Source organism: Pseudomonas sp. NPDC090755 (assembly GCF_044769005.1).
Taxonomy (GTDB): domain Bacteria; phylum Pseudomonadota; class Gammaproteobacteria; order Pseudomonadales; family Pseudomonadaceae; genus Aquipseudomonas.
The window spans coordinates 171,957-225,342 of sequence record NZ_JBIVXC010000005.1; the positions used below are offsets into that span (position 1 = coordinate 171,957).

Here is a 53,386-nt window from a genome sequence, read left to right on the forward strand (position 1 = left end):
CTCGGCCAGGGCCTGGTCGGCTATCGACAGCAACTGTGCGCAAGTCTTGTGTGCGGCATTGATCGCCACCCAGTCCTGCTGTTCGGCCGGCGTGCGCAGGATGCCCCAGAACAAGGGGCGGAACGGCGTAGCCAGGGACGAGGTGGTCCAGTCCATCCACTTGTCCGCTTCGGCGCGCTGGCGTGGGTCTTCGACGTACCAACCCGAATCCCTGCCATATTGCGCCGACAGATAGCGGACGATGGCATTGGACTCCCAGAGCACCAGGCCCTGGTCCTCGATCATCGGCACCAGGCCGTTGGGGTTCAGCGCACGGTATTCAGGCTCGTTGACCAGGCCGAAGGCCCCACCGGCATCAATCGACTCGTATTCCAGCCCCAGTTCTTCTGCGCACCACAGTGCCTTCCTGACATTGGTCGAATTCTTACGGCCCCAGATCTTGAGCATGACGACGTCCTGATGAATACGCGGGGCGCCCAGTCTACTCCAGACGTTGACCCTGGCAATCACCCAGGCGAACTCCTGCCGTCATGGCCTGTCACTGTTCAGGCAAGCCGACCTGCGGATGCGGTCTAAGCTCCTAGGGATCGGCCGACGCCCTGGATTCACGGAGGAAGGATTATGTTGCTGTTGTGGATAGTGGTTCTGGTGATCGGTGCGGCCTACCTGGCCCACCGGCGCATCGCCGCCGTGCCGGCGCTGGCCATCCTCGCGGTGTATGTGGTGCTGATGGGCATCTTCAGCCATGCACCCGGCTGGCTGCTGGCAGTGCTCTGGCTGGTACTGGCCGCCAAGGCTGCCCTGGTGCTGCTGCCCGAGCTGCGCCGCAAGGTATTCAGCGGGCCGCTGTTCGGCTGGTTCCAGCGCACCCTGCCGCCGATGTCGCAAACCGAACGCGAGGCCATCGATGCCGGCACCGTGTGGTGGGATGGCGAACTGTTCAGCGGCCGACCGAACTGGAACACCTTGCTCGGCTACCCCAAGGCGGAGCTGACCGAGGAGGAACAGGCCTTTATCGACGGCCCCACCGAAGCGCTCTGCGCCATGGTCAGCGACTGGCAGATCGGCCAGGACCTGGACCTGCCAGCGGCGGCCTGGGAGCACATCAAGTCCCATGGTTTCTTTGCCCTGATCATTCCCAGGGAGTATGGCGGCAAGGGGTTTTCCGCCTATGCCCACTCCCAGGTGGCGATGAAACTGGCCACCCGCAGCGGCGACCTGGCCTCCACCGTCATGGTGCCAAACTCCCTGGGCCCAGCGGAACTGCTGTTGCACTACGGCACCGATGAGCAGCGCAATTACTACCTGCCGCGCCTGGCGCGCGGCGACGACATCCCCTGCTTCGCCCTCACCGGCCCCCTGGCCGGCTCCGATGCCGGGGCCATGCCCGACACCGGGATCGTTTGCAAAGGCCAGTGGCAAGGTGAAGAAGTCATCGGTCTGCGCCTGAACTGGGAAAAGCGCTACATCACCCTTGGCCCGGTGGCGACTTTGCTGGGCCTGGCGTTCAAGGCCTACGACCCGCAGCACCTGCTGGGTGAAGAAGTAGAACTGGGCATCAGCCTGGCCCTGGTCCCCACCGACACCCCCGGGGTCGAGATCGGCCAGCGCCACCTGCCCCTGGGCGCGGCCTTCATGAACGGTCCCAACAGTGGCAAGGACGTGTTCATCCCGCTGGACTTCCTCATCGGCGGCCAGGCCATGCTGGGCAAGGGCTGGATGATGCTGATGAACTGCCTGTCGGTGGGCCGCTCGATTTCCCTGCCGGCGGTGGGCACCGGTGCCGCCAAGTACACCAGCCTGGTCACCGGCCAGTACGCGCGGATCCGCGAGCAGTTCAACGTGCCGCTGGCCGCCTTCGAAGGCATCCAGGAATCCCTGGCACGCATTGGCGGCAACGCCTTCCTGATGGACAGCGCCCGCCTGCTGACAGCCAAGGCGGTGGACCTGGGAGAAAAACCCTCGGTGCTGTCGGCCATCCTCAAGTACCACCTGACCGAACGTGGCCGCGAATGTATCCAGCATGCCATGGACGTGCATGGCGGCAAGGGCATCATCATGGGCCCGAACAACTACCTGGGCCGCAATTGGCAAGGCGTGCCGATCTTCATCACGGTCGAGGGGGCCAACATCCTCTCGCGCAACCTGATGATCTTCGGCCAGGGCGCGATTCGCTGCCATCCCTTCGTGCTCAAGGAAATGGCCCTGGCTGCTCGCGAGGATCACGAACAGGCCCTCAGGGAGTTCGACCAACTGCTGATGCACCACATCGGCTTTGCCGTTGGTAATGCAGCCAGCACCCTGGTGCTGGGCTTGGGCCTGGGGCATTTCGAGAAGGTGCCCGGCGATGCCCTGAGCCAGGGCTACTTCCGCGCCCTCAATCGTCAGGCCGCCGCCTTCGCCCTGCTGGCCGACCTGTGCATGATGCTGCTGGGCGGCGAGCTCAAGCGCCGCGAACGCCTGTCGGCGCGCCTGGGCGATGTGCTGAGCAACCTCTACCTGGGCTCTGCGGCGCTCAAGCGCTATCACGACCTGGGCTCTCCCGAGCACCTGCAACCGCTGCTGCGCTGGGCCATGGAGGAAAGCCTGGGCCAGGCCGAGAAAGCTCTGGACCGACTGCTCGACAACTTTCCGAATCGCTTTCTCGGCTGTGCGTTGCGCCTGGTGGTGTTCCCGTTTGGCCGTCGGCATACCGGGCCGGGCGACGAACTGGATGCTGAAGTGGCGGCACTGATCGGCCGCGCCAAAGGCGACCCGGCGCTGGAAACACTGCTTGCCGGCTGCTACCGGCCGCAGGATGCCGACGATCCGGTCGGTGCGCTGCAGCACGCCAGCACCTTGCTCGATGAAGCCGCACCGCTGTACGAAAAGCTGCATCAGGCGCACAAGAACGATCCGCTCAACGCGGCGCCCGGGCAATCCCGGATCGAGGCCGCCCTGGAAGCTGGCGTACTGCAAGCCGGCGAAGCACAGACCCTGCTGGACGCCGAAGCCGCCCGGCGCGCGGTCATCGATGTCGATGCCTTCAACAAGGAGGAACTGCTGCCCACACCCGGTAAAATTCGTTAACGGTCGGGACACAGGGCGCCGGGAGCCGTATACTCCCGCGCCCGTTTTTTGCTCAAGAGGATCGCCCCATGGCCACCCCAAATCTGGAGTATCACCTCCTTCTGCTCGATCACCTGCGCAGCATCCTGGTCGCCCTGGGTGAGGCCGAGCAGGTTCCGGAAGAGAGCCATGCCTTGTTCCTGGAGCGATTCGATGAGCTGCGCGAGCAATTGCCAGTCGATCAGCTGGAAAGCCAGTACCTGGGCCAAGACCTGATGTGCCAGGTGATCCAGCGTTATCCCCAGATTGCCCACCTGGTACCGCGCGACCTGCTGTGGTTCTTCGGCGGAGACTGCCTGCATTTCATGCCTGACGAAGAACTGGACCTCTACCAGGCCCTGGAAGAGCGCCGCTATGAGGCCGAGCAGAACGGCGAGCCGTTTGACTGGAACCAGGAAAAGCAGTTGTTGAGCATGTCGGACGACGACAGCAAGCATTGACCTGCGACGGCGCGCAGGGCTGAAGCCAGCCCTGCCACCTGATCGGCAGAAAAGTCGAGACGAAAAAAAACGCCGTTCAATCGAACGGCGTTTCTTTATTTGGAGCGGGAAACGAGACTCGAACTCGCGACCCCGACCTTGGCAAGGTCGTGCTCTACCAACTGAGCTATTCCCGCAAATTGAAGCATCCGGTTTTACCGGAAGGAAAAAGGACTGTTGACCCTCTTTCCAAAGCAAGCAGCACCTTAAGCACTGCGACGCCAAATCTGGAGCGGGAAACGAGACTCGAACTCGCGACCCCGACCTTGGCAAGGTCGTGCTCTACCAACTGAGCTATTCCCGCAAAAATGGCGTCCCCTAGGGGACTCGAACCCCTGTTACCGCCGTGAAAGGGCGGTGTCCTAGGCCACTAGACGAAGGGGACGACGCCCGAAACATGCAAAACATGTTTCAGTTACCCGAATCGAACCTGAAGGTAAGACCCTGGATTTTTACAAGCCCTGCCGTTAAGCAAAGCCTTTGTAAACTGGAGCGGGAAACGAGACTCGAACTCGCGACCCCGACCTTGGCAAGGTCGTGCTCTACCAACTGAGCTATTCCCGCATTGGCGTCCCCTAGGGGACTCGAACCCCTGTTACCGCCGTGAAAGGGCGGTGTCCTAGGCCACTAGACGAAGGGGACACACTACAACATTCACTCCCTGTCGCGTTTCGCTGTGTGCTTTACGCTGCAAGTGGCGCGCATTCTAGGGATGCTTTGAGAGGTCGTCAACCCCCCTGTATAAATTTATTTAAATCAATGACTTCCCGGTGCTTTGCAATGCAGTGCGCGGTTCTGCGCGCCTGGGCTTTGGCGTTTATTTTCTGACACCCGGCCCTGGCTCAAACCCCCGTGCCTGCGGCAAGCTACAAGCAAAACGCTATCAGGGAGGCCCCGAGTACCGCCAAACAACCCTATCCGGCCAAAAACTTAGCCACTACACTCAATTGGTAAATCATCCTGTATGAGGCGTTAACGGTGACACCACTTATGATCACCCTGCTTATCGTGGCGGGGATCGCACTCTTGATCGTGATCGGCTACCTCAACAATGTGGTCGAGAACAACAAGCTCGAGCGCGCCCGACTCAAGATCGAGCTGGCCGACCGCTTGCGCCGCTGTGGCGAAATCACCGAAACCTTCCCCGGCCAGTTGATGACCCCGGCCCTCAAGCTGCTGCTGACCCGCCTCGAACTGAACCTCAACCAGCGCCAGTTGGCCCTGGATAAAAACAGCCGCGAGATCCGCGCACGCATCGCCGAGCTCGAAGGCCTGATCGCCCAGGGCGAAGCCCTGCCGGTCAACAACCCGCCCTCCCCCATCCAGACCGAAGCCCGGGCCAAGGATGTGCGCTTTCTGCTCGAGGGCATGCACAACCAGATCACCCGCGCCGCCCAGGAAGGCTTCCTGCCGACCACCGAGGCCAAGCACTGGATCAAGGAGATCCGCCACATCCTGGTACTGCTGCATATCGAGTTCTTCAACAACCTGGGTCAACAGGCACTGCAACAAAGCCAGCCAGGCCACGCGCGCCTGGCGTTCGAGCGCGGCGTCCAGTACCTGCGCAAGCAGCAGGACCCTGCGCTCTACCGTGAGCAGCTCGAATACATGGAAAAGCTGCTGGCCCGGGCCAATGCCCAGGTATTGAGCCAGCTGGAGCCGGCCGAGGATGAGGTCAACGAGCTGACCGAAGGCCTGAAGACCGACACCAGCGAAGACTGGAAGAAGAAAGTCATCTACGACTGAGAGTAGGAGCGGCGGTGCGACGATTCGACTTGCCCCGCGATCGCCCTGTAACAGGCAGATCGCAATCGCGGGGCAAGCCCGCTCCTACCAATCAGCAATCGGTCAAGCGCAGGAAAATCTGTGCCAGACCCTCAAGCCCCGCCTGATCCACCTCGCTGAAGCGCGCCAGTTTCGGACTGTCCAGGTCCAGCACGCCAATCAAGCGCCCGTCCTTGACCAACGGAATCACCAGCTCGCTGTTCGATGCACTGTCGCAGGCGATATGCCCGGGAAAGGCATGCACGTCTTCGACCCGCTGGGTCTGGCGACTGGCTGCAGCGGCGCCACACACGCCGCGGCCGAATGGAATGCGCACGCAGGCCACCTGGCCCTGGAAAGGCCCCAGCACCAGCTCTTCATTGCGATTGAGGTAGAACCCTGCCCAGTTCAGGTCCTCGACCTGGCTGTACAGGAAGGCCGAGAACTGCGCGGCATTGGCAATGAAGTCGTGTTCGTCGGCGAACAGGGCTTCCAGCTGCGCGGCGAGCAGGCCATAGCCTTCAAGGCCCGCGCCAGCAGCATTGAGGTCGATCATCGTTTTTGCTCCAACAGTTGCAGTCCCACCCAGTACCGGGCGAACTGATAGGCACAACGGCCATTACGGTTGCCGCGGCCGGTTGCCCAGCGCACAGCGGCTTTTTCCAGGGTTTCGTCGCGTTGCCAGACCAGACCCGGCCCCTTGGCCAGCTCGCTGATCCAGTGCTCGACGACATCGAGAAAGTGTTCCTGGGTGAACGGATAAAACGACAGCCACAGACCGAAGCGATCGGACAGGGCAATCTTGTCTTCCACCGCCTCGTTGGGGTGCAGCTCACCGTCGACCATCTTCCAGTTTTCGTTGTCGCTCTGTTTTTCCGGTACCAGGTGGCGACGGTTCGAGGTGGCGTACAACAGCACGTTGTCCGGTGCCTGTTCGAGCGATCCGTCGAGCACGCTCTTGAGCACCCGGTAATCCCCCTCCCCGGCCTCGAACGACAGGTCGTCACAGAACAGTACGAAGCGCTGGGGTAATTTGCTCAATTGCTCGACCACCCGCGGCAGGTCGGCCAGGTGATCGCGCTCGATCTCGATCAGGCGTAGGCCGGCCTGGGCGTGTTCGGCCAGCAAGGCGCGTACCAGCGACGACTTGCCGGTACCGCGCGAGCCCCACAGCAGCGCATGGTTGGCCGGCATGCCGTCGAGGAACTGGCGAGTGTTGCGCCCCAGCTGGTCACGCTGCTGGTCGACCCCGATCAGGTCGGACAAGCGCATGTCCAGGCTGACCTGAAGCGGCAGCAGGTAACCGCTGCGGCCATCGCGCTGCCAGCGCGCAGCCAGGCAGTGGTTCCAGTCGATTTCCGGGCGCGGTGCCGGCAACAGGGGTTCAAGACGGGCGAGCACGGCTTCGGCACGCTCCAGGAATGCATTCAAACGAGAGTCCACAAGGCTTCCTCAAGACGGTTTCAAGGACAACGGCACTGCTGAATGTGTGACAGGGCGTGCCAGCAGCCGGGACTGATCGGCTATGCTTGCGCAGCGCACGGAACGTGAAACTGGCTCGGGACTCATGGATATCAAGTTCACCAATCGCCTGTCCTACAAGCAAGCCCGGCTGACGGTCCTGGTCGGCTTCATCCTGGGTACATTGCTCAGTCTCATCCAGATCGGCATCGATTATGCCAGTGAAGACGCCTCCATCAACCGCGAGATGCAGGCCCTGCTGCAAATCAGCCACAACCCTGCCTCGCGGATCGCCTACAACATCGATGCCGAGCTTGCCCAGGAACTCACCGGCGGCCTGCTGCAATCGCCGGCGATCACCCGCGCCAGGCTGGTCGACAACACCGACACGGTACTGGCCGACGCCCAGCGCCCCCGTCAGGAAAGCAGCTATCGCTTCATCAGCGACTTTCTCTTCGATGAAAGCCGCCAGTTCCAGGATTCACTGCTGCTCAGCCACATGCCGGACGACTACCTGGGCACCCTGTACCTGGAGGTCGATACCTTTCCGTTCGGCAGCCGCTTTCTCAAGCGCGCCGAAGTCACCCTGCTCAATGGTTTCATACGCAGCCTGATCCTCACCGGCATTTTGCTGGTGCTGTTCTACATCATGCTGACCCAGCCCCTGGTACGGGTGATCAGCGCCCTGGCCAGCAGCAATACACGCCATCCGGCCCGGTCCAGGCTGTCTTACCCGCCCGGGCACGAACACGATGAGATCGGCGTGCTGGTCAAGGTCGCCAACCAGCAGTTCGTCAGCATGGCCACCGAGATCGAACAACGGCGCAACGCCGAAAACCGCCTGACCGATTACCTCAACGAACTGGAGAACATCGTCTCGGCACGCACCAATGAGCTCAAGGCCAGCAATACCCGCCTGAGCCAGTCCAACGAGGAACTGGAAGAGGCCCGGCGCCGGGCCCTGGACATGGCCCAGGCTCGGGCGGCATTTCTGGCCAACATGAGCCACGAGATCCGCACCCCGCTCAACGGCCTGCTGGGCATGATCGCGCTGTCGCTGGACAGCCCGCTCAACGCTGAACAACGCCAGCAGCTGTCAATCGCCCACGACTCGGGCAAGGTCCTGGTGGAGCTGCTCAACGATATCCTCGACCTGTCCAAGTTCGACGCCGGCCAGCTGGAGCTCGAACGCATCCCGTTCGACCTCGGTGCCCTGGTCGAAGACACGGCCAACCTGCTGTCGCAGAATGCCGCCCCCAGCGTCGAGCTGACCTGTCTGATCGACCCGCGCTTTCCGTCCATGGTCCTGGGCGACCCTACCCGCGTGCGACAGATTGTCAGCAACCTGCTGTCCAACGCACTCAAGTTCACCCGTTTCGGCCGCGTCGATGTCCGCCTCAGCGCCACCCATGCCGGAGTGCGCCTGGAAGTCTGCGACACCGGCATCGGCATTCCCCGGGAAGCCCAGGTGCGGATTTTCCAGCCCTTCACCCAGGCCGGTGCCGGTATCACCCGACAATATGGCGGCACCGGTCTGGGCCTGGCCTTGACCAACAACCTGTGCGAAGCCATGCAGGGCCGCCTGAGCATCAGCTCCGAAGCCGGATTCGGCAGCCAGTTCAGCGCCGAGCTGCCCCTGCCCAGCCACAGTGCGGCCATCCCCGTCGGCCGCCTGCGCGGCAGCGTCGCCGCCATCAGCAATGCTGGCAGCGGCCTGGCGGAACTGCTGCAAACCGTGCTGCCGGCGTGGGGCGTGGACTATCGGCGTTATGACAACCCCCAAGCACTGGGCGATGCCTCACCCGACCTACTGATCACCGACGACCTGGACAGTCTGTTCGAGCTGCGCCCTGCCATCCGGGCGCCGATCCTGCTGGTCACCGCCTATGGCAATTTTCTCCCGGGTGAACAGGCCACGCACCTGGCGCCGCTGCAACAACAAGCCCGACCACTGGCACGCAACGCCCTGTACCAGGCCCTGCGCCGCACGCTGCAGGGTGCCGACAGCATCCACCCGTACGCCCACGACGGCGCCCTGCACAGCGAGCGCCGCGCACGCATCCTGCTGGTGGAAGACAATCCGGTGAATCAGTTGGTGGCCAAAGGCATGCTGGCCAAGCTCGGCTGCGAGGTGAGCATCGCCGCCCACGGCGCCGATGCCCTGGACCACCTGGAGCGCAGCCAGTTTGACCTGGTGCTGATGGACTGCAACATGCCGGTCATGGACGGCTACGAGGCCAGCCGGCAGATCCGCCAGAGCGGCCGCTGGCCGGAGCTGCCGATCATTGCCCTGACCGCCAACGCCATGCCCGAGGAGCGTGAGCGCTGCCGGGCGGCGGGCATGAGCGACTACCTGGCCAAGCCCTTCCGCCGCGAAGAGCTACTGGCCCTGATCGATCACTGGGTGCCGCTGACCGCTAGCTGAGCAGCTTCTCGATCGAGCCGACCAGTGCCTCGGGCTTGGTGCTCGGCGAATAGCGGGTGACTTTGCCGCTGGCCGGGTCAAACAGGAACTTGGTGAAGTTCCACTTGATTCCCTGGGAACCCAACAGCCCCGGCGCACGCTTTTTCAACTCGACGAACAGCGGGTGGGCACCGGCGCCATTGACCTCGATCTTGCGAAACAGCGGAAAGCTGACGCCGAAATTGGCCTCGCAGAACTGGGCGATTTCCCGGGCATCACCCGGTTCCTGCTTGCCGAACTGGTTGCAGGGAAACCCCAGCACCACCAGGCCTTGGTCCCGGTAGTGCTGCCAGAGTTGCTCAAGCCCCTTGTACTGGGGAGTAAAACCACACTGGCTGGCGGTATTGACCACCAGCAGCGCCTTGCCCTGGAAATCGCCCAGGACCTTCTGCTCACCGGCCAGGGTGACGCAGGGAATGTTCAGCAGCGAGTCGGCCATGACGCTCTACTCCTCTGTCAGCGTGGAACCAGGTCCAGGCAGACCGAGTTGATGCAATAGCGTAGCCCGGTCGGCGGCGGACCGTCGGGAAATACATGCCCCAGGTGGGCATCACATGTCGAGCAGGTCACTTCGGTACGGATCATGCCGTGGGACGTGTCGCGAATCTCGATCATCGCGCTGTCCTCGATCGGCTCATAGAAGCTGGGCCAGCCGCAGCCTGAGTCGAACTTGGCCTTCGAATCGAACAATGGCGCATTGCAGCAGATGCAGTGATAGACGCCGTCGGTCCGGGTGGAGTTGTACTTGCCGCTGAACGGGCGCTCGGTGCCCTTGAGGCGACAGACCTGGTACTGGGCGGGGTCGAGCATCGCACGCCATTCATCCAGGGTTTTCTCGATCTTGTCCATATGCAGGCCTCGGCAAACTAAAAACCCCGCACGGTGTCTTTTCCACAGCGCGGGCGGCACGTATATTATTGCGCCTCATCAGACATCAGTCTGGCACCCGCGTTACACGCATTTCAAACGATTTCACAGCGCAGTGCGCGGCGATCTTTTCTAATCGGGATCACATCATGCAGGTCAGCAAATCGAACAAGCTCGCCAATGTCTGCTATGACATTCGCGGCCCGGTGCTCAAGCACGCCAAACGCCTGGAAGAGGAAGGCCATCGCATCCTCAAGCTGAACATCGGCAACCCGGCACCCTTTGGTTTCGAAGCGCCGGATGAAATCCTCCAGGATGTGATCCGCAACCTGCCGACCGCCCAGGGCTACAGCGACTCGAAAGGCCTGTTCAGCGCGCGCAAGGCAGTGATGCAGTACTACCAGCAAAAGCAGGTCGAAGGTGTCGGCATCGAGGACATCTACCTGGGCAACGGCGTTTCCGAGCTGATCGTGATGTCGATGCAGGCGCTGCTCAACAACGGCGACGAAGTGCTGATCCCGGCCCCGGACTACCCGCTGTGGACCGCCGCCGTGAGCCTGGCCGGCGGCAACCCGGTGCACTACCTGTGCGACGAGCAGGCCGACTGGTTCCCGGACCTGGACGACATCAAGGCCAAGATCACCTCCAACACCAAGGCCCTGGTGATCATCAACCCGAACAACCCGACTGGCGCGGTGTATTCGCGCGAGTTGCTGCTGGGCATGCTGGAACTGGCGCGCCAGCACAACCTGGTGGTGTTCTCCGACGAGATCTACGACAAGATCCTCTACGACGAAGCCGTGCATATCAGCACAGCGTCGCTGGCCCCGGACCTGCTCTGCCTGACCTTCAACGGCCTGTCCAAGTCCTACCGGGTAGCGGGCTTCCGCTCCGGCTGGCTGGCCATCTCCGGACCCAAGCAGCACGCCCAGAGCTACATCGAAGGCATCGACATGCTGGCCAACATGCGCCTGTGCGCCAACGTACCGAGCCAGCATGCCATCCAGACCGCACTGGGCGGCTACCAGAGCATCAACGACCTGGTCCTGCCGCCAGGCCGCCTGCTGGAGCAGCGCAACCGCACGTGGGAACTGCTCAACGACATTCCCGGCGTGAGTTGCGTCAAGCCAATGGGTGCGCTCTACGCCTTCCCGCGGATCGACCCGAAGGTCTGCCCGATCCACAACGACGAGAAGTTCGTCCTCGACCTGCTGCTCTCGGAAAAACTGCTGATCGTCCAGGGCACGGCCTTCAACTGGCCGTGGCCGGATCACTTCCGCGTGGTCACCCTGCCTCGGGTCGATGACCTGGAACAGGCCATTGGCCGTATCGGAAACTTCCTGAAGACTTATCAGCAGTAACCTACAGGCACTTTCGAAAATGCCTGCGCCCTCTCGGCGCAGGCCTTTCAGACCAAGCCCCCACCTCTTGTAGGCCTCGACGCTCTGGCGTGCGGGATGACGGATTTCGTCTGTAATACAGAGAAGTACACAGTTTGAAATAGTCGCCCTGTTGAATCACTGGGTCCCGCGCCTTATATACCCCGCATACGTGACATTTTTATCCGTCAGGAGACCGTAACAACCATGATGCGCATCTTACTGTTTGTAGCCACCAACCTTGCGGTCGTGCTGATTGCCAGCATTACCCTGAGCCTGTTCGGCTTCAATGGGTTCATGGCGGCAAACGGGGTTGACCTCAAGCTCGACCAGCTACTGATTTTCTGCGCCGTGTTCGGCTTTGCCGGCTCGCTGATCTCGCTGTTCATCTCCAAGTGGATGGCGAAGATGAGCACCGGCACCCAGATCATCAGCCAGCCGCGCACCCGCCACGAGCAATGGCTGTTGCAGACCGTCGAAGAGCTGTCCCGCGAAGCCGGCATCAAGATGCCGGAGGTGGGTATCTTCCCGGCATACGAGGCCAACGCCTTCGCCACCGGCTGGAACCGCAACGATGCCCTGGTCGCGGTCAGCCAGGGCCTGCTGGAGCGTTTCTCGCCCGATGAAGTCCGCGCCGTGCTGGCCCACGAGATCGGCCACGTCGCCAACGGCGACATGGTCACCCTGGCGCTGGTGCAGGGCGTGGTGAATACCTTCGTGATGTTCTTCGCACGCATCATCGGCAACTTCGTCGACAAGGTGATCTTCAAGAACGAAGAAGGCCAGGGCATTGCCTACTACATCGCGACCATCGTCGCCGAATTGGTCCTGGGCATCCTCGCCAGCATCATCGTCATGTGGTTCTCGCGCAAACGCGAGTACCGCGCCGACGAAGCCGGTGCCCGCCTGGCCGGCACCAATGCGATGATCGGCGCCCTGCAGCGCCTGCGCTCGGAGCAAGGGGTGCCGGTGCACATGCCCGACACCCTGAACGCCTTCGGCATCAACGGCGGCCTCAAGCAAGGCCTGGCCGGCCTGCTGATGAGCCACCCGCCGCTGGAAGATCGTATCGAGGCCCTGCGCCGTCGCGGCTGATCGACACAGCAATGAAAAAGGGCGACTCAGGTCGCCCTTTTTTTTCATCAACGCTGTAGGCGATACACCCGCTCGTACAAGCTCGTCATCCCCGCCTCAAGGAATTTCGGGCTGTCCTCGATCACATCCCGGGCCTCCAGCGCCTCAAGTTGCCAGGCCGCGAACAGCTGCTGCACTTCCTGATCGGGTACCGAGAAGGGTGGCCCGTCCAGCAGCTGCTGGTCGTAATCCAGGGTGATCATCAAGCCGCTGCAGCCCTGGGGCAGGTTGTCAGTCAGATGCGCGGCATAGCGCTCGCGCATGGCCGGCGGCAAGGCGATCACGGCGGCGCGATCGTACAGCCTGGTGCAGTCACCGATATCCTCACGGCCCAGGGCGAAGAAATCACCGCACCACAACTCCAGGTTGTCGTGCCGATAGACCTTGAAGGTCCCCCGCTGACTGATCTGTGGCTGCAACTGCTGCTCGGCAAAAAACTGCTCGATGGCAAGCTGGGAAAGCTCTACACCGAGTACGTGATGCCCCTGCGCAGCCAGCCAGACCAGGTCCAGACTCTTGCCGCACAAGGGCACGAGCACCTTGCCGGTTGCGGGCAAGGCCAACTGCGGCCAGTACTTTTGCAGGTAGGCATTGACCTGCCCCTGATGAAACCCGATCTGGTTATCCGCCCAACGCTTGTGCCAGAACTCCGCCTGCATGGCATACCTCGAATATTTCGATCAAATAACACTAAAACTTATATTAGATTTAGATTAATGACCTGATTGAAGATAGCTCCATCTTAACCTTCAGGACCTTTCTCATGCTGCCCAGCCTGTTTATTTCCCACGGCTCGCCCATGCTTGCCCTGGAGCCCGCCGCCAGTGGCCCTGCCCTCGCCCGCCTGGCCGCAGAATTACCCAGGCCGAAGGCCATTGTCGTGGTCTCGGCGCACTGGGAGAGCCATGAGTTGCTGGTCAGCAGCAGCGCGGCGCCTGCGACCTGGCATGACTTCGGCGGATTTCCGGCGGCGCTGTATGCCGTGCAATACCCGGCCCCGGGCGATCCCGCCCTGGCCCAGCGCTTGAGCGAACTGCTCTGTGCCGCCGGCCTGCCCGCCCGCCTCGACCCGCAACGCCCCTTCGACCACGGCACCTGGGTGCCGCTGTCGCTGATGTACCCCAAGGCGGACATCCCGGTGGTGCAAGTGTCACTCCCCACCCGGCTCGGACCGAAGCTGCAGGAACAGGTGGGCCGCGCACTGGCCGGCCTGCGTGAAGAGAACATCCTGCTGATCGGCTCTGGCAGCATCACCCACAACCTCGGCGAGCTGGACTGGCATGCCGGCCCGGAAAGTGTCGAGCCCTGGGCCCTGGCGTTTCGCGACTGGATGGTCGACAAGCTGACGGCGAACGACACCCCTGCCCTGCATGACTACCGGCAACAGGCGCCGTTTGCCGTGCGTAGCCATCCCAGTGACGAGCACCTGTTGCCACTGTACTTCGCCCGCGGTGCGGGTGGGCGGTTTGGCATCGCCCACCAGGGATTTACCCTCGGCGCACTGGGGATGGATATCTACCGGTTTGATTAACCTGTAGGAGCGGGCTTGCCCCGCGATGCAATTTGCCAGATGTATCTCATCGCGAGGCAAACCCGTTCCCACAGGCAAAAAAAATCCCCGAACCAGTCGGGGATTTTTTTATCGCTCGCGGATCAGTCTTCGCGGTAGCGGCGCAGCTTCAGCTGCTTGCCGGCAACACGGGTGTCCTTGAGCTTGGCCAGCAGACGCTCCAGGCCCTCTTCCGGCAGCTCGACCAGACTGAAGCTGTCGCGCACCTGGATGCGGCCGATGGCTTCGCGGGCCAGGCCGCCTTCGTTGAGGATGGCGCCCAACAGGTTCTTGGCGGCGATACCGTCACGCGCACCCAGCGCGGTACGGCAACGGGCACGGCCTTCAGCCAGCGGCATCGGCGCGCGACGCTCACGCTCGCCACGTTCCGGACGCTCACCGGTGCGCTCACGCGGGGTGTAGGTCGGCACCAGCGGCTGCTCTTTTTCCACCGCTTCCAGGGTCAGGGCCTGACCGTTGGTGGCTTTGCGCAGCAGGGCCGCGGCCAGGGCACGTGGGCTGCAACCGATGTCGGCGGTCAGGCGATCGAGCAGATCACCATGGGTCGACTCAGCGTCGGCAACCAGCGGTGCCAAGCTGTTGGTCAGCTTCTTGATGCGCGCATCGAGAACGGCCTGGGCGTTCGGCAGGCGAACTTCGGCAACCTTCTGACCGGTCACACGCTCGATAACCTGCAGCATACGACGCTCACGCGGGGTGACCAGCAGCAGTGCACGGCCTTCGCGACCGGCACGGCCGGTACGGCCGATACGGTGAACGTAGGATTCCGGGTCGTACGGCATGTCGACGTTGAACACGTGAGTGATGCGCGGTACGTCCAGACCACGGGCAGCGACGTCGGTGGCGACGACGATGTCCAGACGACCATCCTTGAGCGAGTCGATCACGCGCTCACGCTGGTTCTGGGCGATGTCACCGTTCAGCGCAGCGGCTTTGTAGCCTTTGGCTTCCAGGGCGCTGGCCAGGTCCAGGGTGGCTTGCTTGGTACGCACGAAGGCGATCAGCGCGTCGAACTCTTCCACTTCCAGCAGGCGCAGGACAGCGGACACCTTCTGGTCGGCATGGACCATCAGGTGGGCTTGTTCGATCGCGGTGACGGTCTGGGTCTTGCTCTGGATCTTGACGTGCTTCGGCTCGCGCAGGTGGCGCTCGGCGATTGCGCGGATCGAGGCTGGCAGGGTGGCCGAGAACAGAACGGTCTGGCGGCTTTCCGGCATGGCCTTGAAGATGACTTCCAGGTCATCCATGAAGCCCAGCTTGAGCATTTCGTCGGCTTCGTCGAGCACCAGGTGGTTGACGGTCGCCAGGACCTTTTCGTCGCGACGCAGGTGGTCGCACAGACGGCCCGGGGTAGCAACGACGATTTGCGCGCCATTGCGGATTGCTTTCAGTTGTGGGCCCATCGGGGCACCACCGTACACGGCCACCACGGTTACGCCCGGCATCTGCTTGGCGTAGGTTTCGAATGCGGTGGCAACTTGCAGCGCCAACTCACGGGTTGGCGCCAGGATCAGGGCTTGCGGCTCGCGCTTGCTCGGGTCGATGCGGTTCAGGATAGGCAGTGCGAAGGCAGCGGTTTTACCGGTACCTGTCTGCGCCTGACCGATCATGTCGTGACCGGCGAGAATAATCGGGATCGATTGCTGCTGAATGGCCGATGGCTCTTCGTAGCCTGTGGCCAGCACTGCAGCAACAATGCTCGGATGAAGATCGAGAGCGGCGAAGCCGCCGGTTTCCTGGGTCATGGGTCTGCCTCTAAGTGCATCCGCAAAGACCCATGCTCCAAAGCTGCACATGCCTTGTAAGACCCGAAGGTCACCCTGGCAGCTTTGTCGGCGGGGATTTGCGAAAACGATTGAAGAAAAATAGGAACGTCAAGGAGAGTCCGCGGGGCGGACGCGCAGCCGAAGCTGGCTTCGGGGAATTGCACACCTTAAACGAGGTCCGGTAAAAGACCGGCGCGTACTATACCTGAATTCGCCATTTACGGGAGATTTTTTTATTGCAACGCACAAGCCCCAGGCCCCGTCTCGACGGTGCCCGGGATGGTGATGGGGCTGGCGGCTGAATCGATTATCCGCCGCCGGCCCGACAACCCGGCTCAGGACGCCGGCCGCAGCGTGTCAATCAACGACTGCAAGGAGTAGCCCAGGCGTGGCGCCAGGGCCTGGGCGCGGGCATTGAGGCCCTCCAGATCGAGCGTCTGGTCGAGGTCGGCCGGGACCATGAGGATCACGTTACCCTCCTTGACCGGCAACTCCCAGTAGTGCCGATGGTAAAGCCCGCGCAGCAGCGCCGCCCCCAGGGGCTTGCCGTCATCGCCGGCCCACTGGTTGATCACCAGCCAGCCACCGGGATTGAGGCGCTTCTGGCAGTTTTCCAGGAAACGCCAGGCCAGGTGAGCGACACCCGGGCCGTGGTCGGTATACAAGTCGACGAAAATCAGGTCGGCCGGCTCGGCAGTGTCCAGCAGCTCCACCGCATCACCGATACGAATGTACAGGCGCGGGTCGTCGTCCAGCCCCAGGTACTCGATGGCCAGGCGCGGCACATCGGGACGCAGCTCGATGGCTTCGACATCCTCCAGCGGCAGGAACTTCAGGCAGGCCTGGGTCAGGGTACCGGCGCCAAGACCGAGGAACAGCGCGCTCTCAGGCTCCGGGTGGCACAGCGCACCGATCAGCATGGCACGGGTGTAGTCGTACTCCAGCCAGCTCGGGTCGGCGGTAAACACGCAGCTCTGCTCGATGGCCTCGCCGAATTCGAGGAAACGATAGTCCTCGACTTCCAGCACGCTGATGGTGCCGTACTCATCCTGCACCTGGGCCAGCAGCCGCTCCACCCGTTCCTCTGTCATGCTGTCTCCCGGCACACGCCGTTACCCCAGGCAAAAACCGCCATTGTCCGTCAATGGCGCCAGTGCAACAAGGCGCGCGGCAACTGTTAAGATGGCAGGCAGCCCTTCTACGACAAGACCGAGCCCGTGATGAAGCAACCCTGGAGTCCTGACAGCTGGCGTGCCCTGCCGATCCAGCAACAACCGACCTACCCCGACGCCGAGCACCTGCACAAGGTCGAGCAGACCCTGGCCAGCTATCCGCCGCTGGTCTTCGCCGGCGAAGCCCGGGAGTTGCGCCGACAGTTTGCCGAGGTCACCCAGGGCCGGGCGTTCCTCCTGCAAGGGGGCGATTGCGCCGAAAGTTTCGCCGAGTTTTCCGCTGCCAAGATCCGCGACACCTTCAAGGTACTGCTGCAGATGGCAATCGTCATGACCTTCGCCGCCGGCTGCCCGGTGGTCAAGGTCGGGCGCATGGCCGGGCAGTTCGCCAAGCCGCGCTCGGCGGGCGATGAGACCATCGGCGGGGTGACCCTGCCGGCCTACCGGGGCGACATCGTCAACGGCATCGGCTTCGACGAAAAAAGCCGGGTGCCGGACCCTGAGCGCCTGCTGCAGGCCTACCACCAGTCCACCGCCAGCCTCAACCTGTTGCGCGCCTTTGCCCAGGGCGGCTTTGCCGACCTGCACCAGGTGCACAAATGGAACCTGGATTTCATCGCCAACTCGGCCCTGGCGGAAAAATACAGCCAGCTGGCCGACCGTATCGACGAAACCCTGGCCTTCATGCGCGCCTGCGGCATGGACGGCTCGCCGCAACTGCGGGAAACCAGCTTCTTCACCGCCCACGAAGCCCTGCTGCTCAACTATGAAGAAGCCTTCGTACGCCGCGACAGCCTGACCAACGACTACTACGACTGTTCGGCGCACATGCTATGGATCGGTGACCGCACCCGCCAGCTCGACGGCGCCCACGTCGAGTTCCTGCGTGGGGTCAACAACCCCATCGGCGTCAAGGTCGGTCCGAGCATGGACACCGACGAGCTGATCCGCCTGATCGACGTGCTCAACCCGGACAACGACCCGGGCCGCCTCAACCTGATCGTGCGCATGGGCGCCAACAAGGTCGGCGAGCACCTGCCACGGCTGATCCAGCGGGTCGAGCGCGAAGGGCGCAAGGTACTGTGGAGCTCCGACCCCATGCACGGCAACACCATCAAGGCCAGCAGCGGCTACAAGACCCGCGACTTCGCGCAGATCCTCAGCGAGGTCAAACAGTTCTTCCAGGTGCACCAGGCCGAAGGCAGCCATGCCGGCGGCATCCACATCGAGATGACCGGGCAGAACGTCACCGAATGCATCGGCGGCGCCCGGCCCATCACCGAGGACGCCCTGTCGGACCGCTACCACACCCACTGCGACCCGCGCATGAACGCCGATCAGTCGCTGGAGCTGGCCTTCCTGATTGCCGAGACCCTCAAGCAGGTCCGGCGCTGAAGGCACTGCAGGCGAGCGCCACGCGCAGGCGTGCGGCGCTCGCCTGCGGGCAGTTCAACTGCACCCGCGCCAGGCCCAGCCAGGCGGCCATGCGCCACAGGCTGTCGGCCAGGGCCTGCATCCCCGCCTCATCCAGTCCCGTCGCTTCTTCATGCACCGCGTGTACCGCCAGTCGGTCCTCGGCGCGTTCGGCACGCAGGTCGACCCGGGCGGTAATCCGTTCGTTGTGCAGGAACGGCAGCACGTAATAGCCGTACACCCGCTTGTGCGCGGGGGTGTAGATTTCCAGGCGATAACGAAAGTCGAACAGGCGCTCGGTGCGGTCACGCTCCCACACCAGCGAATCGAAGGGTGACAGCAAGGCGCTGCTGGCGACCTTGCGCGGCAGACGTGCGCACGCCTGGTAATAGGCCGGCTGCGACCAGCCCTGCACCGAACAGACCTGCAGCGTGCCCTCCTCGACCAGCTCGGCCAGTCGCAGGCTACTGTCTGTTGGCGCCAGACGAAAGTAGTCACGCAGGTCCTTCCCGGTGGCCACGCCCAGCGCGCCCGCAGCGTGCAACAACAGCCCGCGCTGCGCCTGGTCCTCGCTCATGGCCGGTTGTTGCAACAAGGCCGCAGGCAGCACCCGCTCGGGCAAGTCGTACAGCCGCTCGAACCCCCGGCGCCCGGCCACATTGACCAGACCGGCGGCGAACAGCCATTCCAGTGCATGCTTCTCCGCGCTCCAGTCCCACCAGGGGCCGGCGCGCTCCTGGCGGGTCGACAAGCTGCCGGCGCCCAACGCCCCCTGCTCGGTAACCGCCGCCAGCACCCGGGCAATGGTCGCCTGCTGTTCGCGACCAAAGCGCGCCAACTGTTGATAAATGCCCTGCCCCTGGCGTGCCCGCTCCATGCGCCAACGCAGCAAGGGATACAGTTGCAGCGGCAGCAAGGAAGCTTCATGCCCCCAGTACTCGAACAGTTTGCGCTGACGATTGCTTCCCCAGGCGAGCTGGTCCAGCAGTGCCTGTGGATAACTGCCCAGACGGGAAAACAGTGGAAGGTAGTGCGAACGCACCAGGGCATTGACCGAATCGATCTGCAGCGCGCCCAGACGCTCGATCATCCGGCCCAGTTGGGTTGCACGAACGGCGGGGCCGGCCTGGCGATTGCCGAAGCCCTGGGCAGCCAGGGCCAGGCGACGCGCTTGAGCCTGGGAAAAGGACTGTGTAGTGGGCATGTCCGGCTCCTTGTGAACAGGCCCACCAACAGTAGTCGTGGCACCTCCCTGGCGCGACTCATTTTTTCAGCGGGTCATCCCAGAATGGGCGTTCCACCTCCTGCCAGACATCGGCACGGCTCATGCCGATATCGTGCAGCGCCGCATCGCTCAGGCGCGCCAGTTCCATGCGCTGGGCATGCAGTTGGCGCCAGCGCGCCAGTTGCTCGACAGCGCCGTGGATCAGGTGGGAAAACCCGCCGTGGTGAGGCTGGGGATGCATCAGGACAAAACCTTTCTGACCTTTCATCGACTTACCCTCCGTGTTGGATGACGTCAGTCTCTGCCCGGTACTAAGATCAATCCAACGAATGTTCCTGATGCAACACATCTAGGAGATTGATGCCTTGTCCCAGTACCAGAGTATCGATTCCGAGGTCCTGCGCACCTTCGTGGCCATTGCCGAACACGGCGGCTTCACCCGCGCCGGCGAAGTGGTCAACCGCACCCAGTCGGCGGTGAGCATGCAGATGAAGCGCCTGGAGGAGGACATCATTCAGCGCCAGCTGTTCGAGCGCGATGGCCGCCAGGTGCGCCTGACCGCCGAGGGCCAGGTCCTGCTGGGCTATGCCCGGCGCATCCTTAAACTGCATGGGGAAGTGTTCAACACCCTGCGCATGCCGCACATGGTCGGGCTGGTGCGCATCGGCACCCCGGACGACTACGCCATGCGCTTTTTGCCGGGCATTCTCTCCAGCTTCGCCCAGACCTACCCGCTGATCCAGGTGGAGGTCCATTGCGAAAGCTCGCGGCAACTGATCCAGCGCCAGGACCTGGACATGACCATCATCACCTGCGAGCCCGGCCATGAGGTCGGTCAGTTGCTGCGCCGCGAGCGGGCGGTGTGGGTCCAGGCCCAGGGCTTCTGCCCCCATGAGCACAATCCACTGCCGCTGGCGGTGTACAACACCGATTGTTGTTGCCGCACCTGGGCCTGCAACGCCCTGGATGCGATCGAAAAGGAGTACCGCATCGCTTACACCAGCGCCAGCACTGCCGCGATCATGGCGGTGGTCAGTGCCGGACTGGCGGTTACGGCGCAGTTGCAGAGCCTGATCACCAGTGAACTGCGGGTGATCGGCGAGGCCGAAGGCCTGCCGGGACTGCCCACCGCCAGCATCATGTTGCTGCGCAACAACAGCAGCCAGTCGCCGATGACCGACTGCATGGCCGACTACATTGCCGAAGGCTTCAGATCTTGAACGCGAGCATCACCGCACAGAGCACCAGGAAGCCGCAGAACAGTGAACGCAGGACCTTTTCCGGCAGGGCATGAGCCAGTTTCACCCCCCAGCTGATACTCAGCAAACCGCCCACGGCCAGGGGAATGCCCATGCTCCACTGCACATGCTGGTGCAAGCCGTAGGTCAACAAGGTCACGGCCGTGCTGGGCGCCGCCAGGGCCAGGGACAACCCCTGGGCGACCACCTGGGTGGTGCCGAAAACGCTGGTCAGCACCGGTGTTGCCACCACCGCCCCGCCCACCCCGAACAGGCCGCCCAGCACGCCGGCACCACCGCCGAGCACACCGAGCCAGGGCCAGGGATGGCGCATCTCGCTGCTCGGCTGCGCCGCGCCCATGAACATGCGCGCCACATTCCAGGCCGCCAGCGCCACCAGGAACAGCACGAAGCCGAACCGCATGGCCTGGGCATCGACCCCCACCGCCCAGATCGAACCGAGCCAGGCAAAAACGAAGCCGGCCGCCGCCAGCGGCAAGGCATGGCGCAGTTCGATGCGTTTACGCTGGTGATAGCGCCACAGCGCCAGCAGCACGTTGGGCACCACCATCACCAGGGCCGTGCCCTGGGCCAGTTGCTGGTCCAGGCCAAACAGCACGCCAAGCGCCGGGATCGCAATCAGCCCGCCGCCAATGCCGAACAGCCCGCCCACCGTGCCCAGTGCCGCGCCCAGCGCTATGTACATCACCCATTCGATCATTGCCACCTCTGACGAAATCCGATTCGGGCATGCTACTGATCTGGTGCTAGCGGGGAAACGCACAGCAACGCACAATGGCTGTGCCATTTACGCAAAAGCAGACGACGGCACATGAACCCTGACGCCTTGACCGAACAACTGAGCCTGTTCCTGGATGTACTGGAAACCGGCAGCTTCTCCGCCACCGCCCGCCGCCACCCGCTGACCCCATCTGCCGTGGCACGGCGCATCGATGCGCTGGAAAGTGCAGTCGGCAGCCGCCTGTTCATCCGCAGCACCCACGCCGTGCGCCCGACCCCGGCCGGCAACGCCTTCGCCGAACGCGCCCGGCGCATCGTCGAAGAACTGCGCCTGGCGCGTGCCGAGGCCGTGTCGCTGAGCAATGCCCCGGAAGGCCTGATCCGCATCGATGCCCCGGCCGCCTTCGGTCGCCGCCACCTGGCACCGGCCATCGCCGACTTCCTGGTGGCCTACCCCGGGCTCGACGTGCAGTTGCGCCTGATCGACAGTTTTGTCGACCTGCACGGCTCGCACCTGGGCGAAGTAGACCTGGTGTTGCGCGCCGGGCCCCTGGCCGACACCCGCCTGGTGGCCACGCCCCTGGCCTATATGGTCCGCGTCGCCTGTGCAAGCCCGGCCTACCTGGCCGCTCGCGGTATTCCTGCCACCCCGGTCGAGCTGCCGGAACACGACGGGCTGGACTGGGATGGCCTGGCTCCACCTTTCGCCTGGCGCTTTTCCAGCGAAGGCCAGATGCGCCTGTATCGCCCGACCCGCATGCGCATGAGCGCCAACAATGCCGAAACCCTGCTGTTCGGCGCTCTGGCGGGCCTGGGTATCGCTCATCTGCCCACCTGGCTGATCAGCGACTACCTGCTGCGCGGCGAGCTGTTACCGCTGTTCTGCGAAAACGGTTTGCCGGCCGCCGAATCCAGCGGCATCTACGCCCTGCGCCTGGAACATGAAACGAACTCTCGCAGCCGCTTGCTGCTCGAATTCCTCAAGAGCCGCTTCAGCCCGGTGCCGCCTTGGGACCTTGCGCTGCAAAGCGGGCTGCGCTGGTAATCAGCGCACTAATGAACAGCGTGCTAAATTCAAAGGATCAATTGATCAAGGACCCGCATGAACGCCGACACCAAAGCCCCCGCCCCTGGTAACGAACTGCTGCTGGACAACCAGGTGTGCTTCGCCCTGCACTCCACTTCGCTGCTCATGACCAAGGTCTACAAGCCGCTGCTGCAGGCGCTGGGCCTGACTTATCCACAGTACCTGGCGATGCTCGTGCTGTGGGAACAGGACGGCTTGACCGTGGGCGAGATCAGTCATCACCTGCTGACCGATCCGGGCTCCCTCACGCCCCTGCTCAAACGCCTTGAAGCCGAGGGTCTGCTCAAGCGCACCCGCAGCCGTGAAGACGAACGGGTGGTGCTGGTCCACCTGACCGACCAGGGCCGCGCCCTGCACGCCCGGGCCCAGCGTGTTCCACCCTGCATCCTGGCGGCCAGCGGACAAACCGTTGAACGCCTGCAACAGCTGCAGACCGAGTTGCTGGAACTGCGCGCCAACCTGCAAAAAAGCCTCTGACGTCTATGCTGTGAGTGGCCGTTTGAACCTGTGGCCGAAAATTAACTTGCGCACTAAATAATTGCACGCTAAGTTAATCCCCATACCCACTCAGCGCCGCGGCGCAACACTCAAGCGAGGCTCAAGATGCAAAAGGTCACTCCGCTTTACATTGCCGAAGCCACATCCACCGGCGGTCGCGACGGCAGCTCGCGTTCCAGCGATGGCAAACTCGAAGTCAAGCTGAGCACCCCCAAGGAACTGGGTGGCGCGGGGGGTGAAGGCACCAACCCCGAACAGATGTTCGCCGCCGGCTACTCGGCCTGCTTCATTGGCGCCCTGAAGTTCGTTGCCGGCCAGCAGAAAAAAGCGCTGCCTGCCGACAGCTCGATCACCGCCAAAGTCGGCATCGGCCAGATCCCTGGCGGTTTCGGTCTGGATATCGACCTGAACATCAACCTGCCAGGCCTGCAACAAGCCGAGGCGCAAGCGCTGGTAGACGCAGCCCACCAGGTTTGCCCTTACTCCAACGCGACCCGCGGCAACGTTGATGTGCGCTTGCACGTCACGGTCTGAGGGTAAATCCCAGGCATAAAAAAACCCGGCCAAGGCCGGGTTTTTCGTGGGCGCAAGAATTACTTCTTGGAACGGCCCTTGAAGCTGTTGTCGCGGGTGTCGATGTCGATCCACTCGTCGATCTGGATGAAGTCAGCAACGCTGATTTCAGTGCCGTTCTTCAGCTTGGCAGGTTTCATGACCTTGCCCGAGGTGTCGCCGCGAGCAGCGTTCTCGGTGTAGACAACCTGACGGCTGATGGTGGTCGGCAGTTCTACCGACACCAGGCGGCCTTCGAAGAACACGGCTTCGCAGATGTCTTCCATGCCTTCTTCGACGAACGGCAGAACGGCCTCGATGTCTTCGGCGTTCAGTTCGTACATGGTGTAGTCGGTGGTGTCCATGAAGGTGTAGGAGTCACCGCTGATGAACGACAGGGTCGCTTCTTTGCGATCCAGGATCACGTCGTCCAGCTTGTCGTCCGCACCGTAAACGGTTTCGGTCTTGTAACCGGTCAGCAGGTTCTTCAGCTTGGTCTTCATGATCGCGCTGTTACGGCCCGACTTGGTGAATTCAGCTTTCTGAACCAGCCACGGGTCGTTGTCGATCCGCAGTACGGTACCGGGTTTCAGTTCTTTACCAGTTTTCATTACGTGATATCCGAATTTGGATGGATTTACAAAAATCGAGGCCGCGTATCATAGCCAATTTCGGTAAAACTGTACCAGCGCCGTGGCGAGGTCCGGCTGAGCGGCCTGAACGGCGCTCCAGCGGCGCGCATGCCGGTCGAGCTCGTCCCAGTGCTCAAGCACCTGTCGCCAGGCCTGACCCATGTCGCGGTCCATGTTCCAGGCGCGCCACAGATCGACGATGGCCGCCTTGGCCGGCTGCGACAACCCCTCGACGTAGTGATCGAGAAACGCCTCGAGTTTTTCCCAATGGGCGTATTCTTCCTGCACATAGATGTGCCAAAGCAGCGGACGCCCCGCCCATTGCGCACGCACGAACGAGTCTTCGCCACGCACGGCGTTGAAGTGGCAGCACCAGAGTAGCTGGTCGTACTCATCCTGGCTGACGAACGGCAGGATATGCACGGTCAGGGCGCCACGGGTGGCCACACTGCCCACCTGCAGGGCGCCCTCGCCCAGCCAGGCCTGCACGTCCCCCAGAATACGCCCCTCGGGCACCAACAGATGGTTGGCACGACTGTCGGCCGCCAGCGCATCGAGCCAACTGCCCAGGCCCGGGTTCTCGTAGGCGAACAACGAGATCAGGCGCGAGCCTTCGGCTGCCGTCACCCCCAGGCGCTGGAGAAAGGCCTGGCGCGCAGCCGGGTCCTGCTCGAACGCTTCGCGCCGCGCCAGCAGGGAAGCCTCGCGAAGCAATCCCCCGGTCCTGGCAGTAAAGCCCGGAAAGAAAAACACCTTGCGCAGGCCGTTGGGCTGCGGCGATGGCAAGCCATGGCAGCCTTCGACCCAGTGTTCGGCGCTGAGGTATTCCAGGTTCAGCCACAACGGCGCACGCTCACAGTCGAGCATCGTCTGCACGTACGCGGCCGGCAGCTGACAGGCAAAGGCACCGATGACGACATCGGCGACCGGCGTCGGCTGCCAGTCCGCCAGCCAGTGGCAGACTTCGACGCCCTGCTGCCATTGCTGAGCCGCCAGGGGATCGACTTGCGGGCAGATGCGCGCAAAGGCGCCGAGGTCATCCACCCACAGGCGCACGGCAACCCCCTGCTCGGCCACCAGCTGCCGGGCCAGGCGCCAGGTCACGCCGATGTCGCCGTAGTTGTCGACGACACAACAGAAGATGTCCCAGTTCGCTTTCATCGCTGGCCCCTTGGAAAAAGCGCCGATTGTCCGGGTAAATCATCGCAGACAAAAGCGTGGCACGAAAAAAACCCGTTGCGGCATGCGACAATGGGCCTCCGTCCCGGCCAGGAGGCCATCATGCCCCGCCCTCGCGAACTGAAAATCACCCTCAAGCCTGTGCAGTTGATCCTGTGCGTTGCCCTGGGCCTGTGGCTCGGTGCCGTCGCCATTGCCTTGAGCCTGTGGCTGGCCGGGCGCCTGCTGCCTGAAGCGGTACAACCCCTGGGCCAGGTGCTGAGCCCACCGGCAACCGTCCCGATTGCCCCGCTGACGCAATCCGATCCACAGCGCCAGATGTTCGAGCAATACCAAGCGACCCTGCGCAAACAGGAACTGCAGCAAGCCCGGGAACAAGCCGAAAGCAGCGTGCATAACCTGTCCAACCCCAACTGCCAGTTCTGGCTGCAACAGAACCGCACCGCTCCGACCGAAAGGAGTCGTGCCCTCGTCCTGGAATTGTGCAACTGACGCCATGAACAAAGCCGACCTGCTGCAACGCATCATCGACGCCCTGGGCGCCGACCTGGAGGTGGTCCAGCGCGCCGCGCAAACCGCCTATGAAGCGGCCACCGCCGAAGAAAATATCGCCGAGAACAAGTACGACACGCTGGGCCTGGAAGCCTCCTACCTGGCCACCGGACAAGCCCGGCGCATGGAAGAGATCCGTCAGGCACGCAAGGCGTTCCAGCAATTGGTGCTGCGCGACTACGACCCGGCCTGCGGCATCCAGGTCAGCAACCTGGTGACCCTGGAGGCGGAGAATGGCAGTTGCCAGCGGCTGTTTCTCGGGCCGGAAGGCGCGGGTTTGAAGATCGGTAAGGGTGAGCAGTTGATCACGGTAATTACCCCACGCTCGCCTTTGGGGCAATGCCTGCTGGGAAAACGTGAGGATGAAGAGGTCAGTCTGCTATTAGGTGGCGTACCCCGGTGCTTTGTCGTGGTCGCAGCGGAGTGAAACGACCTCAAGGCCTCTTCGCGGGGCAAGCCCGCTCCTACCGGCGGGCTTGCCCCGCGATGCCTTTCAAATCCCCAGCGCATCGAACCGCCGCGCCAGCCCCTGCGCGGCAAACTGCTCGATGATGAAGTCGATGAACGCCCGGGTCTTGCCCGGCAACAGCCTGTGCTCGGCGTAATACAGGGAAATGTTGCCATCATCCACATACCAGTCCGGCAGCACCCGCACCAGGCTGCCCGCCTGCAGGTAAGGCACGGCGAACGGCATGCTCACCAGTGCCACCCCCAACCCCTGCTGGGCGACGCCACAGGCGGCCTCCGAATCACTCATGGTCATGCGCAGGCGCAGGTTCAACGGGCTTTGCTCCTGCTGGCGACTGGTCAACGGCCAGGAACGCACTCGCCCGGTCTGAGGTGAGCGGATCAAGATGCCGTCCAGTTCCTTGAGGTCGGACGGCCGCTGAATCGGCGGATGGCGTTCGAGAAACGCCGGGGCAGCCACCAGGATCCGGTGCGCCGGGGTCAGTTTTCGCGCCACCACGCCCTGGGGCAGGTCGAAGCCACCCCCAATGGCGGCGTCGAAGCCCTGGCCGATCAGGTCGACCTGGCGGTTATCGAAATGCCAGTCCGGGCTGATGGCAGGATAGCGCCGCAGGAATTCGGCCAGCAGCGGCACGATATACAGGCGTCCGAACACTGTACCCATGCTCACCTTCAAGGTGCCCGCCGGCTGCCCTTCAGCGCTGGCGAGGTTGGCCACGGCATGCTGGATGGTCTGGAAGCTGCTGGCGACCTCGCCCAGGAAACGCTGGCCAGCCTCGGTCAGGGTCAGCCGCCGGGTGCTGCGCTGGAACAGCCGAACCCCCAAGCGCGCCTCCAGGCGAGCGACGTTCTTGCCCACCGCCGCCGGGGTCAGGCTCAGGCGCCGGGCGGCCTCGGCGAAGCTGCCGACTTCGGCGCTGCGCACGAAGCATTCGATACTGCTGAAGGTTTCCACGGGCTCGATTCCATACTTCTGGTTTACACAGACTATAGCGATTACCGGCTACCCAGCGGGTAATGCGCCATCGATACTGAGCCCCATCCAAGGCATCCGGCCTTGTTCTTTCGGGAGCACAACATGTCGACTCAAACCCGCCTCACCGGCAAGGTTGCCCTGATCCAGGGCGGATCACGCGGCATCGGTGCCGCCATCGTCAAGCGCCTGGCCGCCGAAGGCGCCAGTGTCGCCTTCACCTACGCCAACGCCACGGCCCAGGCCGAAGACCTGCAACAGCGCATCATCGCCAACGGCGGCAAAGCCCTGGCCATCCAGGCCGACAGTGCCGACGCCCGCGCCGTGCAACAGGCCGTGGAGCGGACGGTGGCCACCTTCGGTGGCCTGGACATCCTGGTCAACAACGCAGGCGTGCTGGCGGTCGCCCCCCTGCTGGAGTTCGATCTGGAGGATTTCGACCGCACCCTGGCGGTCAATGTGCGCAGCGTTTTCGTCGCCACCCAGGCCGCGGCCCGGCATATGGGCCAGGGCGGACGTATCATCAATATCGGCAGCACCAATGCCGAGCGTATGCCGTTCGCCGGCGGCGGCCCGTATGCCATGAGCAAGTCGGCACTGGTCGGCCTGACCCGTGGCCTGGCCCGCGACCTCGGTCCGCTGGGCATCACCATCAACAACGTGCAGCCCGGCCCTGTGGATACCGACATGAACCCGGCCAAGGGCGAATTCGCCGAGAGCCTGATGGGGTTCATGGCGGTGGGCCGTTACGGTGAAGTCGAGGAAATCGCCAGTTTCGTCGCCTACCTGGCGTCCCCGGAAGCGGCGTACATCACTGGCGCCAGCCTGACCATCGACGGTGGCTTTGCCGCCTGATGCAATCAGCTGGCATCCCGGGCAGCCAGGCTGTGCTCGATCATGCGCACGAACGCCCTGGCTGCCGGGGTCGGGTGCTGCGACCAGATCGCATACAGGTGGCGTCGTGGCGCATCGCGCACCGCGGCCGTCGCCACCTCGTTGAAGCCACTGGCAATGCGTGCCGGCACCAGGCCCACGGCCAGGGCACGCTGGACGAATTTTTCCACCAGGCGAATGTTGCTCACTTCGAACTGCACCCGATGCGGCACACCCGCAGCGGCGAAGGCTTCGTCCGTCTGCCGACGGGCACCGGTGCCCGCGGGAAAGTCCACCAGCGGCTGGTCCTGCAGATGTGCCAGCGACAAGCCTTCGACTGCCGCCAAGGGATGCCCGACCGGCAGCACCGCCACCAGTTCTTCTTCGGCCAGCAAGCGGTACTCGACCCCTTCCAGACGCTCGCCCGGCCAGACGCCGATAAAGCCCACGTCCAGGCGACGCTCCCGGACATCGGCAATCAACAACTCACTCTTGGCCATCAGCCAGCGAATATCCACCTTCGGGTACTGGCGATGAAAACCGGCCAGCAGGTCGACCAGGTCAAGCTCGGTCAAGGAGGTGATTTCACCGATGGACAACTGCCCGCGCACCTCGCCACAGGCTGCCGCCACGTCCTCGGCAATACGCCGGGTGGCTTCCAGCGCCGGGCGGGCACTCTGCACGAAAGCCTCTCCAGCCGGGGTCAGGCGCACCCGCCGTGAGCTACGCTCGAACAGGCTGACACCCAGGGTCTCCTCCAGGCGGGCAATCTGGTGGCTCAAGGCCGACTGCACCACATGACAGCGCTCGGCAGCGCGGGTGAAGCTGCCCGTGTCGGCCACCGCCAGGGCATATTCGATCTGCTTGAGGTTCATGGATTGATCTATTTTCAAGATGGATAGAATGAAAACGATACATTGGCGTCATGCTAGCGCATTTCCGATACTGTCACTCCCCAACTACCACTGATCGAGACGGTCCATGACCTCCTCCACGACTACCCTGAGCCGCGGCCTGATCCTGCTGATGGCAACCGCCACCGGCCTTGCCGTGGCCAGCAACTACTACGCCCAACCGCTGCTGCACAGCATCGCCGAGCATTTCGGCCTGACCACCGCCAGCGCCGGGGCCATCGTCATCGCCGCCCAGCTGAGCTATGGCGCCGGCTTGTTGCTGCTGGCGCCACTGGGCGACCTGTTCGAACAACGCCGCCTGATCGTCAGCATGATCGGCATCAGCACCCTGGGCCTGCTGATCAGTGCCGTGTCCCCCGGCCTGCCCTGGCTGTTGCTGGGCACCACCCTGACCGGCCTGTTCTCGGTGGTCGCCCAGATACTGGTACCCATGGCCGCCGGCCTCAGTGATCCGGGCCAGCGCGGTCGGGTGGTCGGCACCCTGATGAGCGGCCTGCTGCTGGGCATCCTGCTGGCGCGCACCGCGGCCGGCTTCATGGCCGAACTGGGTGGCTGGCGCAGCATCTACCTGCTGGCGGCGGCGCTGATGGCGATCTGCGCCATCGCCCTGTGGCGCGCCTTGCCCGAACGCCACCAGCATGCCGGGCTCAATTATCCCGCGCTGATCGCTTCGGTATTCCGCCTGTTCGCCGAAGAACCTATCCTTCGCCTGCGCTCGTTGCTCGGCTTGCTGGCGTTCAGCCTGTTCGCCCTGTTCTGGACGCCTTTGGCCTTTCTCCTCTCGGCAGCGCCTTATCACTACTCCGACGCGGTGATCGGCCTGTTCGGCCTGGCCGGTGCCGCCGGCGCGCTGTCGGCCAACTGGGCCGGACGCCTGGCCGATCGCGGCAAGGGCCCGCTGGGCACCACGGTCGGCCTGCTGGCGTTGCTGCTGTCCTGGGTGCCGCTGGGCTTTGCTCAATCGTCGCTGGTGGCGTTATTGATCGGCGTACTGGTGCTGGACCTGGCGGTACAGCTGGTGCACGTGAGCAACCAGAACGCGGTGATTGCCCTGCGTCCGGAAGCCCGCAACCGCCTGAACGCCGGGTACATCACCTGCTACTTCATCGGCGGTGCGCTGGGCTCGCTGCTCGGCACCCAGCTGTTCCAGGCCCGGGGCTGGCACGGTATTGTCGTCGCCGGCTTCATCATCGGTAGCCTGGCCCTGCTGGTCTGGGCCCTGGCCGAGCGCCAGCGCAGCCTGAGGACACGCACGGCCTGATCGATATCGCGCAGATCCCGGGCGACCCTCCGTCGCCTGAGGATTGACTTGTTCAGGTCTCTGGAGCTCAGTAGCGGGTGGACAATTGCCTCTCAATCTGGATGACACGATGACAAGACTCACGGTTCAGTCCGGCGACTTCTTGCAAGGTGAAGGCGAATATCGCAATGGATCGCTCACTCTCAAGACCTGCCGCAGCCCCTCTCCCGGTGAAAAAATAGCCGTTACCCGCATCAGCGAACTGGTGGTCGCCAACCAGGAGTCCAGCCGCAGCCTGGGCAGCGCCCTGGGCTGGGGCATGGCCGGCGCCCTGGTGGCAGGGCCGGTAGGCCTGATTGCCGGCTTGTGGCTCGGCGGCAAGGAAGAGGAGGTGACCTTCCTGGCCACCTTCAAGGACGGTCGCAAGCTGATGGCCATCACCGACAGCAAGACCTGGTCGAAGATCAACGGCCACTGGCGCCGTCATTCGCCAGCGGTCGCTAATCGCTGAGCCCGACGGTCGTTCACTCAAACGCTTGAAACCATGTAAACAGGGGCACCGAGATCCGGCTGCCCCTGCTAAGATGCGCGCCCGCCTGCCCGGTGCAATGCCGGCGGCTATCCACACCTTGTGACTTTCGAACCCATCCCCATGGACCGCGACGCTGCCTGTCGGCGCGTCTGCTGCGTGCATTCAAGGAGCTTTTTGCATGACCCTGCCTCGCCCTCACCTACCCTTGAGCCTGCTTGGCTTGAGCCTGGCCCTGCCCGCCTCGCCCAGCCTGGCCCAGGACAGCGTCATCCTGGCCCCGGTCAAGGTGTCGGAAAGCTACAGCGAGGGCTATCAGGTGCAGGAAGCGTCGGTGGCGGGATTCGCCCCGACAGCGCTGCTCGACACCCCGGCATCGGTGGCCGTGTTCAGCCAGCAACTGCTCGCCGACCGCCAGGTACGCAAGCTCAGCGAAGTGCTGCAAAGCGATGCCTCGGTGGGAGCGAGCTATGCGCCGATCGGCTACTACGAGAACTTCAACGTACGCGGCTTCGAACTCAACGCTGCCAGCAGCTACAAGATCAACGGCCAGACCATCGCCGGCGAGCAGAACGTAGCCCTGGAGAACAAGCAGCAGGTCGAGTTGCTCAAGGGCCTGTCGGGCCTGCAGAGCGGCGTTGCCGAACCCGGAGGCCTGATCAATTACGTGACCAAACGCCCCGAAGAAGTACGCTCGGTGACAGTGTCGAGCAATGACGATGGTGAGCGCTACATCGCCACGGATGTCGGTGGCTGGTTCGGCAGCGAACGCCAGTTCGGCCTGCGTGCCAACCTGGCCCATGAAGACATCCGCTCCTATGTCGACCATGCCGACGGCAAGCGCGACTTCGCTGCCCTGGCCTTCGACTGGCAGATCAACCCCGATGCCGTACTGCAGCTGGACGCCGAGTACCAGCAGCGCGAACAGCCTTCGGTGCCGGGCTACCAGTTGCTCGGCGGCAACGCCCTGCCCCACGGCATCGACCCTCACGACCGCCTGGCCTACCAGCAGTGGGCCAACCCGGTCAGCATCGACTCGCTGAACCTGGGCGGGCGTTTCGAGTACCGTTTCAACGACACCTGGACCGGCAGCCTCAGCGCCTCGCGCAGCAAGGTGGTAATCGACGACTACAGCTCATTTGCCTGGGGCTCCAGCGAGGGAGCTTATTTCGCCAGCAATGGTGACTACGACATCTACGACTACCGCAGCCCCGACGACACGCGGCGCACCGACGAAGCCCAGGCAACGCTCAGCGGACGTTTCGACGCCCTGGGCCTGGGCCATGAACTGACCCTGGGCAGCAGCGCCCAACGTCGCACCCTCGACCAGCGCCCTTACTTCAACGAGTGGATCGGCAGCGGCAATATCTACCAGGACACCCCTGCGCTGGAACCGTCCGACAAGCCCCCCGGCCACAGCACCCGTCGCCTGGACAGCCGCCAGTACGGCCTGTTCGCCAGCGACCGGATCAGCTTCAACGAGCAGTGGCAGACCGTCATTGGCGCACGCCTGGTGCGCCTGGACGAGAAAACCTTCGATGAACAGGGCAACCCCGGCCGTCATACCCGCGACTACGAGCTGCTGCCCAATGCCGCGCTGATCTATAAGCCGCGTGCGGACATTTCCCTCTACACCGCTTACAGCAAGGGGATTTCCTCCGGCGGCACCGCGCCGTGGTTCGCCAGCAACAGCGCCGAAATCCTTGCGCCGACCCTCTCGCACCAACTGGAAGTCGGCATCAAGCGCGACTGGCAGCGCCTGAGCCTGAGCGCGGCGCTGTTCCAGCTGCGCCAGGCCTACCAGTATTCCCGGCCGGATGGCGAAGGTGGCTTCACCTATGTGCAGCAGGGCCAGCAAAAGAACATCGGCCTGGAGCTGGGTGCCAGTGGCTGGCTGACCTCCCGCCTGCAGATCAATGCCAGCGCCGCCGCCATCCGCGCCCGGGTCAAGCACAGCGGCACGGCCGACTACGAGGATCACCAGGCGCTCAACGTGCCCAACTTCCGTGCTGCGGTTCAAGCCGACTACAGCCTGCCAGTCGATGGCCTGGCCCTGCTCGGCGGTGCCCGCTACAGCGCCAGCAAGTATGCCGACCAGGCGGGCACGGTCGAGGTGGGCAGCTACGCGGTGTTTGACCTGGGGGGCCGCTACAGCACCCGCGTCGGCGGTTACGACACGGTGTTCCGCTTGATGGTGGATAACGTTTTCGACAAGCGTTACTGGCGTGATGCCGGTGAGTACCTGGGGGATGGCTACCTGTTCCAGGGTGCGCCGAGGACGGCGCACGTCTCGGCGTCGGTGAGCTTCTGAGGCGTTGATCTCATCGCCGTTGTAGGAGCGGCGGTGCGACGACTCGACTTGCCCCGCGATCGCGATGTATCAGTGACATTGCGATCGCGGGGCAAGCCTGCTCCTACAAGAAGCCCAAACAAAAAGCCCCCGACCTTTTCAGGACGGGGGCTTTTCTAAAAGTGGCGGTGAAGAAGGGATTCGAACCCTTGATACAGTTTCCTGTATACACACTTTCCAGGCGTGCTCCTTCAACCGCTCGGACACTTCACCGGGTATCGCCAGGCTGTTCAGCCCGTCGAGGTGCGCTAATGTAGTCGAAACCTGTGCCAATGGCAAAGGTTTTTTTCAGAATTTTCATGCGCTTAAGCCAAATATCGAAAAAACCTGGGCGCAGGTGGCAAAGCCGCCAATCTCTGGCGTGCTTCGGCAGCCCTGCGCCGCGCACTCCCACAGGGCAAGGCAAAAGGCCACGGAGCTGACTGGCCAGTCAGTCACGGCGCTTTACCTGCCCCTCCGGCCTGAGTAACGTCTGCCCAACTCTCCCTTTAGGAACCTGTGTCATGAGTGAGCTGATTACCTACCACCTCGAAGACGGCATCGCGACCCTGACCCTGAACAACGGCAAGGTCAACGCCATTTCGCCTGATGTGATTGCCGCCTTCAATGCCGCCCTGGACCAGGCCGTGCAGGATCGCGCCGTGGTAATCATCACCGGCCAGCCCGGCATTCTGTCCGGAGGCTACGACCTCAAGGTGATGACCTCCGGCCCCCAGCAAGCCGTCAGCCTGGTGACTGCCGGCTCCACCCTGGCCCGACGCATGCTCTCGCACCCCTTCCCGATCATCGTTGCCTGCCCGGGCCACGCCGTGGCCAAGGGCGCCTTCCTGCTGCTCTCGGCCGACTATCGCATCGGCGTCGAAGGCCCGTTCAACATCGGCCTGAACGAGGTGCAGATCGGCATGACCATGCACCACGTCGGTATCGAACTGGCCCGTGATCGCCTGCGTCGCTCGGCGTTCCACCGCTCGGTGATCAATGCCGAGATGTTCGACCCGGCCGGCGCCGTGGACGCGGGTTTCCTGGACAAGGTGGTGCCCGCCGAGCAACTGCAGCAAGCGGCCCTGACCGCCGCGCAGCAGTTGAAGAAAATCAACATGCACGCCCATAAAAACACCAAGCTCAAGGTCCGCAAGGCCCTGCTCGACATCTTGGACGACGCCATCATCCGCGATCAGGAACACCTGGCCTGACCCCTACCAAGGCCTGATTGCGCATATTTGCGCAATCAGGCCAGTACGACCGCATTGAGCGTTTGCTCGCGCAAGTGCACGCCCGTACACTGCGCCGCGTTTGTCTTGCATGAGTCGTACGATGTTATTTCTTATCCGCATGCTCCTGCTGGGGCTGCATTGTTTCGTGGTCGGTGTACTCGGTGTACTGATCGGCCTGTGTCGTCCGTTCAACCCGGACAATAGCCGGATCTTCGCGCGCCTTTATGGCCTGCCGGGTACCTGGCTGATGCGCCTTGACGTCAAGGCCGAGGTCGGCCCGCTGTTCGACCAGCCCCCTGGCTGCGTGATCGTCGCCAACCACCAGTCCAATCATGACCTGTTCGTGCTCGGCCACGTGGTACCGCCGCGCACCGTGTGCGTCGGCAAGAAAAGCCTGAAATGGATTCCCTTGTTCGGCCAGCTGTTCTGGCTGGGCGGCAATGTGCTGGTCGATCGCGGCAATGCCTACCAGGCGCGGCGCGCCATGCAGACCACCACTCGCACCTTGAGTGAAGACGAGACCTCGATCTGGGTATTCCCGGAGGGTACGCGCAATGCCGAAGCGCAACTGATCCCGTTCAAGAAAGGCGCCTTCCACATGGCTGTGGAAGCCGGTGTGCCCATCGTACCGGTGTGCGTCAGCCGTTATGCCAAGCGCCTGAGCCGGGGTGGCTGGCGCCGACGCACCGTGATCATTCGCTCCCTGCCACCGATCGCCACCAGCGGCCTGACCCAGCAGGACGTACCGGCGCTGGCCGAACAATGCCGCGCACAGATGCAACGCTGCATCGACCTGATGGAAGCAGAACTGCCCCGCACCTGAACGGTTGCCGAATCCTGCGTGTCAGACCAAGCTACTGGCACGGTAATCAGAAGAAGCGAACCACCATGGGACGAGTCGTTGCGGCGGCGGTATACAGCGCCGGCAGAAAAGTCACCAACATCACCCTCGATGAAGGCGCCCAATGGGCGGCCAAGCCCGGGCACTTTGTCTGGATTGGCCTGGAAGAACCCAACGCCCAGGAGCTGGCCAACCTGCAACGCCAGTTCAACCTGCATGAACTGGCCATCGAGGACGCGCTGGAGAAGCACAGCCGGCCGAAGCTGGAAACCTTCGGCGATGCGCTGTTCATCGTCACCTACTCGCCGGTGCGCCATGAAGGCAAGCTGGAGTTCATCGAAACCCACATCTTCGCCGGCAACGGCTACATCATCACAGCCCGTAATGGTCACTCCCGGTCCTACGCCCTGGTGCGCCAACGCTGCGAAGCGCGACCGCTGTTGCTCGAACATGGCGAAGACTTCGTGCTCTACGCCCTGCTCGACTTCGTCACCGAGAACTACCAGCCGGTCAGCGAAGCCATTCATGGCGAGATCGAAGAGCTGGAGCAAAGCGTACTGAACAATTCGCTCCAGGAAGAAGACATCCAGCGCCTGCACAGCCTGCGCCGCGACATCCTGCGCCTGCGCCGCTACGTGGCGCCCATGGTCGAGGTCAGCGAAGAACTGCAGCGCCTGACCTTTCCGTTCATCGACAAGAACATGCGCCCGTATTTTCGCGATGTGCAGATTCACGTCACCCGACAGATGGAAGACCTGGCCGGGATCCGTGACATCGCCAGCCAGACCATCGAGATCGGCATGCTCCTGGAAGCGTCACGCCAGAGCATCGTACAGCGCAAATTCGCCGCCTGGGCGGCGATCCTGGCCTTCCCCACCGCCGTGGCGGGGATCTACGGGATGAACTTCGAGAACATGCCGGAGCTCGGCTGGCACTACGGCTATTTCGGCGTACTGGGCGTGATCGCCGTGGGCTGCACGGCGCTCTACGCCAGCTTCAAGCGCTCCGGCTGGCTTTAGCGGCCTGCGGCTGGGCGACGAAGCGCAGCATCCACTCGCCCACCAGACCCCCCTGGTGCTCTTGGGCCAGGCTGGCCACGGCCTTTTTGTAGACCTCTTCGCCCAGGTGCTCCTGGCGCAGGTCCAGCAGCGCCCGCGAGTAATCGTGGACGAACTCGGGATGGCCCTGGAAGCACAGCACCTGATCGGCAATGTGGTAAGCGGCATACGGGCAGAAATCACTCGAGGCGATGACCGTGGCATTCTCCGGCAACTGCGTGACCTGGTCCTGGTGACTGATCAGCAGGGTCAGGTCGGCGACGTGCGGGTCCATCCACGGCGCCCGCGCCGCCAGTGTGTAGCGGTGGATACCGACGCCCCAGCCCTGCTCGGCACGCTCGGTCTTGCCGCCAAGCAACAAGGCCAGCAACTGGTGACCGAAACATACGCCCAGCAATTTGTCGCCACGCTCATAACGCTCAAGCAGGAAAGTCTTGAGGGTCGCAATCCACGGATCATCGCCAAAGGAGTCGGCCTTGCTGCCGGTGACCAGGTAAGCATCGTAGGCCTGGTCGGCGGCGGGATACTCGCCGTTCATCACGTTGTACACGTCGAACTCGGCGGCGATCGACTGGTTGGCGAACAGCTGCTCGAACATCCGTCCGTAGCCCTGGTACTGCCCGATCAGTTCGGGTCGCAGGACGTCGGTTTCCAGGATGCAGATGCGTAGCGACATAAAAGTAGTCCTGAACGACAAAGGCGGGATTGCCCCCTAGAGCCTGCCGCGAATAAGGCTTACAAGCAAGTAGGATGCACTGACGAACGGTCATCCACTGTGGATCCAGGGGCTGGACACGCGCAAGCGTCTAGCAAGGGGAATGCTGATTGGTAGCACATGGCCTCATAGCTGAAATACACATTAACTAATAAGTTCATACGAAAGCGTTCTAAAACAGTGCTGACGTTGACCCTAAGGTTAGTTGTATATCCATCAGCAAAGGTTCGCGTCTGAACGTCAAACCGCATTACCCATGTTTGCCGGATCGACGACAAGGAAGCCACAAGGCACTCAGGAATAACAACAAAAAGGCGGTCAGCCATGTTCAAAACACACAAAGTACGTCAAGCCGGGCTCATTCTCTTCGCCACGACATTGCTGTTGATCTTGCCGAACCTGTCGCGCTTGTTCGGTTGAACCTCGTTGTGGCTCTTTGCGGTCGTGCGCAGGTAATCTGCCAGCCCTGATGGTTGGAGATTGTCCATGCGCCGTTGTCTCGTTCTGTTATCGACCCTGCTCTGCCTGCCCCTGCAAGCGGCGCAATTGACCCTGGAGTTGGGTAACGGCAGCCGTCATTGGCAAAGTGCCGAACTGCTCGCCCATCCCCAGGCCCGGGATATCCAGATCGATGACGATGTGTCTTACAAGAAAACCATGCACTACCGCGCGGTGCCACTGGCCGCGTTGTTGCCAGGCATAACGCCCCAGGACCACCTCCAGGCCGTGGCCGAGGACGGCTTTGCCGCCGAAATGCCCGCAGCGCCCTTGCTCAAGGATGGCCCGAGCCGTGCCTGGCTGGCCATCGAGGACCCCGCCAAACCCTGGCCGCCCTTGGGTAAAGACAAACACAGCGCCGGCCCGTTCTATCTGGTCTGGACCCAACCGCAAGCCGGGCGCATCAGTCCGGAACAGTGGCCCTTCCAGGTGGCCAGCATCCGCCGCCTGGCCCCGGTGGCCGAGCGTTTTCCCGCCCTGCTTCCGGCGGCTGACCTGGCCCGCGACAACCCAATCAACCTCGGTTTCACCCTGTTCCAGAAAAACTGCCTGGCCTGCCATCGCCTCAATGGCGCGGGCGACGCACAGTTCGGCCCGGACCTGAACCTGCCTCACAACCCTACCGAATACTTCCAGCCGGCCTTCCTGCGCCGCTATATCCGCGACCCGCAGAGCCTGCGCCAATGGCCTCAAGGGAAAATGCCCGGATTCAGCAGTTCGGTTCTCAGCGATACGGAACTGGACGCGCTGCTCGCCTACCTGGCGCATATGGCAACGCGCAAGCCCTGAGAATGGGGTTCAAAAGTGCAAAGGAAAGGGAAAGCAGCTCACAGAGGGCGGATCAGACCGCCTCCGTGAGCCTGTTATTCAGGCCAGCTGGCGCTCCTGCTTGACGCCCCAGCCTTCGATTTCACCACCCAGAGGGGCAATTACCGCTTCGAAGTTCTGCTCGAACTCGTCGATGCCGCCATAGGTGGCGTACATCACCTTGCTCAACTCCAGGTGCCAGGCACCATCGTCACGCTCATGCACCTGGGCGCTGAGCGATTCGCCACGAAACTGTCCCGCTGCCCGTCGTGCCCGTGCCTCATCGGGGAAAACCGCATAGAACTCAATGGGATGTATCTGGGCGAAGTTGAACCCGCCTTCCTTCATCCTGCGCAATACCGTGCTGCTGATGTCCTCGTATTGGCTGCTCATGAATCGTCCTCCTCATTACTGATTGGATAGACTTTCAGTGCAAAACGCACCTGCCCGCCACACAAGCCGTGCGGGGGCAATTCGAGCTGAATGCATGACGTGGATCGGCAAACCCGGACCCGGAGAAAACAGGCCCAAGCTTGTATGCAGCGTAGCGCCTTGCGGCCAAGGGTGCCAGCCGACAGGCCGTTTCAGAGCGTCTCCCTGATATCGGTGATCTGCACGCCGTTCTGCTCTTTCAGCCATTTGGCCGTGGGCGTGCTGTCACGGCCGAGGAAATCATTGAGATCCAATTCATCCATGAGCGGGAACAAGTGACTGCGGACCAGGCGCGCAGCCTCCTCGATCGTGGGTTTTTGCTTGCCGGTGTAAGGCAGCGATTCACGCTCGCCTTTCTGATCAACAAAGGTAATGACCCAGGCTTTCATTGGATTCTCCTCTGCACTGATCAACAACAACTTACCTTCCGTTGACTCGCATGGCCGCGGATTGTTCAGCCGCAGTCCAGTCAACCGGCAAAAAAAAGAGGCCCTGATGGGCCTCTTTCTATTCAGTGTAGCGTTCGCTCACTTACTCGGGCATACCGTGGACCACACCGGCGGTGTTGTCCAGCAGGCTCTTGGTCGCGGTCTGTATGAACGACTCCAGCTTGTGGGTCAGGTCCTTCTGGTCCGGGCTTTCGATCAGCTCGGCCTTGAAGTTGGCGCCCAGTTCGTAGCGGTACATGCGCGGCGACATGTCCTTGGACTCGATCAGGATGCGATCGCCCTTGACCAGACCGACGATCTGCTCGCTGCCCGACGGCTTGATCATGCCGAAGCCCGGGTCGCCCGCCGGCAGGTTGAGCAGGTCACGGCCCCAGCACTGGTGACGGGTTTCGCCGCCCAGGCGGCCCATGATGGTCGGCACGATGTCGATCTGGGTACCCACGGTGTGGTTGACCGCACCGAACTTCTCCTGGATGCCGGGCGCGATGAGCAGCAACGGCACGTTGAAGCGGCCCAGGTCCAGCTCGGTGACTTGCTGGTGGTTGCCGAAACCGTGGTCACCGACGATGACGAACAGGGTTTCCTTGAAGTACGGCTCCTTGCGCGCCTTCTCGAAGAACTGGCCCAGGGCCCAGTCGGAGTAACGCATGGCGGTCAGGTGCTGGTCGAGACGGCCCTGACCGGTCACAGGCTCTACCGGCAGCTGGGCTGGCAACGCATACGGGGTATGGTTGGACAGCGTCTGCAGCAGGGCATAGAACGGCTTCTTGCCGTAGTTCTTGGCCAGCTCTTCGGCACCACGGTCGAACATGTCCTGGTCGGACACGCCCCAGGTCGGATCGGAGAACACCGGATTGACGAAGTCGTTACGGCCGATGAAGGTGGTCATGCCCTGGTTGCCGAAGAACCCGGACTGGTTGTCCCAGGCGAAGTCGCCGTTATAGACGTAGACATCGTCATAGTCCCGGGCGCTGAGCAGTGCCGGCAGGCCCGACAGCTTGTGGCCGCCTTCAGGGGTCTGCATCAGGTACTCGAAGCCCGGCAGGTTCGGGTAGCAGGCCATGGTGGCGAACATACCCTGGTGGGTGTGGGTACCGTTGGAGAAGAAACGGTCGAACAACAGACCTTCCTTGGCCAGCTTGTCGAAGTACGGGGTGATGTTGTTCGGGCTGCCCAGGGCGCCCACCGAGTGACCGGCGAAGCTCTCCATGAGGATCACCACGACGTTCTTGATCGGCAGGGTGTTGTCGGCCGGCGGGGTGAAATCGCGGCGAATGGCGGCGCTGTCGGCATCGACCAGTTTGTCGTTGTCGGTCAGCAGCATGTCACGCACGGTCTGGGTGGCCAGGGTCTGCTCGATGGTCGACTTCCAGACGTTGGCGCGGTCTTCACCAAAACGGCTCTTGGCGGCATCGATCAGGGTCAGGGTGCCGTTGAGGCCCAACTGGTTGACGAAGTTCGAGTCAGTGGTGAAGGCATCGCCCCAGCGCATTGGCGGGCCCTGGCGCAGGGTGCCGCGAGCGGCGACGACAGCCACCAGCAGGACCATGAAGAACACCACGCCACGCACGTACCAGGGGGCGACGCTACGGCTGACGACCACCTTGTTGGCATAGCCGCCACGGGGACGGGTCAGGCGGTCGATGCCCTTGAACAGCAGGCTCAACAACCAGGTGCCGACGATCCACGCCAGCAGGTAGCGCACCACCGGGAAGCCGTACCAGAGCATGCTCAGTACGGTCTTGGGATCTTCCTTGATGTACTGGAACACCAGACCGTTCAGACGCTGGTGGAACTCGCGGTAGAAGTCCATCTCCATGAGGCCGAGGAACATCACGATGCTCGAACCCAGGGTCAGCCACAGGCGGAAGAAGCCACGCGCGGCCATGGCCCGGGCACTGAGGACGGCCAGCAGCAGTGGAATGCTCAGGTAGACCACGACCCGCAGGTCGAAACGCAGGCCATTGAGGAAGCCCTCGGCCACGGTCGACATTGGTGTGTTACCAATCATGTCATTGTTGTAGATCAGCAGGCCCAGACGGACCAGGCTGAGCATCAGCATGATGACCAGGCCGCACAGCAGGGTGTAGGCCAGGTGCGATTTTAGCGTCGGTTGCAGCGGGCGCGACGCGGCCCGCTGGTCACTCAAGGCGTCCGTGTTAGCCATGGATAGGAAGATCCCTAGGATTCAGATTCAAGAAAGGCAGAAAAAGCGAAGCGGCAAATGTGCACTAAACCCGAGGGCAATGCACGGCCATTCGGCGAACGGATAATTGCGCGCGCGGATTTTCCATAATCGAATGTGAAAATTTCGTTGATATCGGCTTCGGGCGACGACATGCGGTATCGTTGTCATTCATCCATTACCCAGGCGATCGAGCCATGTATTACCGCTACCAGCCCAGTCCGCTCGGCCCGCTATTGCTGGCCGGCGATGAACACGGCCTGCACCTGGTGCACATGGATGCCAAGCAGCCCTGGGAGCTGCCCGATACCTGGCAGCTGGCCGACCGGCAACTGGATGAGGTGGCCCGGCAACTGGACCAGTATTTCGCCGGCCAGCGCGAGCACTTCGAAGTGACACTGGCGCCCCTGGGCACACCGTTCCAGCGGGAAGTCTGGCAGGCCTTGCAGCGCATCCCCTATGGCACCACCTGCAGCTATGCCGAGCTGGCCCAGCGCATCGGTCGCCCACGGGCGGTGCGCGCGGTCGGCACCGCCAACGGCGCCAACCCGATTTCGATCATCGTGCCCTGCCATCGGGTCATTGGCAGCAATGGCACCTTGACCGGCTACGCCGGAGGCGTGGAGCGCAAGCAGCAGTTGCTGGAACTGGAAGGCGCCTGGTTGATCTGAGCCTTGTAGGAGCGGGCTTGCCCCGCGATTGCAATGTACCTGAGCGCACGCAATCGCGGGGCAAGCCCGTTCCTACAGGCGTACATTCCCGCGCGGCCCCGCGATCGCCCAGATGATCAGCCCCAGCACCGGCAGCAGCAGGATCAACAGGATCCAGAGAATCTTCGGCCCCATGCCCACGCCGCTTTTCAGCACATTGATGATCGCCCAGATATCCAGGGCGAGGATGATCAACCCCACCAGGCCGTTGAATGTGGAACCCATTGTTTCGCTCCAGCGTGTAAGTGTGCCCAAAGGATAGTTGGCTATAAGGCCCATAGAAGGGAATGGTTGGCTGGGTTGCGACACCACTGGTTACACTCAAGCCAAAGAATCCTGCCCCGAGAGGTCGTCATGCCCCCCGCCCAAAGCGCCACCAGCCCGGCTCCCGTGTCACTGCTCAACGCCTGGGTGCAACAGGCACACGCCGCGCCATGGTTGAGCGCCGGCCTGGGCCTTAGCCTGCTGGCGGTGCTCGGCCTGCTGCTGGCCAGCGCCTGGAATGCGGTGCACGGTGATCACCAGCACAACCTGCAGCTGGCCATGCTCGGCGGCCTGGCCGGATTTGCCGCAACCGCCCTGGGCGCCATCATGGCCGTGGTACTGCGGGACGTCAGCGCCCGCAGCCAGGATGTGATGCTCGGCTTTGCCGCCGGAATGATGCTCGCCGCCAGTTCCTTCTCACTGATCCTGCCTGGCCTCGACGCCGCCCGCGAGATCACCGGCAATGGCCCCTACGCGGCATTGACCGTGGTGGTCGGCATGGGCCTGGGCGTATTGCTGATGCTGGGCCTGGACCGCTTCACCCCGCATGAACACGAAAGCACCGGCCCCTGCGGCCCACAGGCCGAACGGATCAACCGGGTCTGGCTGTTCGTGCTGGCAATCACCCTGCACAACCTGCCCGAAGGCATGGCCATCGGCGTGAGCTTCGCCAATGGCGACCTCAATGTCGGCCTGCCGCTGACCAGCGCCATCGCCATCCAGGACATTCCCGAAGGGCTGGCGGTGGCCCTGGCCTTGCGGGCCACCGGATTGTCGAGCTTCAAGGCGGCGTTGGTGGCAATCGGCTCAGGTCTGATGGAGCCGCTGGGCGCCATCATTGGCCTGGGCATTTCCACCGGCTTTGCCATCGCCTACCCGGTGAGCATGGGCCTGGCCGCCGGCGCGATGATCTTCGTGGTATCCCACGAGGTGATTCCGGAAACCCACCGCAACGGCCACCAGACCTCGGCGACCCTGGGCCTGATGGGCGGCTTTGCGGTGATGATGTTCCTCGATACCGCCCTGGGCTAAACGTGTACCGCCACCTTTAACGCTTCCAGCGCCGGTGCTGCGCTGATGTCGAGCTCGACACACAGCTCCAGCACCCGCGCCAGGTCGTTGTTGCCCACCATGACCATCTGCAGCTCGTCATCGAGCAACTGGCTGAAGTTCACCAGCACGTAACCACCCGCCTCCTTGTTCATCGCCCCCATCTGCACCTGGATGCGGTTGAGTGCGGTCAGGGGGTCGGCCTTGGCCAGTTGCTTGGGCTTGAGGTTGAAGGCCACGCTCTTGTCGAAGGAGTCGACGATCTGGGCGAACAGGTCCTGGTAGGTATCGGCCTGGAACAGCACGGTGTCCGGCAGGCTGCCGACGACTACCCACTCACCCAGGGCGATCGGGAAGCTGTCGTCATAATTGATGTCGGGATTGGCAGCGAGAAAGGCTTGCGGGTCGGCATAGGCCTGGGCGGCTTCGTCGGCGATGCGCTCGATGTCGTCCTCGCGCATGCAGCCAGCGCTGATTTTGCCGATGAGTTCGACCAGTTTGGATTTCATGAAGGGGCCCTGCGACGATAAAAAAAGTCGCCAAGGATAGCCGCAAACGGCCCCTGGGGGTTAGCCGGCCAGCGCCTGAAGCAGCGCAGAAGTGTCGGCGGCGCCCATGGCCTGGGCCGCACCCAGCGCATTGATGCCCCGGGCATCCTGGCGCTGCGCATCGGCACCCTGGCCCAGCAGGTACTCGACAATGGCGCGGCGGTTGAACATGGCCGCCATCATCAGCGCGGTGCGCCCGTCGGCCCCGGCCGAATCCACGGCGACACCCTGCTCCACCAGCAGGCGGACCATGGCCAGGTCGCCCTTGAAGGCTGCACCCGCCAGGGGCAACTGACCGTTGTCGTTGGCGATCAGCGGGTCGGCGCCGTGCTGGAGCAGAACCTCAACGGCCTCGACATGACCGTGATAGCTGGCGAGCATCAGCAAGGTATCGCCCTTGTGGTTGCGCAGGTTGGCGGGCAGGCCGCTGTCCAGCAGGCGTGCGAGCGTCGCGGCATCGCCCTGGCGCGCCCGGTCGAAAACCTGCTCGGCGAACGCAGCGGTCTGGTCGTCGTTCATGGGGGTGGCGCTACGTTGATCGGACATGGGGAACCTCCTGGCAGCCGGAAAAGCCCAAGTATTTGCCAGGGACGATTGCCGGTCCATTGTGGATAACCCATGGTGCCGACAGAGCAATTCTATTGGCGCAGGATCTTGCAAAATGCATGGCGCAACCTCCGCGGCCTTGCACAATGCACGACGGCCCGCTCCCAAAAGTATATGCAAGCCATTGATTAACAAGAAAAATATTATTCATGGAAAGCTGGCACACTCACTGCACCCATCACTCCATGTCTGCCATTCACAGCCAGGAGTTGATATGGACCTCATCCAGCAAAAATTCGCCTCGGTATTCTCCACCTACGACGTGACCACCCAGGCGCGCCCTGATGGCGGCATCCTGCTGACCTTGCGTGCGGCAGATGGCAAGCAGGTCCAGCGCTCGATTTCCTACGGCCAGTTGCACAGCGCCGAACAACTGACTTGGGCGATCAGTGCGATTCGCCGGGACCTGGCCGAACAGGCCAGCGAGTTGCCGGTGATTTCCAGGCTACAGAGCCAGCAACGGTTTGCATTGCCGACCTATCATTGAACGTCAGTAGCCGCTCCCACCGATCACATCTACCCTGCTGCCGGGATTGCGCGCGGTAAATCCGGGTCAATCATCCAGTCGTGCAAACGACTCGGCGATCGGTTCGCCCGTGAACACCGCATTCCCACCCTGCGCGCAGGTGTTGAACAAGCGGATCACCACGAAATGCGGGGTCTCGCCCATGTCGACCCAGTGTCGGGTACCTGCCGGCAGCACGATCAGGTCGTTTTTCTCGCACGCCAGCGCATAGACATAGTCACCGACACGCAGGGTGAACATCCCGCGACCGGCGACGAACAGGCGCACCAGGTCTTCTTCGCGGGTGCACTCGCGCAATTCGACCGGTTGCGGCTCCCGGCTGCTGACACGTTCGACATCGATACAGCGGTAACCCCCTGCGGTCATCAGCCGGTCGATATCGCCCTGGTAGGCAGCGATCACCGCGTCATCGTCGGCACCCGACGGGATCGGCGCAACAGCCTGCCAGCGCTCGAAACGCACGCCCTGCTCGGCCAGGGTCGCCGCGATGTCCTCGGCGTGGGTCAGCACCTTGTTGGGAATGTCCGGGGTGGAGCAGTGGTAAACGGTCAGGCTCATGCCCTTTCCTCTTTCATTCGGGTCGCCATGATAACGGCTGCAGCCAGGGCTGCGACGCTGGCAATACTAAAGGTGGTAGCGGGCCCCAAAAGGTTCCAGCTGTAGCCTGAATACAGGGCACCCAGGGCGCCGCCGGTGCCCGCCAGAGCAGCATACAGGGCCTGGCCCTGGCCTTGCTGGCGTGCACCGAAACTGCGTTGCACGAAGGCAATGGAGGCTGCGTGGAAACTACCAAAGGTGGCCGCATGCAGGACCTGGGAAAACAGCAACACCCACAAGTGTTCGGCGAAATTACCCAGCAGCACCCAGCGCAACGCCGCCAGGGCGAAACTGGCCATCAGCACACGACGCAGGGACACCCGGGCCAGGATCCAGCTCATGGCCATGAACATCAACACTTCGGCCACCACCCCAAGGGCCCAGAGCATACCGATGATGCCGCGGCTGTAGCCCAGGTGTTCCAGGTGCAGGGTCAGGAAGGTGTAGTAAGGCCCGTGACTGAGCTGCATCAGCGCCACACAGGCATAGAACGCCGCCACGCCGGGGCTGGCCAGCTGCTTGAGAAAGCCCGCGCCGCCGCTGCGCTCGTTCTGCCCGGGCGGCTGGGCATTGGGCACCCAGAGGCTGGCCAGGACGATACCGGCCATGATGATGACCAGGGTCTGCGGGTAGACATCCAGGCTCAGCCAGTCGAACAGGCGCCCCAGGCCGACCACGGTGAGGATGAAACCGATCGAACCCCACAGGCGGATCTGGCTGTAGCGCGCTGTCTGCCCCTGCAGGTGCGCCAGGGTGATCACTTCGAACTGCGGCAGCACCGCGTGCCAGAAAAACGCATGCAGGGCCATCACCAGCGCCAGCCAGGCGTAGCTCTTGTCGAAGAAGATCAGGGAAAAGGTCGCCAGCGTCGACAGCGCCCCCAGGCGCACGATCAACAGGCGCTGGCCACTGCGGTCACCGAGCCAGCCCCACAGGTTGGGGGCGATGCAGCGCATCAGCATGGGGATGGCCACCAGCTCGCCGATACGCGCGCTGGAGAACCCCAGGTGATCGAAATACAGCGCCAGGAAAGGCGCTGTAGAACCGAGCAAGGCAAAGTAGAACAGGTAGAAACTGGACAGTCGCCAGTAGGGAAGCGGCGCCACGGCTCAGCAAGCCGCGGCGCGCAGGACGGCTACCCGCATTACAGCTGGCCCAGTACCGGCGTGCTCACCTTCACATCGGCGTTCTGCCCGCGATGGCGCAGCAAGTGGTCCATCAGCACGATGGCCATCATCGCCTCGGCGATCGGCGTGGCGCGGATGCCCACGCACGGATCGTGACGGCCCTTGGTGATCACTTCCACCGGGTTGCCGTGGATATCGATGGAGCGCCCGGGGGTGGTGATGCTCGAGGTCGGCTTCAGGGCCAGGTGGGCAACGATCGGCTGGCCGGAAGAAATGCCGCCGAGGATGCCGCCGGCATTGTTGCTGAGGAAACCTTCCGGGGTCATCTCGTCGCGGTGCTCGGTGCCGCGCTGGGCGACGCTGGCGAAACCTGCGCCGATCTCCACGCCCTTGACCGCGTTGATGCTCATCAGCGCATGGGCCAGCTCGGCATCCAGACGATCGAAGATCGGTTCGCCCAGGCCCGGCATCACGCCCTCGGCGACCACGGTGATCTTCGCCCCCACCGAGTCCTGGTCACGGCGCAGCTGGTCCATGTAGGCCTCGAGCTCCGGCACCTTGTCCGGGTCGGGGCTGAAGAAGGCGTTCTGCTCCACCGAGTCCCAGGTCTTGAACGGAATCTCGATCGGACCCAGCTGGCTCATGTAGCCACGAATGCGGATGCCCTGGGTGGCCAGGTACTTCTTGGCGATGGCACCGGCCGCCACACGCATGGCGGTTTCCCGCGCCGAGCTGCGACCGCCGCCACGGTAGTCACGCTCGCCGTACTTGTGGTGATAGGTGTAGTCGGCGTGGGCCGGGCGGAACAGGTCCTTGATCGCCGAGTAGTCCTTGGACTTCTGGTCGGTGTTGCGAATCAGCAGGCCGATGGCGCAACCGGTGGTACGTCCCTCGAACACCCCGGAGAGGATCTCGACTTCGTCGGCTTCCTGGCGCTGGGTGGTGTGCCGGCTGGTGCCGGGCTTGCGCCGGTCCAGGTCATGCTGCAGGTCGGCCAGGGAAATTTCCAGGCCCGGCGGACAGCCATCGACAATGGCGACCAACGCCGGACCATGGCTTTCGCCAGCGGTGGTGACAGTGAACAGCTTGCCGTAGGTATTGCCGGACATGCAGGACGCTCCGCGAATCAGCCTGATTTGAACAAGGCCGCCAGTATACGCAGGCTAACCATTCAGTTCATCCCTGACGGCGAACCTTCTGCCGGGACACTGGTCAAAAAGCCATCTTCTCGATAGTGGCCCCCTGATGTTGCGCGTTCTCGCGGTACTCGCCCTGCTGTTCAGCGGCCTGGTCCAGGCAGCTGCTCCCACGGTTCTGCAACGGCCGATCAGTCTCGATACCGGCAACGGCACGCTGTATGGCAGCCTGTTGTTGCCGCGCAGCGAGCAACCGCCGCCGGTGGTGTTGATCATCCCCGGCTCCGGCCCCACCGACCGCAACGGCAACAACCCCGACGGCGCCCACACCGACAACCTCAAACAGCTGGCCCTGGTGCTGGCGAAAAACCACATCGCCAGCGTGCGCTACGACAAGCGCGGCGTGGCCGCCAGCCAGGCGGCCACGCCGGACGAGCGCGACCTGACGGTCGAAGCCTACGTCGCCGATGCCGTGGCCTGGAGCCGCAAGCTCAAGGCCGATCCGCGCTTCGGCCCGCTGATTCTGCTCGGTCACAGCGAAGGTGCGCTGATTGCCAGCCTGGCCGCGCAGCCCGGTGGCGCCAGCGCCCTGATCAGCGTGGCCGGCAGCGGTCGGCCGATCGATGAAGTCTTTCGTGCCCAGATCGTCGAGCGCCTGGCCGATCGCTACGTGGCACCGGCCAGGCAGATACTCGACAACCTCAAGGCCGGCCGGGTCTCCTACAGCGTCCCCCCACCCTTGCAGGATGTGTTGCGCCCCAGCGTCCAGCCGTACCTGATCTCACTGTTCCGCCAGGATCCGGCAGCGGCGTTCGCCAGCGTCCAGGTACCGGCCCTGATCATCCAGGGCACCCACGACATCCAGGTCGATGTCAGCAATGCCGAGCGTCTCAAGGCGGCCCGCCCCGAGGCCGAACTGGTGCTGATCCAGGGCATGAACCACATGCTGCGCATCGCCCCGCAGGACGCCCGCCTGCAGCGCGATGCTTATCTGAACCCGCAACTGCCGCAAGCCAGCGAGTTGGGCGAGCGGATCGTCGACTTTATCCACAGGCTCCCGGCCGCCTGAACGTCACTGCGTGAAATTCAACCTCCAGTCCTGAACGATCCTGCCGATAAGCCGGTGCTGGCATGGAGATTGTGTCCAGCCTGCTGCGCACAAGAGGATTGCCGTGATGACTGAAGCCGCCCCCCAGGAAGCCCCCGAAACGCCAGAGGCCGTGTCGGAACCTGCCCCGCTGCCCTGGGCCGAGGTCGCCCCGGAGCATTTCCAGATGCTGCGCCTGGCGCCGCTGCCCACTGACCGCAACAGCGGTGCCCGCCCGTTGCGTTTCGTCCAGTATGGTTATGCCGAGCGCCACAACAAGGACATGAGCCTGCTGCGCCTGGCCATCCAGCTGCCGGGGCAGAAAGTGCGCAAGGAGCAGAACCACCTGGACATCTGGGTCGACCATCAGCAAAAACGTGTACGCGTCGGCCCCGACAGCGGCCTGCAGATCGAACCCTTGAACCGTGGCCTGGGCCGCTTTCTGCTGGCCCAGGCCGTGAGCTGGGCCCAGCGCAAGTGGTCGCACTACCGGGTCGAGGGCGCGGCCCTGGCGAACAAGGACGCGCTCAACGAAGACACCCGCCTGCGCCGCGACCATGTGCTGCACAGCCATGGCCTGGAGGTGGAATACGCCGATGCCCAGCACCTCAAGGGCCGCTACGTCGAGGTGCAGGTGGGTGAGCTCAAGGGCGGCTGGAACAGCGAAAAGGTGCAGCGCATCGAGATTCTCGATGCCGCCCAGATGCTCCAGCAGGCCGACCAGAACCTGCAGGAAAAGGAAGCGCAGCTACGCGAGCGTGACGAGCGGGTCAGCAAGTACCGCCGCGAAGACAGCGGCTTGCGCTTTACCATCACCTGCCTGGTGGCCTTTGCGGTGTTCCAGGCCGGGTTGCTGATCTGGATTGCCACCCACCGTTGAAAACCATCGCGGGGCGACGTGGCTTGCCCCGCGAAAAATCACACCTCACACCCGCGAAGCAAACAGCCCCTGGTGCTGGCGGCACTGGTCGGCCGTGAGCATGAACACCCCGTGCCCACCACGTTCGAACTCAAGCCAGGTGAAGTCCACCTCCGGGTACAACGCCTCGACGTGCACCTGGCTGTTGCCCACCTCGACGATCAGCAGGCCTTTTTCGCTCAGGTGATCCGCCGCCTCGGCCAGCATCCGCCGTACCAGGTCCAGGCCGTCGTTGCCGCAGGCCAGCCCCAGCTCCGGTTCGTGATGGTATTCCTGCGGCATGTCGGCGAAGTCTTCGGCATCGACATAGGGCGGGTTGGACAGGATCAGGTCGAAACGCTGGCCCGGCAAACCTTCGAAACCATCGCCCTGCACGGTGTACACACGCTCATCGAGCCCATGGCGCTCGATGTTCTGGTTGGCGACCTCCAGCGCGTCGAACGACAGGTCGGCCAGCACCACCTCGGCGTCCGGGAACACCTCGGCACTGACGATACCAATGCAGCCGGACCCGGTGCACAGGTCGAGGATGCGCGCAGGCTCGCTGGCCAGCCACGGCGCGAAGCGCTTTTCGATCAGCTCGCCGATGGGCGAGCGTGGAATCAGCACACGTTCGTCGACGATGAACGACAGGCCGCAGAACCATGCCTCGCCCAGCAGGTAGGCGGTAGGCACGCGGTCTTCGATGCGGCGCTTGAGCAGGCGTTGCAGGTGCACCAGCTCGTCGTCTTCCAACTGGCAGTCAAGGTAACTGTCGGCAATTTCCCAGGGCAGGTGCACCGCACCCAGCACCAGCAGCCGCGCCTCGTCCCAGGCGTTATCGGCGCCATGCCCGAAAAACAGGCCATGCTCATGGAAGCGGCTGACAGCCCAACGGATATGATCGCGCAGGGTGCGCAGGCGAGAAGTGATCACGACAGACTCCTTGAAAGACGACCTGCGATTCTACCAGCCCGGTCAAGGAAAAGGTCGGCAAAACACCCTGTAAGTTTTTCACCGACATGGCTGCAGGCCACTAACCACGCCACTTGTACGCGAAGCGATTCACATAAGTGCTCAGGCAGGGGACAATAGGTGAAAAGCCCTATCCAAAGGAGCCCTTGATGTCTGTTCCAACGACGATGTTCCACCTCAGTGGCCGCGGCTATCCGCCGGCCAAACTGAGCAATGCCAGCCTGGTCATTATCGACGCGCAAAAAGAGTACCTCAGCGGTCCGCTGGCGTTGTCGGGCATGGACGAGGCGGTGAAGAACATCGCTAAAATGCTCGAGGCTGCCCGCAAGGCCGGTCGCCCGATCATCCATGTGCGCCACCTGGGCACCGTCGGTGGCCTGTTCGACCCCCAGGGCCCGCGCGGCGAGTTCATCCCGGGCCTCGAACCCCAGGGCGACGAGGTGATCATCGAAAAGCGCATGCCCAACGCGTTCAAGAACACCCAGCTGCACGAAACCCTGCAGCGCTTCGGTCACCTTGACTTGATCGTCTGCGGTTTCATGAGCCACTCCAGTGTCAGCACCACCGTGCGCCGGGCCAAGGACTATGGTTACCGTTGCACCCTGATCGAGGATGCCTGCGCCACCCGTGACCTGCCATTCAAGGACGGTGTCATTCCCGCTGCGCAGATCCAGCAGAGCGAGATGGCGATCATGGCCGACAACTTCGCCTGCGTGGCCCCCACCAGCAGCCTGATCTGAGCGGTCGGGCAACGGGCTGGCGGAACCACCTTGCGGCTTTTCGGTCCAACACCGGATATCCATAGAGGAAATCGGCAATGAAATTGTCCGACGGTTTCGATGCCAAGCGCTTGCGCCAGCGTGAGCCACGCAACTGGGGCGCACGCCTGGCGGCAGCCTTTTCGGCGTTGCTGGCGACCCTGGGCGTGCTCCTGGCCATGGCCGGCACCGCCAGCCTGCTCGGCAATCCCGAGGCGCTGGCCGAGCTCAATGCCAACCGCGCCGGGGCCGCGGTGATCCTCGCCGCCGGCCTGTTGTTGCTGTACCTGGGTATCTGGTTCTGGCGCCGCAGCCGTCTACGCCTGCGCCGCAGCCGGGAGCTGAACCTGTCGCCGCACCTGATGAAGAAACACGATTGACTGCAACCTGTGGAGGAGTCGCGTAAACTGCGCCGCCCAGGCGGAGGCTTACATGCAAGACGACGATTTTTCCCTGTTCAAGAGCGAGATGCGCGGCGTCAAGCCGATCAAGCATGATCGCGCCGAGGTCGGCAAGCCCAAGGCCGACCGCAAGCAGCTGGCCGGCCTGCGCCAGGCGGCCACCGTCCGAAGCGACCAGAGTGTGGTCGATGGACTTTCGGACCAGTTCGTCATCGATGTCGGCCCCGAAGACGATCTGCACTGGCGCCGTGATGGCGTTCAGGAAAGCCAGATGCGCAAGCTCAAGCTGGGCCAGATCGCTTTCGAAGGCAGCCTCGACCTGCACGGCATGAATGTCGAAAAGGCCCGCGAGACCCTCTGGGCCTTCCTGGCCGAGGCCACCCGTTTCGAAGTGCGCTGCGTGCGGGTCACCCACGGCAAGGCCGTGCGCCTGGATGGCAAGAAGCCGATGATCAAGAGCCACGTCAACACCTGGCTGCGCCAGCACCCGCAAGTACTGGGCTTTACCTCGTGCCAGGCCCGCCATGGCGGCACCGGTGCGGTGTATGTCATGCTCAAACGAACCATGCTCGAAGGCCGTGACGAGTAACGCCGCGCTTGCAGCGTCGTCACAGCCGCCGTACCCTTCGCGTTTGCGATAAATACCACAGGTAGATCCATGTCCCTGGAACAGAACTACACCGCTATCCTCGGCCAACTCGGCGAGGACGTCTCCCGCGAGGGCCTGCTCGACACGCCCAAGCGGGCTGCGAAGGCCATGCAGTACCTTTGCCGCGGTTATGAACAAACCCTGGAAGAAGTCACCAACGGCGCCCTGTTCAGCTCCGACAACAGCGAAATGGTCCTGGTCAAGGACATCGAGCTGTACTCGTTGTG

57 protein-coding genes, 6 tRNA genes and 1 pseudogene (2 of these 64 only partly in view) are annotated in these 53,386 nt (G+C 63.1%); 31 read left to right on the plus strand and 33 right to left on the minus strand.

All coding sequences use genetic code 11. The annotated features are described in order from the left end of the window. Nucleotides 1-447 carry the 5' portion of a glutathione S-transferase family protein gene (locus tag ACIQUS_RS10560; RefSeq protein ID WP_403046456.1) on the minus strand. It extends 177 nt beyond the left edge of the window, so 447 of the gene's 624 nt are visible here — the first part of the coding sequence; it begins with the start codon at nt 445-447; its stop codon lies beyond the left edge, outside the window. 174 nt (nt 448-621) lie between these two features. Between ACIQUS_RS10560 and ACIQUS_RS10565 the strand changes: the two genes are divergently transcribed. Together ACIQUS_RS10565 and ACIQUS_RS10570 are read left to right on the plus strand one after the other, a co-directional pair. Further along, entirely contained in the window at nt 622-3,069 is a 2,448-nt protein-coding gene (locus tag ACIQUS_RS10565; RefSeq protein WP_403046458.1) for an acyl-CoA dehydrogenase, read from the plus strand. Nucleotides 3,070-3,137: 68 nt separating this feature from the next. After that, nucleotides 3,138-3,548, plus strand: coding sequence for a PA2817 family protein (locus ACIQUS_RS10570; protein WP_403046460.1), 411 nt, complete (start codon nt 3,138-3,140; stop codon nt 3,546-3,548). A gap of 100 nt (nt 3,549-3,648) precedes the next feature. On the opposite strand, the gene ACIQUS_RS10575 is transcribed toward ACIQUS_RS10570, so the two are convergent. From ACIQUS_RS10575 to ACIQUS_RS10595, 5 genes are all read right to left on the minus strand, one after another. Next, a tRNA-Gly gene (locus ACIQUS_RS10575) sits at nt 3,649-3,724 on the minus strand. A 91-nt stretch (nt 3,725-3,815) separates the two neighbouring features. Next, a tRNA-Gly gene (locus ACIQUS_RS10580) sits at nt 3,816-3,891 on the minus strand. A 5-nt stretch (nt 3,892-3,896) separates the two neighbouring features. After that, nucleotides 3,897-3,972 (minus strand) — tRNA-Glu (locus ACIQUS_RS10585). A gap of 103 nt (nt 3,973-4,075) precedes the next feature. Continuing rightward, nucleotides 4,076-4,151 (minus strand) — tRNA-Gly (locus tag ACIQUS_RS10590). Between the two features lie 2 nt (nt 4,152-4,153). After that, nucleotides 4,154-4,229, minus strand: a tRNA-Glu gene (locus ACIQUS_RS10595). 336 nt (nt 4,230-4,565) lie between these two features. On the opposite strand from ACIQUS_RS10595, the gene ACIQUS_RS10600 reads away from it, so the two are divergent. Further along, nucleotides 4,566-5,333 carry a hypothetical protein gene (locus tag ACIQUS_RS10600; RefSeq protein ID WP_403046463.1) on the plus strand — a complete coding sequence of 256 codons (768 nt, stop codon included), beginning with the start codon at nt 4,566-4,568 and terminating at the stop codon, nt 5,331-5,333. A 91-nt stretch (nt 5,334-5,424) separates the two neighbouring features. Here ACIQUS_RS10600 and ACIQUS_RS10605 read toward each other — a convergent pair whose 3' ends face one another. After that, nucleotides 5,425-5,907 carry a GAF domain-containing protein gene (locus tag ACIQUS_RS10605; protein WP_403046465.1) on the minus strand — a complete coding sequence of 161 codons (483 nt, stop codon included), beginning with the start codon at nt 5,905-5,907 and terminating at the stop codon, nt 5,425-5,427. Continuing rightward, the gene (locus ACIQUS_RS10610; RefSeq protein WP_403046467.1) at nt 5,904-6,794 is read right to left on the minus strand and encodes an ATP-binding protein; all 891 of its coding nucleotides are present in this window, start codon (nt 6,792-6,794) and stop codon (nt 5,904-5,906) included. Before ACIQUS_RS10610 ends, ACIQUS_RS10605 begins: the two co-directional genes overlap by 4 nt. 82 nt (nt 6,795-6,876) lie before the next feature. Here ACIQUS_RS10610 and ACIQUS_RS10615 point away from each other — a divergent pair, with 82 nt between their 5' ends. Next, nucleotides 6,877-9,237, plus strand: coding sequence for a response regulator (locus ACIQUS_RS10615; RefSeq protein WP_403046469.1), 2,361 nt, complete (start codon nt 6,877-6,879; stop codon nt 9,235-9,237). Here the strand turns inward: ACIQUS_RS10615 and ACIQUS_RS10620 are convergent. Together ACIQUS_RS10620 and msrB are read right to left on the minus strand one after the other, a co-directional pair. Then, nucleotides 9,230-9,715 carry a glutathione peroxidase gene (locus ACIQUS_RS10620; RefSeq protein ID WP_403046471.1) on the minus strand — a complete coding sequence of 162 codons (486 nt, stop codon included), beginning with the start codon at nt 9,713-9,715 and terminating at the stop codon, nt 9,230-9,232. The genes ACIQUS_RS10615 and ACIQUS_RS10620 overlap by 8 nt on opposite strands. A gap of 17 nt (nt 9,716-9,732) precedes the next feature. Beyond that, nucleotides 9,733-10,125 (minus strand): peptide-methionine (R)-S-oxide reductase MsrB, encoded by a 393-nt coding sequence (gene msrB / locus ACIQUS_RS10625; protein WP_403046473.1) that lies wholly within the window; start codon nt 10,123-10,125, stop codon nt 9,733-9,735. Nucleotides 10,126-10,292: 167 nt separating this feature from the next. Between msrB and ACIQUS_RS10630 the strand changes: the two genes are divergently transcribed. Both ACIQUS_RS10630 and htpX read left to right on the plus strand, forming a co-directional pair. Then, the gene (locus tag ACIQUS_RS10630) at nt 10,293-11,504 is read left to right on the plus strand and encodes a pyridoxal phosphate-dependent aminotransferase (protein WP_274112816.1); all 1,212 of its coding nucleotides are present in this window, start codon (nt 10,293-10,295) and stop codon (nt 11,502-11,504) included. Nucleotides 11,505-11,729: 225 nt separating this feature from the next. Next, nucleotides 11,730-12,617 carry a protease HtpX gene (htpX, locus tag ACIQUS_RS10635; protein ID WP_130265684.1) on the plus strand — a complete coding sequence of 296 codons (888 nt, stop codon included), beginning with the start codon at nt 11,730-11,732 and terminating at the stop codon, nt 12,615-12,617. Between the two features lie 47 nt (nt 12,618-12,664). Here the strand turns inward: htpX and ACIQUS_RS10640 are convergent, their stop codons facing one another. Next, nucleotides 12,665-13,315, minus strand: a complete 651-nt coding sequence (locus tag ACIQUS_RS10640) for a thiopurine S-methyltransferase (RefSeq protein WP_403046479.1) — start codon at nt 13,313-13,315, stop codon at nt 12,665-12,667. A gap of 104 nt (nt 13,316-13,419) precedes the next feature. Here ACIQUS_RS10640 and ACIQUS_RS10645 point away from each other — a divergent pair, with 104 nt between their 5' ends. Continuing rightward, the gene (locus tag ACIQUS_RS10645) at nt 13,420-14,187 is read left to right on the plus strand and encodes a DODA-type extradiol aromatic ring-opening family dioxygenase (RefSeq protein ID WP_403046482.1); all 768 of its coding nucleotides are present in this window, start codon (nt 13,420-13,422) and stop codon (nt 14,185-14,187) included. A 122-nt stretch (nt 14,188-14,309) separates the two neighbouring features. On the opposite strand, the pseudogene ACIQUS_RS10650 reads toward ACIQUS_RS10645, so the two are convergent. Continuing rightward, nucleotides 14,310-16,005: pseudogene (locus ACIQUS_RS10650) on the minus strand (DEAD/DEAH box helicase). A 322-nt stretch (nt 16,006-16,327) separates the two neighbouring features. Beyond that, entirely contained in the window at nt 16,328-17,083 is a 756-nt protein-coding gene (locus ACIQUS_RS10655; RefSeq protein WP_403046485.1) for a spermidine synthase, read from the minus strand. 129 nt (nt 17,084-17,212) lie between these two features. On the opposite strand from ACIQUS_RS10655, the gene ACIQUS_RS10660 reads away from it, so the two are divergent. Beyond that, nucleotides 17,213-18,559 carry a class II 3-deoxy-7-phosphoheptulonate synthase gene (locus tag ACIQUS_RS10660; RefSeq protein WP_403046488.1) on the plus strand — a complete coding sequence of 449 codons (1,347 nt, stop codon included), beginning with the start codon at nt 17,213-17,215 and terminating at the stop codon, nt 18,557-18,559. On the opposite strand, the gene ACIQUS_RS10665 is transcribed toward ACIQUS_RS10660, so the two are convergent. Both ACIQUS_RS10665 and ACIQUS_RS10670 read right to left on the minus strand, forming a co-directional pair. Next, on the minus strand, nt 18,540-19,781 hold the full coding sequence (locus ACIQUS_RS10665) for a winged helix-turn-helix domain-containing protein (protein WP_403046491.1): 1,242 nt from the start codon (nt 19,779-19,781) through the stop codon (nt 18,540-18,542). The two genes, ACIQUS_RS10660 and ACIQUS_RS10665, sit on opposite strands and share 20 nt — an antisense overlap. 58 nt (nt 19,782-19,839) lie before the next feature. Next, on the minus strand, nt 19,840-20,070 hold the full coding sequence (locus ACIQUS_RS10670; RefSeq protein WP_403046494.1) for a DUF1127 domain-containing protein: 231 nt from the start codon (nt 20,068-20,070) through the stop codon (nt 19,840-19,842). A gap of 97 nt (nt 20,071-20,167) precedes the next feature. Here ACIQUS_RS10670 and ACIQUS_RS10675 point away from each other — a divergent pair, with 97 nt between their 5' ends. Next, the gene (locus ACIQUS_RS10675) at nt 20,168-21,022 is read left to right on the plus strand and encodes a LysR substrate-binding domain-containing protein (protein WP_403046497.1); all 855 of its coding nucleotides are present in this window, start codon (nt 20,168-20,170) and stop codon (nt 21,020-21,022) included. Here ACIQUS_RS10675 and ACIQUS_RS10680 read toward each other — a convergent pair. Beyond that, complete coding sequence (locus ACIQUS_RS10680) at nt 21,012-21,761, minus strand: sulfite exporter TauE/SafE family protein (protein ID WP_403046500.1); 750 nt, start codon at nt 21,759-21,761, stop codon at nt 21,012-21,014. The genes ACIQUS_RS10675 and ACIQUS_RS10680 overlap by 11 nt on opposite strands. 111 nt (nt 21,762-21,872) lie before the next feature. Here ACIQUS_RS10680 and ACIQUS_RS10685 point away from each other — a divergent pair, with 111 nt between their 5' ends. The 3 genes from ACIQUS_RS10685 to ACIQUS_RS10695 all read left to right on the plus strand — a co-directional run bounded on the left by ACIQUS_RS10685 (nt 21,873) and on the right by ACIQUS_RS10695 (nt 23,900). Next, nucleotides 21,873-22,826, plus strand: a complete 954-nt coding sequence (locus tag ACIQUS_RS10685) for a LysR family transcriptional regulator (RefSeq protein WP_403046503.1) — start codon at nt 21,873-21,875, stop codon at nt 22,824-22,826. Between the two features lie 57 nt (nt 22,827-22,883). After that, nucleotides 22,884-23,345 (plus strand): MarR family winged helix-turn-helix transcriptional regulator, encoded by a 462-nt coding sequence (locus tag ACIQUS_RS10690; RefSeq protein WP_403046505.1) that lies wholly within the window; start codon nt 22,884-22,886, stop codon nt 23,343-23,345. Nucleotides 23,346-23,471: 126 nt separating this feature from the next. Further along, complete coding sequence (locus tag ACIQUS_RS10695) at nt 23,472-23,900, plus strand: organic hydroperoxide resistance protein (RefSeq protein WP_403046507.1); 429 nt, start codon at nt 23,472-23,474, stop codon at nt 23,898-23,900. Nucleotides 23,901-23,959: 59 nt separating this feature from the next. Here the strand turns inward: ACIQUS_RS10695 and efp are convergent, their stop codons facing one another. Both efp and earP read right to left on the minus strand, forming a co-directional pair. After that, on the minus strand, nt 23,960-24,529 hold the full coding sequence (gene efp / locus ACIQUS_RS10700) for an elongation factor P (RefSeq protein ID WP_403046510.1): 570 nt from the start codon (nt 24,527-24,529) through the stop codon (nt 23,960-23,962). Between the two features lie 48 nt (nt 24,530-24,577). Beyond that, nucleotides 24,578-25,711, minus strand: a complete 1,134-nt coding sequence (earP, locus tag ACIQUS_RS10705) for an elongation factor P maturation arginine rhamnosyltransferase EarP (RefSeq protein ID WP_403046512.1) — start codon at nt 25,709-25,711, stop codon at nt 24,578-24,580. 120 nt (nt 25,712-25,831) lie between these two features. On the opposite strand from earP, the gene ACIQUS_RS10710 reads away from it, so the two are divergent. Together ACIQUS_RS10710 and ACIQUS_RS10715 are read left to right on the plus strand one after the other, a co-directional pair. Further along, the gene (locus ACIQUS_RS10710) at nt 25,832-26,221 is read left to right on the plus strand and encodes a hypothetical protein (protein WP_403046514.1); all 390 of its coding nucleotides are present in this window, start codon (nt 25,832-25,834) and stop codon (nt 26,219-26,221) included. A gap of 4 nt (nt 26,222-26,225) precedes the next feature. Next, nucleotides 26,226-26,708, plus strand: coding sequence for a transcription elongation factor GreAB (locus ACIQUS_RS10715; RefSeq protein ID WP_403046516.1), 483 nt, complete (start codon nt 26,226-26,228; stop codon nt 26,706-26,708). Nucleotides 26,709-26,774: 66 nt separating this feature from the next. Here the strand turns inward: ACIQUS_RS10715 and ACIQUS_RS10720 are convergent, their stop codons facing one another. Beyond that, complete coding sequence (locus ACIQUS_RS10720) at nt 26,775-27,704, minus strand: LysR family transcriptional regulator (RefSeq protein WP_403046518.1); 930 nt, start codon at nt 27,702-27,704, stop codon at nt 26,775-26,777. Nucleotides 27,705-27,827: 123 nt separating this feature from the next. Between ACIQUS_RS10720 and ACIQUS_RS10725 the strand changes: the two genes are divergently transcribed. Further along, nucleotides 27,828-28,577, plus strand: coding sequence for a 3-oxoacyl-ACP reductase family protein (locus ACIQUS_RS10725; RefSeq protein WP_403046520.1), 750 nt, complete (start codon nt 27,828-27,830; stop codon nt 28,575-28,577). Nucleotides 28,578-28,582: 5 nt separating this feature from the next. Here ACIQUS_RS10725 and ACIQUS_RS10730 read toward each other — a convergent pair whose 3' ends face one another. Continuing rightward, complete coding sequence (locus ACIQUS_RS10730; RefSeq protein WP_403046522.1) at nt 28,583-29,470, minus strand: LysR family transcriptional regulator; 888 nt, start codon at nt 29,468-29,470, stop codon at nt 28,583-28,585. Nucleotides 29,471-29,576: 106 nt separating this feature from the next. Here ACIQUS_RS10730 and ACIQUS_RS10735 point away from each other — a divergent pair, with 106 nt between their 5' ends. The 3 genes from ACIQUS_RS10735 (at nt 29,577) to ACIQUS_RS10745 (ending at nt 33,589) form a co-directional block, all read left to right on the plus strand. Then, complete coding sequence (locus ACIQUS_RS10735; RefSeq protein ID WP_403046525.1) at nt 29,577-30,770, plus strand: MFS transporter; 1,194 nt, start codon at nt 29,577-29,579, stop codon at nt 30,768-30,770. 109 nt (nt 30,771-30,879) lie between these two features. Then, a complete protein-coding gene (locus tag ACIQUS_RS10740; protein WP_403046527.1) occupies nt 30,880-31,260 on the plus strand; it encodes a hypothetical protein in 381 nt (126 codons plus the stop codon). Nucleotides 31,261-31,459: 199 nt separating this feature from the next. Further along, nucleotides 31,460-33,589: a TonB-dependent siderophore receptor gene (locus tag ACIQUS_RS10745; protein ID WP_403046529.1), complete on the plus strand. Its 2,130-nt coding sequence runs from the start codon at nt 31,460-31,462 to the stop codon at nt 33,587-33,589. Between the two features lie 162 nt (nt 33,590-33,751). On the opposite strand, the gene ACIQUS_RS10750 is transcribed toward ACIQUS_RS10745, so the two are convergent. Continuing rightward, nucleotides 33,752-33,841, minus strand: a tRNA-Ser gene (locus ACIQUS_RS10750). A 290-nt stretch (nt 33,842-34,131) separates the two neighbouring features. Here ACIQUS_RS10750 and ACIQUS_RS10755 point away from each other — a divergent pair. The 3 genes from ACIQUS_RS10755 (at nt 34,132) to ACIQUS_RS10765 (ending at nt 36,702) form a co-directional block, all read left to right on the plus strand. Then, nucleotides 34,132-34,821 (plus strand): crotonase/enoyl-CoA hydratase family protein, encoded by a 690-nt coding sequence (locus tag ACIQUS_RS10755; RefSeq protein ID WP_403046531.1) that lies wholly within the window; start codon nt 34,132-34,134, stop codon nt 34,819-34,821. A gap of 121 nt (nt 34,822-34,942) precedes the next feature. Next, complete coding sequence (locus ACIQUS_RS10760; protein ID WP_403046533.1) at nt 34,943-35,665, plus strand: lysophospholipid acyltransferase family protein; 723 nt, start codon at nt 34,943-34,945, stop codon at nt 35,663-35,665. Between the two features lie 65 nt (nt 35,666-35,730). Then, complete coding sequence (locus tag ACIQUS_RS10765) at nt 35,731-36,702, plus strand: magnesium and cobalt transport protein CorA (protein WP_403046536.1); 972 nt, start codon at nt 35,731-35,733, stop codon at nt 36,700-36,702. Here ACIQUS_RS10765 and ACIQUS_RS10770 read toward each other — a convergent pair. Then, nucleotides 36,680-37,417, minus strand: coding sequence for an amidotransferase (locus tag ACIQUS_RS10770; protein ID WP_403046538.1), 738 nt, complete (start codon nt 37,415-37,417; stop codon nt 36,680-36,682). The genes ACIQUS_RS10765 and ACIQUS_RS10770 overlap by 23 nt on opposite strands. Before the next feature lie 386 nt (nt 37,418-37,803). Then, nucleotides 37,804-37,944 carry a hypothetical protein gene (locus ACIQUS_RS10775; protein WP_403046818.1) on the minus strand — a complete coding sequence of 47 codons (141 nt, stop codon included), beginning with the start codon at nt 37,942-37,944 and terminating at the stop codon, nt 37,804-37,806. On the opposite strand from ACIQUS_RS10775, the gene ACIQUS_RS10780 reads away from it, so the two are divergent. Next, a complete protein-coding gene (locus tag ACIQUS_RS10780) occupies nt 37,943-38,743 on the plus strand; it encodes a c-type cytochrome (protein ID WP_403046541.1) in 801 nt (266 codons plus the stop codon). The genes ACIQUS_RS10775 and ACIQUS_RS10780 overlap by 2 nt on opposite strands. Nucleotides 38,744-38,821: 78 nt before the next feature. Here ACIQUS_RS10780 and ACIQUS_RS10785 read toward each other — a convergent pair whose 3' ends face one another. The 3 genes from ACIQUS_RS10785 to ACIQUS_RS10795 form a co-directional block, all read right to left on the minus strand. Beyond that, nucleotides 38,822-39,154, minus strand: coding sequence for a ribonuclease E inhibitor RraB (locus ACIQUS_RS10785; protein WP_285861699.1), 333 nt, complete (start codon nt 39,152-39,154; stop codon nt 38,822-38,824). A 191-nt stretch (nt 39,155-39,345) separates the two neighbouring features. Then, nucleotides 39,346-39,582 (minus strand): hypothetical protein, encoded by a 237-nt coding sequence (locus ACIQUS_RS10790; protein ID WP_403046545.1) that lies wholly within the window; start codon nt 39,580-39,582, stop codon nt 39,346-39,348. Nucleotides 39,583-39,724: 142 nt separating this feature from the next. Further along, nucleotides 39,725-41,809 carry an LTA synthase family protein gene (locus ACIQUS_RS10795; protein WP_403046548.1) on the minus strand — a complete coding sequence of 695 codons (2,085 nt, stop codon included), beginning with the start codon at nt 41,807-41,809 and terminating at the stop codon, nt 39,725-39,727. Between the two features lie 215 nt (nt 41,810-42,024). Here ACIQUS_RS10795 and ACIQUS_RS10800 point away from each other — a divergent pair, with 215 nt between their 5' ends. Beyond that, nucleotides 42,025-42,498 carry a methylated-DNA--[protein]-cysteine S-methyltransferase gene (locus ACIQUS_RS10800; RefSeq protein WP_403046550.1) on the plus strand — a complete coding sequence of 158 codons (474 nt, stop codon included), beginning with the start codon at nt 42,025-42,027 and terminating at the stop codon, nt 42,496-42,498. A gap of 72 nt (nt 42,499-42,570) precedes the next feature. On the opposite strand, the gene ACIQUS_RS10805 is transcribed toward ACIQUS_RS10800, so the two are convergent. After that, nucleotides 42,571-42,762, minus strand: a complete 192-nt coding sequence (locus ACIQUS_RS10805) for a PLDc N-terminal domain-containing protein (RefSeq protein ID WP_403046553.1) — start codon at nt 42,760-42,762, stop codon at nt 42,571-42,573. Nucleotides 42,763-42,891: 129 nt separating this feature from the next. On the opposite strand from ACIQUS_RS10805, the gene ACIQUS_RS10810 reads away from it, so the two are divergent. Beyond that, on the plus strand, nt 42,892-43,833 hold the full coding sequence (locus tag ACIQUS_RS10810; protein WP_403046555.1) for a ZIP family metal transporter: 942 nt from the start codon (nt 42,892-42,894) through the stop codon (nt 43,831-43,833). Here the strand turns inward: ACIQUS_RS10810 and ACIQUS_RS10815 are convergent. Next, the gene (locus ACIQUS_RS10815) at nt 43,830-44,360 is read right to left on the minus strand and encodes a hypothetical protein (RefSeq protein WP_403046558.1); all 531 of its coding nucleotides are present in this window, start codon (nt 44,358-44,360) and stop codon (nt 43,830-43,832) included. The genes ACIQUS_RS10810 and ACIQUS_RS10815 overlap by 4 nt on opposite strands. Before the next feature lie 60 nt (nt 44,361-44,420). Then, a complete protein-coding gene (locus ACIQUS_RS10820) occupies nt 44,421-44,945 on the minus strand; it encodes an ankyrin repeat domain-containing protein (protein ID WP_403046561.1) in 525 nt (174 codons plus the stop codon). A gap of 274 nt (nt 44,946-45,219) precedes the next feature. Here ACIQUS_RS10820 and ACIQUS_RS10825 point away from each other — a divergent pair, with 274 nt between their 5' ends. Then, nucleotides 45,220-45,492, plus strand: a complete 273-nt coding sequence (locus tag ACIQUS_RS10825) for a DUF3509 domain-containing protein (protein ID WP_403046563.1) — start codon at nt 45,220-45,222, stop codon at nt 45,490-45,492. Nucleotides 45,493-45,558: 66 nt separating this feature from the next. Here the strand turns inward: ACIQUS_RS10825 and ACIQUS_RS10830 are convergent, their stop codons facing one another. From ACIQUS_RS10830 to aroC, 3 genes are read right to left on the minus strand one after another with little or no spacing between them, the layout of a single operon-like run. Continuing rightward, a complete protein-coding gene (locus ACIQUS_RS10830) occupies nt 45,559-46,089 on the minus strand; it encodes an acireductone dioxygenase (protein WP_403046566.1) in 531 nt (176 codons plus the stop codon). After that, on the minus strand, nt 46,086-47,234 hold the full coding sequence (locus tag ACIQUS_RS10835) for an MFS transporter (RefSeq protein ID WP_403046568.1): 1,149 nt from the start codon (nt 47,232-47,234) through the stop codon (nt 46,086-46,088). The genes ACIQUS_RS10830 and ACIQUS_RS10835 overlap by 4 nt, the downstream gene beginning before the upstream one ends. A gap of 38 nt (nt 47,235-47,272) precedes the next feature. After that, nucleotides 47,273-48,364: a chorismate synthase gene (gene aroC / locus ACIQUS_RS10840; RefSeq protein ID WP_403046570.1), complete on the minus strand. Its 1,092-nt coding sequence runs from the start codon at nt 48,362-48,364 to the stop codon at nt 47,273-47,275. 133 nt (nt 48,365-48,497) lie between these two features. Here aroC and ACIQUS_RS10845 point away from each other — a divergent pair, with 133 nt between their 5' ends. Next, nucleotides 48,498-49,460, plus strand: coding sequence for an alpha/beta hydrolase (locus tag ACIQUS_RS10845; RefSeq protein ID WP_403046799.1), 963 nt, complete (start codon nt 48,498-48,500; stop codon nt 49,458-49,460). Nucleotides 49,461-49,566: 106 nt separating this feature from the next. Beyond that, entirely contained in the window at nt 49,567-50,358 is a 792-nt protein-coding gene (locus ACIQUS_RS10850) for a hypothetical protein (protein WP_403046573.1), read from the plus strand. Nucleotides 50,359-50,403: 45 nt separating this feature from the next. Here ACIQUS_RS10850 and prmB read toward each other — a convergent pair whose 3' ends face one another. Continuing rightward, entirely contained in the window at nt 50,404-51,312 is a 909-nt protein-coding gene (prmB, locus tag ACIQUS_RS10855; RefSeq protein ID WP_403046576.1) for a 50S ribosomal protein L3 N(5)-glutamine methyltransferase, read from the minus strand. Between the two features lie 188 nt (nt 51,313-51,500). On the opposite strand from prmB, the gene ACIQUS_RS10860 reads away from it, so the two are divergent. The 4 genes from ACIQUS_RS10860 to folE all read left to right on the plus strand — a co-directional run. Next, entirely contained in the window at nt 51,501-52,091 is a 591-nt protein-coding gene (locus ACIQUS_RS10860; protein WP_403046579.1) for a cysteine hydrolase family protein, read from the plus strand. Nucleotides 52,092-52,168: 77 nt separating this feature from the next. Further along, on the plus strand, nt 52,169-52,489 hold the full coding sequence (locus ACIQUS_RS10865; RefSeq protein ID WP_403046582.1) for a hypothetical protein: 321 nt from the start codon (nt 52,169-52,171) through the stop codon (nt 52,487-52,489). 52 nt (nt 52,490-52,541) lie between these two features. Next, complete coding sequence (locus ACIQUS_RS10870) at nt 52,542-53,099, plus strand: Smr/MutS family protein (protein WP_285861675.1); 558 nt, start codon at nt 52,542-52,544, stop codon at nt 53,097-53,099. 69 nt (nt 53,100-53,168) lie between these two features. Beyond that, nucleotides 53,169-53,386, plus strand: partial view of a GTP cyclohydrolase I FolE gene (gene folE, locus ACIQUS_RS10875; RefSeq protein ID WP_403046586.1) — the beginning only. Its footprint extends 328 nt past the window's final position; 218 of the gene's 546 nt are visible here — the first part of the coding sequence; it begins with the start codon at nt 53,169-53,171; its stop codon lies beyond the right edge, outside the window.

Excerpts from the sequence above, each read along its gene's own strand:
- efp (WP_403046510.1), bottom strand. The coding sequence starts at position 24,529 with ATGAAAACTGGTAAAGAACTGAAACCCGGTACCGTACTGCGGATCGAC.
- ACIQUS_RS10755 (WP_403046531.1), top strand. The coding sequence starts at position 34,132 with ATGAGTGAGCTGATTACCTACCACCTCGAAGACGGCATCGCGACCCTG.
- ACIQUS_RS10820 (WP_403046561.1), bottom strand. The coding sequence starts at position 44,945 with ATGTCCGATCAACGTAGCGCCACCCCCATGAACGACGACCAGACCGCT.
- ACIQUS_RS10620 (WP_403046471.1), bottom strand. The coding sequence starts at position 9,715 with ATGGCCGACTCGCTGCTGAACATTCCCTGCGTCACCCTGGCCGGTGAG.
- ACIQUS_RS10670 (WP_403046494.1), bottom strand. The coding sequence starts at position 20,070 with ATGAAAGGTCAGAAAGGTTTTGTCCTGATGCATCCCCAGCCTCACCAC.
- ACIQUS_RS10825 (WP_403046563.1), top strand. The coding sequence starts at position 45,220 with ATGGACCTCATCCAGCAAAAATTCGCCTCGGTATTCTCCACCTACGAC.
- ACIQUS_RS10795 (WP_403046548.1), bottom strand. The coding sequence starts at position 41,809 with ATGGCTAACACGGACGCCTTGAGTGACCAGCGGGCCGCGTCGCGCCCG.
- ACIQUS_RS10740 (WP_403046527.1), top strand. The coding sequence starts at position 30,880 with ATGACAAGACTCACGGTTCAGTCCGGCGACTTCTTGCAAGGTGAAGGC.
- ACIQUS_RS10630 (WP_274112816.1), top strand. The coding sequence starts at position 10,293 with ATGCAGGTCAGCAAATCGAACAAGCTCGCCAATGTCTGCTATGACATT.
- ACIQUS_RS10640 (WP_403046479.1), bottom strand. The coding sequence starts at position 13,315 with ATGCAGGCGGAGTTCTGGCACAAGCGTTGGGCGGATAACCAGATCGGG.
- ACIQUS_RS10565 (WP_403046458.1), top strand. The coding sequence starts at position 622 with ATGTTGCTGTTGTGGATAGTGGTTCTGGTGATCGGTGCGGCCTACCTG.
- ACIQUS_RS10685 (WP_403046503.1), top strand. The coding sequence starts at position 21,873 with ATGAACCCTGACGCCTTGACCGAACAACTGAGCCTGTTCCTGGATGTA.
- ACIQUS_RS10760 (WP_403046533.1), top strand. The coding sequence starts at position 34,943 with ATGTTATTTCTTATCCGCATGCTCCTGCTGGGGCTGCATTGTTTCGTG.
- ACIQUS_RS10730 (WP_403046522.1), bottom strand. The coding sequence starts at position 29,470 with ATGAACCTCAAGCAGATCGAATATGCCCTGGCGGTGGCCGACACGGGC.
- ACIQUS_RS10695 (WP_403046507.1), top strand. The coding sequence starts at position 23,472 with ATGCAAAAGGTCACTCCGCTTTACATTGCCGAAGCCACATCCACCGGC.
- ACIQUS_RS10645 (WP_403046482.1), top strand. The coding sequence starts at position 13,420 with ATGCTGCCCAGCCTGTTTATTTCCCACGGCTCGCCCATGCTTGCCCTG.
- ACIQUS_RS10800 (WP_403046550.1), top strand. The coding sequence starts at position 42,025 with ATGTATTACCGCTACCAGCCCAGTCCGCTCGGCCCGCTATTGCTGGCC.
- ACIQUS_RS10850 (WP_403046573.1), top strand. The coding sequence starts at position 49,567 with ATGACTGAAGCCGCCCCCCAGGAAGCCCCCGAAACGCCAGAGGCCGTG.
- earP (WP_403046512.1), bottom strand. The coding sequence starts at position 25,711 with ATGAAAGCGAACTGGGACATCTTCTGTTGTGTCGTCGACAACTACGGC.
- ACIQUS_RS10770 (WP_403046538.1), bottom strand. The coding sequence starts at position 37,417 with ATGTCGCTACGCATCTGCATCCTGGAAACCGACGTCCTGCGACCCGAA.
- ACIQUS_RS10805 (WP_403046553.1), bottom strand. The coding sequence starts at position 42,762 with ATGGGTTCCACATTCAACGGCCTGGTGGGGTTGATCATCCTCGCCCTG.
- ACIQUS_RS10780 (WP_403046541.1), top strand. The coding sequence starts at position 37,943 with ATGCGCCGTTGTCTCGTTCTGTTATCGACCCTGCTCTGCCTGCCCCTG.
- ACIQUS_RS10570 (WP_403046460.1), top strand. The coding sequence starts at position 3,138 with ATGGCCACCCCAAATCTGGAGTATCACCTCCTTCTGCTCGATCACCTG.
- ACIQUS_RS10680 (WP_403046500.1), bottom strand. The coding sequence starts at position 21,761 with ATGATCGAATGGGTGATGTACATAGCGCTGGGCGCGGCACTGGGCACG.
- ACIQUS_RS10865 (WP_403046582.1), top strand. The coding sequence starts at position 52,169 with ATGAAATTGTCCGACGGTTTCGATGCCAAGCGCTTGCGCCAGCGTGAG.
- ACIQUS_RS10655 (WP_403046485.1), bottom strand. The coding sequence starts at position 17,083 with ATGACAGAGGAACGGGTGGAGCGGCTGCTGGCCCAGGTGCAGGATGAG.
- ACIQUS_RS10715 (WP_403046516.1), top strand. The coding sequence starts at position 26,226 with ATGAACAAAGCCGACCTGCTGCAACGCATCATCGACGCCCTGGGCGCC.
- ACIQUS_RS10605 (WP_403046465.1), bottom strand. The coding sequence starts at position 5,907 with ATGATCGACCTCAATGCTGCTGGCGCGGGCCTTGAAGGCTATGGCCTG.
- ACIQUS_RS10690 (WP_403046505.1), top strand. The coding sequence starts at position 22,884 with ATGAACGCCGACACCAAAGCCCCCGCCCCTGGTAACGAACTGCTGCTG.
- aroC (WP_403046570.1), bottom strand. The coding sequence starts at position 48,364 with ATGTCCGGCAATACCTACGGCAAGCTGTTCACTGTCACCACCGCTGGC.
- ACIQUS_RS10710 (WP_403046514.1), top strand. The coding sequence starts at position 25,832 with ATGCCCCGCCCTCGCGAACTGAAAATCACCCTCAAGCCTGTGCAGTTG.
- msrB (WP_403046473.1), bottom strand. The coding sequence starts at position 10,125 with ATGGACAAGATCGAGAAAACCCTGGATGAATGGCGTGCGATGCTCGAC.
- ACIQUS_RS10745 (WP_403046529.1), top strand. The coding sequence starts at position 31,460 with ATGACCCTGCCTCGCCCTCACCTACCCTTGAGCCTGCTTGGCTTGAGC.
- ACIQUS_RS10785 (WP_285861699.1), bottom strand. The coding sequence starts at position 39,154 with ATGAGCAGCCAATACGAGGACATCAGCAGCACGGTATTGCGCAGGATG.
- htpX (WP_130265684.1), top strand. The coding sequence starts at position 11,730 with ATGATGCGCATCTTACTGTTTGTAGCCACCAACCTTGCGGTCGTGCTG.
- ACIQUS_RS10815 (WP_403046558.1), bottom strand. The coding sequence starts at position 44,360 with ATGAAATCCAAACTGGTCGAACTCATCGGCAAAATCAGCGCTGGCTGC.
- ACIQUS_RS10615 (WP_403046469.1), top strand. The coding sequence starts at position 6,877 with ATGCTTGCGCAGCGCACGGAACGTGAAACTGGCTCGGGACTCATGGAT.
- ACIQUS_RS10665 (WP_403046491.1), bottom strand. The coding sequence starts at position 19,781 with ATGCCCACTACACAGTCCTTTTCCCAGGCTCAAGCGCGTCGCCTGGCC.
- ACIQUS_RS10775 (WP_403046818.1), bottom strand. The coding sequence starts at position 37,944 with ATGGACAATCTCCAACCATCAGGGCTGGCAGATTACCTGCGCACGACC.
- ACIQUS_RS10660 (WP_403046488.1), top strand. The coding sequence starts at position 17,213 with ATGAAGCAACCCTGGAGTCCTGACAGCTGGCGTGCCCTGCCGATCCAG.
- ACIQUS_RS10860 (WP_403046579.1), top strand. The coding sequence starts at position 51,501 with ATGTCTGTTCCAACGACGATGTTCCACCTCAGTGGCCGCGGCTATCCG.
- ACIQUS_RS10765 (WP_403046536.1), top strand. The coding sequence starts at position 35,731 with ATGGGACGAGTCGTTGCGGCGGCGGTATACAGCGCCGGCAGAAAAGTC.
- ACIQUS_RS10870 (WP_285861675.1), top strand. The coding sequence starts at position 52,542 with ATGCAAGACGACGATTTTTCCCTGTTCAAGAGCGAGATGCGCGGCGTC.
- ACIQUS_RS10790 (WP_403046545.1), bottom strand. The coding sequence starts at position 39,582 with ATGAAAGCCTGGGTCATTACCTTTGTTGATCAGAAAGGCGAGCGTGAA.
- ACIQUS_RS10725 (WP_403046520.1), top strand. The coding sequence starts at position 27,828 with ATGTCGACTCAAACCCGCCTCACCGGCAAGGTTGCCCTGATCCAGGGC.
- ACIQUS_RS10830 (WP_403046566.1), bottom strand. The coding sequence starts at position 46,089 with ATGAGCCTGACCGTTTACCACTGCTCCACCCCGGACATTCCCAACAAG.
- ACIQUS_RS10735 (WP_403046525.1), top strand. The coding sequence starts at position 29,577 with ATGACCTCCTCCACGACTACCCTGAGCCGCGGCCTGATCCTGCTGATG.
- ACIQUS_RS10810 (WP_403046555.1), top strand. The coding sequence starts at position 42,892 with ATGCCCCCCGCCCAAAGCGCCACCAGCCCGGCTCCCGTGTCACTGCTC.